Annotated in this window: 52 protein-coding genes; 51 read left to right on the top strand and 1 reads right to left on the bottom strand. The window is 43.8% G+C overall.

What is annotated here, in order from left to right; translation table 11 throughout:
- The first annotated feature begins 371 nt into the window (after positions 1–371).
- From D829_RS0115335 to D829_RS0115105, 42 genes are all read left to right on the top strand, one after another.
- The gene (locus D829_RS0115335) at positions 372–887 is read left to right on the top strand and encodes a GNAT family N-acetyltransferase (protein WP_017689792.1); all 516 of its coding nucleotides are present in this window, start codon (positions 372–374) and stop codon (positions 885–887) included.
- Between the two features lie 24 nt (positions 888–911).
- Complete coding sequence (locus D829_RS0115330; RefSeq protein WP_017689791.1) at positions 912–1,322, top strand: hypothetical protein; 411 nt, start codon at positions 912–914, stop codon at positions 1,320–1,322.
- A 305-nt stretch (positions 1,323–1,627) separates the two neighbouring features.
- Complete coding sequence (locus D829_RS0115325) at positions 1,628–4,354, top strand: YDG domain-containing protein (protein ID WP_017689790.1); 2,727 nt, start codon at positions 1,628–1,630, stop codon at positions 4,352–4,354.
- Positions 4,355–4,674: 320 nt separating this feature from the next.
- On the top strand, positions 4,675–5,031 hold the full coding sequence (locus D829_RS0115315; protein WP_193748475.1) for a hypothetical protein: 357 nt from the start codon (positions 4,675–4,677) through the stop codon (positions 5,029–5,031).
- 70 nt (positions 5,032–5,101) lie between these two features.
- Complete coding sequence (locus D829_RS0115310) at positions 5,102–5,566, top strand: NUDIX domain-containing protein (protein WP_017689787.1); 465 nt, start codon at positions 5,102–5,104, stop codon at positions 5,564–5,566.
- Between the two features lie 171 nt (positions 5,567–5,737).
- Positions 5,738–6,412: a zinc dependent phospholipase C family protein gene (locus tag D829_RS31145; RefSeq protein ID WP_017689786.1), complete on the top strand. Its 675-nt coding sequence runs from the start codon at positions 5,738–5,740 to the stop codon at positions 6,410–6,412.
- A 108-nt stretch (positions 6,413–6,520) separates the two neighbouring features.
- Positions 6,521–6,973, top strand: coding sequence for a hypothetical protein (locus D829_RS0115300; protein WP_017689785.1), 453 nt, complete (start codon positions 6,521–6,523; stop codon positions 6,971–6,973).
- A 33-nt stretch (positions 6,974–7,006) separates the two neighbouring features.
- Positions 7,007–7,510, top strand: coding sequence for a DUF4188 domain-containing protein (locus tag D829_RS0115295; RefSeq protein WP_017689784.1), 504 nt, complete (start codon positions 7,007–7,009; stop codon positions 7,508–7,510).
- A 118-nt stretch (positions 7,511–7,628) separates the two neighbouring features.
- Entirely contained in the window at positions 7,629–8,036 is a 408-nt protein-coding gene (locus D829_RS0115290; protein ID WP_017689783.1) for a hypothetical protein, read from the top strand.
- Between the two features lie 322 nt (positions 8,037–8,358).
- Entirely contained in the window at positions 8,359–8,766 is a 408-nt protein-coding gene (locus tag D829_RS0115285) for a hypothetical protein (protein WP_017689782.1), read from the top strand.
- Between the two features lie 1,117 nt (positions 8,767–9,883).
- Positions 9,884–10,627 carry an adenylyl-sulfate kinase gene (locus tag D829_RS31140; protein WP_241230783.1) on the top strand — a complete coding sequence of 248 codons (744 nt, stop codon included), beginning with the start codon at positions 9,884–9,886 and terminating at the stop codon, positions 10,625–10,627.
- Between the two features lie 319 nt (positions 10,628–10,946).
- A complete protein-coding gene (locus tag D829_RS0115255) occupies positions 10,947–11,438 on the top strand; it encodes an NUDIX hydrolase (RefSeq protein WP_017689776.1) in 492 nt (163 codons plus the stop codon).
- Positions 11,439–11,452: 14 nt separating this feature from the next.
- Entirely contained in the window at positions 11,453–12,022 is a 570-nt protein-coding gene (locus D829_RS0115250; protein WP_017689775.1) for a histidine phosphatase family protein, read from the top strand.
- A 20-nt stretch (positions 12,023–12,042) separates the two neighbouring features.
- Positions 12,043–12,549, top strand: a complete 507-nt coding sequence (locus tag D829_RS0115245; protein WP_017689774.1) for a GNAT family N-acetyltransferase — start codon at positions 12,043–12,045, stop codon at positions 12,547–12,549.
- 31 nt (positions 12,550–12,580) lie between these two features.
- Positions 12,581–13,093 carry a nucleoside deaminase gene (locus tag D829_RS0115240; protein WP_017689773.1) on the top strand — a complete coding sequence of 171 codons (513 nt, stop codon included), beginning with the start codon at positions 12,581–12,583 and terminating at the stop codon, positions 13,091–13,093.
- Entirely contained in the window at positions 13,090–13,464 is a 375-nt protein-coding gene (locus D829_RS0115235) for a hypothetical protein (RefSeq protein ID WP_017689772.1), read from the top strand. Before D829_RS0115240 ends, D829_RS0115235 begins: the two co-directional genes overlap by 4 nt.
- 41 nt (positions 13,465–13,505) lie before the next feature.
- Positions 13,506–14,048 (top strand): GNAT family protein, encoded by a 543-nt coding sequence (locus tag D829_RS0115230; protein WP_017689771.1) that lies wholly within the window; start codon positions 13,506–13,508, stop codon positions 14,046–14,048.
- A gap of 20 nt (positions 14,049–14,068) precedes the next feature.
- Positions 14,069–14,734, top strand: coding sequence for a Type 1 glutamine amidotransferase-like domain-containing protein (locus D829_RS0115225; protein ID WP_017689770.1), 666 nt, complete (start codon positions 14,069–14,071; stop codon positions 14,732–14,734).
- Positions 14,727–15,620 carry a PhzF family phenazine biosynthesis isomerase gene (locus tag D829_RS0115220; RefSeq protein WP_017689769.1) on the top strand — a complete coding sequence of 298 codons (894 nt, stop codon included), beginning with the start codon at positions 14,727–14,729 and terminating at the stop codon, positions 15,618–15,620. The genes D829_RS0115225 and D829_RS0115220 overlap by 8 nt, the downstream gene beginning before the upstream one ends.
- A 37-nt stretch (positions 15,621–15,657) precedes the next feature.
- Positions 15,658–16,113, top strand: a complete 456-nt coding sequence (locus D829_RS0115215; RefSeq protein ID WP_017689768.1) for a GNAT family N-acetyltransferase — start codon at positions 15,658–15,660, stop codon at positions 16,111–16,113.
- The gene (locus D829_RS0115210; protein WP_193748473.1) at positions 16,076–17,095 is read left to right on the top strand and encodes a phosphotransferase; all 1,020 of its coding nucleotides are present in this window, start codon (positions 16,076–16,078) and stop codon (positions 17,093–17,095) included. Before D829_RS0115215 ends, D829_RS0115210 begins: the two co-directional genes overlap by 38 nt.
- A 53-nt stretch (positions 17,096–17,148) precedes the next feature.
- The gene (locus D829_RS0115205) at positions 17,149–17,988 is read left to right on the top strand and encodes a GNAT family N-acetyltransferase (RefSeq protein WP_017689766.1); all 840 of its coding nucleotides are present in this window, start codon (positions 17,149–17,151) and stop codon (positions 17,986–17,988) included.
- A gap of 31 nt (positions 17,989–18,019) precedes the next feature.
- Positions 18,020–18,610 (top strand): HD domain-containing protein, encoded by a 591-nt coding sequence (locus tag D829_RS0115200; protein WP_017689765.1) that lies wholly within the window; start codon positions 18,020–18,022, stop codon positions 18,608–18,610.
- Positions 18,611–18,743: 133 nt separating this feature from the next.
- Complete coding sequence (locus D829_RS0115195; protein WP_017689764.1) at positions 18,744–19,523, top strand: hypothetical protein; 780 nt, start codon at positions 18,744–18,746, stop codon at positions 19,521–19,523.
- A gap of 137 nt (positions 19,524–19,660) precedes the next feature.
- Positions 19,661–20,341: a zinc dependent phospholipase C family protein gene (locus D829_RS0115190; protein WP_017689763.1), complete on the top strand. Its 681-nt coding sequence runs from the start codon at positions 19,661–19,663 to the stop codon at positions 20,339–20,341.
- Positions 20,342–20,442: 101 nt separating this feature from the next.
- Positions 20,443–20,865 (top strand): hypothetical protein, encoded by a 423-nt coding sequence (locus D829_RS0115185; RefSeq protein ID WP_017689762.1) that lies wholly within the window; start codon positions 20,443–20,445, stop codon positions 20,863–20,865.
- Positions 20,866–20,892: 27 nt separating this feature from the next.
- On the top strand, positions 20,893–21,471 hold the full coding sequence (locus D829_RS0115180) for a GNAT family N-acetyltransferase (protein ID WP_017689761.1): 579 nt from the start codon (positions 20,893–20,895) through the stop codon (positions 21,469–21,471).
- A gap of 336 nt (positions 21,472–21,807) precedes the next feature.
- Positions 21,808–22,305 (top strand): PH domain-containing protein, encoded by a 498-nt coding sequence (locus tag D829_RS0115175; protein WP_017689760.1) that lies wholly within the window; start codon positions 21,808–21,810, stop codon positions 22,303–22,305.
- Entirely contained in the window at positions 22,302–23,864 is a 1,563-nt protein-coding gene (locus D829_RS0115170; protein WP_017689759.1) for a PH domain-containing protein, read from the top strand. Before D829_RS0115175 ends, D829_RS0115170 begins: the two co-directional genes overlap by 4 nt.
- 83 nt (positions 23,865–23,947) lie before the next feature.
- Entirely contained in the window at positions 23,948–24,724 is a 777-nt protein-coding gene (locus D829_RS0115165; protein ID WP_017689758.1) for a Cof-type HAD-IIB family hydrolase, read from the top strand.
- A gap of 109 nt (positions 24,725–24,833) precedes the next feature.
- Positions 24,834–25,004: a YHYH domain-containing protein gene (locus D829_RS33430; RefSeq protein WP_017689757.1), complete on the top strand. Its 171-nt coding sequence runs from the start codon at positions 24,834–24,836 to the stop codon at positions 25,002–25,004.
- Positions 25,005–25,098: 94 nt separating this feature from the next.
- Complete coding sequence (locus tag D829_RS0115155) at positions 25,099–25,560, top strand: GNAT family N-acetyltransferase (RefSeq protein ID WP_017689756.1); 462 nt, start codon at positions 25,099–25,101, stop codon at positions 25,558–25,560.
- Positions 25,547–26,209: an HAD family hydrolase gene (locus D829_RS0115150; RefSeq protein ID WP_017689755.1), complete on the top strand. Its 663-nt coding sequence runs from the start codon at positions 25,547–25,549 to the stop codon at positions 26,207–26,209. The genes D829_RS0115155 and D829_RS0115150 overlap by 14 nt, the downstream gene beginning before the upstream one ends.
- Positions 26,210–26,282: 73 nt before the next feature.
- Complete coding sequence (locus D829_RS0115145; protein WP_017689754.1) at positions 26,283–26,825, top strand: NUDIX domain-containing protein; 543 nt, start codon at positions 26,283–26,285, stop codon at positions 26,823–26,825.
- A 228-nt stretch (positions 26,826–27,053) separates the two neighbouring features.
- Positions 27,054–28,841, top strand: a complete 1,788-nt coding sequence (locus D829_RS0115140) for a cellulase family glycosylhydrolase (protein WP_017689753.1) — start codon at positions 27,054–27,056, stop codon at positions 28,839–28,841.
- A 208-nt stretch (positions 28,842–29,049) separates the two neighbouring features.
- Entirely contained in the window at positions 29,050–29,619 is a 570-nt protein-coding gene (locus tag D829_RS0115135; RefSeq protein WP_017689752.1) for a hypothetical protein, read from the top strand.
- A gap of 28 nt (positions 29,620–29,647) precedes the next feature.
- Positions 29,648–29,932, top strand: a complete 285-nt coding sequence (locus tag D829_RS31135; RefSeq protein WP_017689751.1) for a hypothetical protein — start codon at positions 29,648–29,650, stop codon at positions 29,930–29,932.
- 270 nt (positions 29,933–30,202) lie between these two features.
- Positions 30,203–30,658, top strand: a complete 456-nt coding sequence (locus D829_RS31130) for a PTS sugar transporter subunit IIA (protein WP_017689750.1) — start codon at positions 30,203–30,205, stop codon at positions 30,656–30,658.
- Positions 30,658–30,975 carry a fructose PTS transporter subunit IIB gene (locus D829_RS0115120; RefSeq protein WP_017689749.1) on the top strand — a complete coding sequence of 106 codons (318 nt, stop codon included), beginning with the start codon at positions 30,658–30,660 and terminating at the stop codon, positions 30,973–30,975. Before D829_RS31130 ends, D829_RS0115120 begins: the two co-directional genes overlap by 1 nt.
- A gap of 29 nt (positions 30,976–31,004) precedes the next feature.
- Entirely contained in the window at positions 31,005–32,123 is a 1,119-nt protein-coding gene (locus D829_RS0115115) for a PTS fructose transporter subunit IIC (RefSeq protein WP_017689748.1), read from the top strand.
- 28 nt (positions 32,124–32,151) lie between these two features.
- Complete coding sequence (gene mngB, locus D829_RS0115110; RefSeq protein WP_017689747.1) at positions 32,152–34,839, top strand: mannosylglycerate hydrolase; 2,688 nt, start codon at positions 32,152–32,154, stop codon at positions 34,837–34,839.
- Positions 34,840–34,934: 95 nt separating this feature from the next.
- Entirely contained in the window at positions 34,935–36,902 is a 1,968-nt protein-coding gene (locus tag D829_RS0115105; RefSeq protein ID WP_017689746.1) for a BglG family transcription antiterminator, read from the top strand.
- A 166-nt stretch (positions 36,903–37,068) separates the two neighbouring features.
- Here D829_RS0115105 and D829_RS0115100 read toward each other — a convergent pair whose 3' ends face one another.
- Positions 37,069–37,842, bottom strand: coding sequence for a sporulation protein (locus tag D829_RS0115100; protein ID WP_017689745.1), 774 nt, complete (start codon positions 37,840–37,842; stop codon positions 37,069–37,071).
- Between the two features lie 181 nt (positions 37,843–38,023).
- Between D829_RS0115100 and D829_RS0115095 the strand changes: the two genes are divergently transcribed.
- The 9 genes from D829_RS0115095 to D829_RS0115055 form a co-directional block, all read left to right on the top strand.
- Positions 38,024–38,701, top strand: a complete 678-nt coding sequence (locus D829_RS0115095) for a class I SAM-dependent methyltransferase (RefSeq protein WP_017689744.1) — start codon at positions 38,024–38,026, stop codon at positions 38,699–38,701.
- A 6-nt stretch (positions 38,702–38,707) separates the two neighbouring features.
- The gene (locus D829_RS0115090) at positions 38,708–39,205 is read left to right on the top strand and encodes a hypothetical protein (protein WP_017689743.1); all 498 of its coding nucleotides are present in this window, start codon (positions 38,708–38,710) and stop codon (positions 39,203–39,205) included.
- On the top strand, positions 39,169–39,708 hold the full coding sequence (locus D829_RS0115085) for a hypothetical protein (RefSeq protein ID WP_017689742.1): 540 nt from the start codon (positions 39,169–39,171) through the stop codon (positions 39,706–39,708). The genes D829_RS0115090 and D829_RS0115085 overlap by 37 nt, the downstream gene beginning before the upstream one ends.
- A gap of 8 nt (positions 39,709–39,716) precedes the next feature.
- Positions 39,717–40,256: a GNAT family N-acetyltransferase gene (locus D829_RS0115080; RefSeq protein ID WP_026081188.1), complete on the top strand. Its 540-nt coding sequence runs from the start codon at positions 39,717–39,719 to the stop codon at positions 40,254–40,256.
- A 48-nt stretch (positions 40,257–40,304) separates the two neighbouring features.
- Complete coding sequence (locus tag D829_RS0115075; RefSeq protein ID WP_017689740.1) at positions 40,305–40,829, top strand: YfiT family bacillithiol transferase; 525 nt, start codon at positions 40,305–40,307, stop codon at positions 40,827–40,829.
- Between the two features lie 33 nt (positions 40,830–40,862).
- Positions 40,863–41,378, top strand: a complete 516-nt coding sequence (locus D829_RS0115070) for a GNAT family N-acetyltransferase (RefSeq protein WP_017689739.1) — start codon at positions 40,863–40,865, stop codon at positions 41,376–41,378.
- A gap of 109 nt (positions 41,379–41,487) precedes the next feature.
- Entirely contained in the window at positions 41,488–41,961 is a 474-nt protein-coding gene (locus tag D829_RS0115065) for a GNAT family N-acetyltransferase (protein ID WP_017689738.1), read from the top strand.
- Positions 41,962–42,137: 176 nt separating this feature from the next.
- Positions 42,138–42,521, top strand: coding sequence for a VOC family protein (locus D829_RS0115060; protein ID WP_017689737.1), 384 nt, complete (start codon positions 42,138–42,140; stop codon positions 42,519–42,521).
- A 321-nt stretch (positions 42,522–42,842) separates the two neighbouring features.
- A partial coding sequence (locus D829_RS0115055) for an IS110 family transposase (RefSeq protein ID WP_017688399.1) occupies positions 42,843–43,905 on the top strand: 1,063 nt, incomplete at its 3' end.

Here is a 43,905-nt window from a genome sequence, read left to right as displayed (position 1 = left end):
AGCTTTCTTTCAGAAAGCTTTCAGGCGAACGCTCCGCTTCTTCAGGTTATTTCTGTCCTCTCCGTTTTTGTGTAAAAAGTTTAGTTGAACCTATATAATTCGATAATTATTAGCTAAGTGCTAATGGATACTTGGTGAAAAATAAAGATAAGACCAATAATCGGATTCTGTAGGTAGTCTTTTTTTGTACAAATGTTCATGTCCACTGTGAAAGTTAAGGTTACTCCATAGTTTAAACCAAACTTTGCCTATATCTGCTGTGGTTGAAAGGATATATTGAGAACAGGGCACAGCAAGCTTGCTGTGGACATCGGAAAGGTTATGTATGGATCACTAACTAACTCATTAACTAAGGGAGATGTGCAAAGAAAATGAATGTACACATTAAGAGTATTTTGGCAGAACAAAAGGAATTGTTTCTCAACCTGTACAACTTGTACTTATATGATCTGTCTGAATTTTCTGGCGAGGATCTACTTGAAGAGGGGAAATATGATCCAACGAACACCTATCTATATCTGGAACGCGATGAATTACATCCGTTTTTGATTCAGTATGAAGGAAAGGTTATTGGATTCGTACTGGTGTGCTCACCTCCATATGTGCCGGAAGGTGTGGATTATACCGTGCAAGAGCTATTCCTGGTCAAAAAATATCGCGGACAGGGGCTGGCAGCACAAGCGGTTGACTTGGTTTTTGCTCAATTTGAGGGTACATTCAAAGTAGAACAGCTTGCTAATAATGCGGCAGCAGTTTCATTCTGGAAAAAATATTATGAGCAACATCAGATTGAATATACTGAGTCTGAATATAACATTGAGATTGACAACATCGCTGGCAGCCACCGGATTTTGTCTCAGACTTTTGTGCGTGGAAGAGAGAAATAATATTTAAATTAGAAGGTGATTAGTTTGTTCATTATCGTAGCAACCAAGGGGAGTCTGAAGTGGGTTTCGGGTGTGTTTCAGGCAGAAGATGCAGCTGGCCAGTACATGGATCTCATACCTGATGAGCTTAAGGGATACCAGCAATTCATTCAGATAGAGAACATCACATATCCTTTTTATATTATAGAGCGTCAGGAATCTCCATTTCGGTTTCTTGGCAAAGATGGAGTGATTGCACTTTTGGATAAAACAGATGTGTCAGAAGATGAAGATGAGGTGCACTTTAATATCTACACGGTGGATTCAGATTATAGACCAAAGAAACCTGGAACAGATTATATGGGAATACTGAGACATGATCATGTGGCCAATGAATCTATAGAGATGTACCGCGAAGAAGGGACAGCGTTTCTGATTGAACGAAGGATTTTATGAATGCGAGAATTGAAGATACTAGTGATCCAGCACTTTAGTTCACCACCTAATTTAATACACGAGGATACCTATGGATGCGACAATGAGGTGTCCTTTTTTGTTATATTTCAGCTCTGATTTTGTTAGAGAGGAGCAGAAGAAAATGTATACTGTATACATCCGAATTTGGGCTGTAAACTCTTTAACAGACTGGGTTTTTCAGCCATATTTCATGGTCAGTATTTTATGTATACTATTGCTGATCTTTGTGATAAGTTGAGCGAATAAGATCCAGTAATCATACTATGAGTGAGAGGACTAATATCATGAATTGTGCTAAAAAGCTTGTGACCACTCTATTGATTACAGTTATGTTGTTTTCATCGTTTAATGTAGTATTTGGTGCCGCTGAATCTTCGGCATCAGACATCGAGGGAAACTGGGCAGAAAGCCAAATTACGAAATGGATCGACAAAGGTTTTATTCATGGTTATGAAGACGGCAGCTTTAAACCGAACAATACTATAACAAGAGCAGAATTTTTCTCATTGGTTAATCGTTCATATGGATTTACTGAAACAGCATCTGTATCCTTCAAGGATGTTAATTCATCTAACTGGGCATATGCTGAGGTTTCCAAAGCTGTAAAGGCTGGATATATAAAGGGTTATAGGGACGGTACAATCGGTGCCAATAAACCCATTAGTAGACAAGAAGTTGCAGTTATTATCGATGATCTTCTGGATCTATCGAATGAAGCTAGTACTGGGGAGCCCTTTACGGATTCGAGTACAATAGCCTCATGGGCTAAAAAATCGGTGGATGCTACTGTAGCTAAAGGGATCTTGCAGGGCTACGATAATAACTTCAATCCGAATAAACCGATCACTCGTGCTGAAGCAGTCGTTGCGCTGGATCGTTCAGTGAATGCAAGAGCAACGGATTACAGCTTAGCTGGAACATATGGCCCTGAGGCGGGGATGCAGACCATTGATGGGGATGTGCTCATTAGCACGGCTGGGGTTACATTGAAGAATATGATCATCAAAGGAAACCTATTATTTAGTGAAGGTATCCAAGAAGGAGATGTACACCTTACGAATGTTACGATTAAAGGTGTGACACGGGTAGAGGGTGGGGGCGTTAGTACCATCTATTTAAAAAATACCGTAACATCTACCCTTATCGTTGATAAGAAAAAAGGACCTGTTCTCATTATTACAGAAGGTTCAACGACAGTTGGAGAATTAACCATTCAATCCCCTGCTACGCTACAAGAAACGGATACTACGGGTAATGGTTTCGGCAAGATTACGTTATCCGAGCGTTTACTTGCGGGGTCGAAAGTAGGTTTGAAAGGAACATTTGATTCCTTAACCGTTAAAGGCAGCGGGATTCAGGTGCATATTCCTGAAGGCCGTATTAAGGACGTTATCGTAGCAGTTAAAGCAACGGGGACGACACTTAACTTAGGCACGGATGCAACGATTGTAAACCTTTTCTTAGATGCAGTCGCTAAGATACTAGGCACGGGTACTATTGAAAAGGTGACGCTGAGTTCCGCTGCTAAAAGTGGTACGACTTTTGAAACTACAATTCGACTGTTGGATAAAGTCATAACTACAATTCCTCCAACTGTTCCTACAAATGTACCTGTGACTTCACCATCCACTGGTGGAACGGATACAATCGCTCCTACACTGTCCAATGTAACGAGTGGTCATATTGCAGGTGGAGATCCTGTGGTAGGTAGAAGCAATGAAAGTGGATATGTGTATCTGGTTCCTTCCGCAACACCAAAAACAATCACGAGTCTAAACCAATCTGTTGCAGGGTTGTTTGGCAAGAAACAGTCGGTGACAGCAAACGTAGATGCCACAATGAATACAGTGGGATTAGCGTCAGGTACGTATGTCGTATATGCCGTTGATCTCGCGAACAATATATCGATGGCTTCGGCAGAGATTGTTATTGGTACAAATCAGTTAACCGTTTCGACTCCAGTACTCTTAACCGAGAAAATGTATGATGGAACGGCATCGGCAACCGTAATAGCAGATTCACTAACTGGAGTTGCTGCTGGAGACCATGTAACTGTAAGTGCAGCAGCCACCTACAATGATGCAATAATAGGCACAGGTAAAACAATCACTGTAGTTTATACGTTAGGCGGAGCAGATGCAGCCAAGTATATTGCGCCTTCAAACTATACAACCCAGACAGGGGCCATTACAGCCGCACAGTTGACGATCGGCGAGCCGATGTTGACTGTTATTGAGAAGCCAGATGGAGATTCATCGGTAGTCGTATCTGCAGGTTCCTTAGTTGGGGTTGTTCCAGGTGAGGATGTGACGGTGAGTGCAGAGGCGGTATATGATACAACTTCCCCGCCTAAAGCGGCGCTTGTATCTGTGGTTTACACAATAGCCGGTACGGATAGTGGCAAATATATTGTTCCTGTGAGCAATACGAACTACACTGTTTATGTACAATTCAGTGAGGATACAGGTGTTATCATAGATCTGATAACAACTTCCAAAGTGTATGATGGAAATTTTGCAACAACTGTATTAGCCGGTTCTAGGAATGGATCTTGTGCAGGAATAGGTAAACAAGGTATTTGTCCTGGGGATGACGTAACGGTAAGTGCTTCAGGAGTCTATGATAATGAAAATGTAGGAACAAATAAGAAGATAACTATATCGTATACTCTATTGGGACCACCTGTAGAAGTAGGGAATTATACTCCACCAAAGGATATTAAAGTAGTTGGTGTGATCACTGCAAAGCAATTGATGATCACGGCTCCGACATTAATACTCTCCAAAGTATATGACGGAACTCTTGCAGCAAATGTAACGGCAGGTCAATTAACTAACGTGATCTCTGGGGATGACGTACAAGTAAATGCTGTAGCGACATACAATAATGCAGCTGTTGGTACCAGTAAAGTAATAACAATTAAGTATACTCTTACAGGGGATGATGCAGGAAATTATATTGCCCCAGCAACGCAGATGGTTGGTACGGGGGAGATTACTGCTACACCTTAATATTTATGTTATGAAGACCATTTTCATTAGTGACTTTTCTGATGAAGGTATAGATGCTAATAGAGTCTCCACTGTCGAATAAGACTGTGGAGGCTTTTTTTGATTTTATCGAGTCAAAACAACTTCGCATTTACCAATACATGGGTTATGATGAATTAAGAGGAGTCTATGGGAGTGAGCGTGTAAGGGGGCGCATGTAGGTATGCCGAAGCATCATTTTGTTATTGAAAACAAAACGCGAGTAAATGGGAATATTCATACATTCTACTCCTGGGATTCTCATGGCATGATACATAAAAGTGGGTTAACCACAGAGAATCATGCGACCTTGGAACATTGCGTACATCTATGATTCCCTTTGCTGGTTGGATACATGGAATCCATCTACCTGTATGAGATGTAGTGGGCTGAACAACTATGGAATAACCGTTATTGAAGAACAGGATGTTTTGTTAAAGTTTCATCAACTGATTCGGGCCTGGATTGAACTATTTAGTCATGCGACAGATCCGATTGTTCTAACAGGGAGTTACTGTTTTGATGGAGAAGAACGGAAGGGCTACTACGAGAAACTCGTGTACAACAAAGTTGAATTAATCAACGAATTACATAAGGTTGAGAACATGGCAAAGTATGCTGAGGTACATGGGAAATGCATTGTGCATTTTGGTATATAAAATTAATAGGAAAGTTTCCTGATTGAAATTGTGAACTGTTGAAGTAATCCAACAGAGAGGAGCAAGAATAATGACTAGTCGTATTGTAGTTACGGGTGGAGCTATTATTCGAGATCATATGGGGAGGGTTCTGCTGCAAAAGAGATCAGATTATGGAGATTGGGGATTACCCGGTGGTGGTATGGAGCCAGGTGAACGAATCGAAGAAACCATGATTAGAGAAGTGAAAGAGGAAACAGGGCTTGAGGTGAGTTCTTATGAATTGGCCTCCATCTACACGGGCGAGAGGATGCACTATACGTATCCGGATGGAAATGAAGTAGTATTTGTAATGTTTTTATTTGACGTTATTGCGGAGTTGGAAGGAAAACTCTGTGATGATCAATTAACTCTTTTATTTGAAGATGAACAGAAGGAGTCATTACAGCTTGTTTTTAAAAGTCTGGATGTGATTGATATTTCCACAATTAACAATGTGCAGAAGCCTATATTTGTAGATTTGAAGCAAGGAGAGTCTAAATTACTACGCAAGTGACAGCGTTAATAGAATAATTCAAAATGAATAGAGGTTAGATTATGGTGAAAAACATGGCAATAATTCAACCTTTTATTCCAGCATTTTCTGTTCAAAATTTGGAGTGGGTTGCTGAGCTTTGTAGGTCATAAAGTCTTAAGTGAAGCATTCATAAAGAAGGGAGTTTTTATATTGCCTTGGCCGATGGTACATTTTGCAATTGCATCCGAGTTGATATCCGAGCCATTCCCTGAATTGTTATTGGGGAGCCTTGCTCCTGATTCGATCCATGTAAGAACTAATCTTCGTACAGAAAAGGCGAAAACCCACCTCATGCCAGAGGCAGGAAGATTTGCAACAGACGAAGAACTTAAAGACTTTTTTGAAACCCAAAAGAAGTTAGCCTATAGTGATCCCAAATTCCTGCAATATCTGTGCGGTTACATCGCCCATATCTATACGGATCGCGTGTGGACATTCGATATCTATCCTGCATATGAAGTTCATCCCAACGGAAGAAGCGTGTATACACAGGATGTCACAAAGCTGGAGTTTATGATTTTACGGAATTGGAACAGGGCCAATGATTGGTTAAATGAGTTGAAAGTGGGGAGAGCATTTGATCTAGGCGGCTTGCTGGAATCTGAGGTTTATCAGTATAGAGGAGAGAAACTGGAGTTTTTAGCTAACCCTAACAACGAACCTTTGGGTAATTTAAATATTTTATCCATGGAAGCTATGGAAGAGTTCATACATAAAACGGCGTTAGCGCTAAAACAATTGTATACAAAATGGAATGTGTATGAAGATTTACGCAGCAATGAAGGCACTGCACAAATTCTTTCGCAAGCTGCATCCGAAGATTAATGAGATTATTTTAGCTGTAAATGACGGGAATATTGCGGCACAGCGGTTATAACTGAAAATGGGTTTCCAGTTATTCTGCTTCATAGAATTGCATAAAGGAGAATGACTATGGACATCGTTATGACGCTTGAACCGCACGGGTGGCTGGATATCCTGGTTCAACCTGATCAGGGAGAACAGATTGAGATTCCGGTTTCTTTTTTGTCGGATGCGGTGGATGAGATAGCACGTCAATTCGTTGCATTGCACAAAGGAGCCACGGAGGTAACCATGACCATGCAGACCGAACCTGGAGAATATCGATTCTGGATCAAGAAACGTTCGCAGGTAATCGTTCAATTCATGGTGTATGAGATGAGTGATAACTTTAGCACGGAAGCCGTCACAGAGGGGCGATTGCTTATGTCTGAGGAGTTATCCTTGGTCAAGTTGACTAAACTATTTTACAGAGAACTAAGCAAATTGAAGGAAATGGGACTGGAGGAATATCACAAACGGTGGAGTTTTGATTTCCCCCTGAATGCCTATGAGCGAATAGGAAGGGGCGTCCAGATCCGATGAAATCGAATGTTTTTGACGAGAAGGAGGGGTGACGTGGCGAACATACATAAAGGAAGATATTCAGCTCAAATTGAAGGAGAATTTGTTGTTTTTATCATCGGAATGAGGATCAATCGTCTGTGGGCTATACACAAATGGCTGCCTGTCTTTAAGTCCATGGGTCCGATGATTAAAGAACTGTATATGAATCCAGAGACCGGATTTCTGAGTACAGAGTATTTTATAAGCTGGCGAGGGGTGACGTTACTACAATACTGGCGCTCGTACGATGAATTGGAGAAGTACGCACGGGGTGGATTACACTTGGAAGCTTGGAAAAAATTCAACCGATCCATTGGTACTGACGGAACAGTAGGAATCTATCATGAAACATACAAGGCTCAGTCGGGTTCCTTCGAAACCATATACGCCAACATGCCCAAATTCGGATTATCTAAAGCGTCTGACCATGTGCCTTCGACAGGCAAGATGGAGACATCCAGACGCAGAATGGGCGGAGAGAATGACCCGGCAGTGGAAGCACCAGAGAATCCTTAAAGTGGTGAATAGAGAGGAGCATACTATGAAGGCTAGACTTCGACCAGATGATATATATTCAAAGTAACTTAGCTGGCTGTGTATTGAACCGATGCTTGTTTCGGTACGTGGCAGAGATATGGCAGCCAAAACAGAGATATACCGAAAGTTACACGAAGGGCAACAAGCCTTATTTCTGTTCTATTCCTATCACAATCACACGAAGAGTCTGGCAGAATTTTATTGGTTTTCGGCCTATAACATCATTGAGATCAAGAGTTGGAATGGAATAAAAAATGGGATGCACTTTTTTCATTTAGATGAAATGGTGAATGTACTTGAACAGATTGAAAGTCTCATTAAGGACAAAAATAAAGTGGGTGAAGAGTGGCGTGAGGTGTTAGCAACGGATCTGGATAAGGACCCGATTTTGCTTCAAAGAACAGAGATGTTATATGCTGCATATCAGACCGTAGCGCAAGCTGCTATTGCACACATGAATGAGATGATTCTGCAAAATCAGGAGATGTATCTGGAGATTGAGTAAGGTTATATGAATATATGGATTCTAGGGGGCTACTCATGAGTGAGTAGTTTTTTTATATGTACGAGAAGAAAACTTGTGCTGCACATCATCTCTTTTTATTTTTATGCTAGAATGGATAGCAGGAAAAAAGCGGAAGAGTTAAATAACATTCTCAAGTAGGCAAGGAGTACACGTATGAACGAGGGAGAACTGTTGCAGCTGTACGGATTGGAGCCTAGAGCCATATGAGTTTGTTAATTTCTCCGAAACGGAATGGGTCTCACACTATAAACAATATTATGGTGTTTGATTCGGATTTATAAGGTATGGAAGGAGGGGGACTATGCCAAGTTTGCATGACAACATCATATTAAGCTACGAAGTTGATTTAGAGAACAAAAGAATCAGGATGCGCACACGTTCAAGTCATGCTGTACCGAAAAATATGGATGTTTTATTCTCTGGTGTAATGGCCCATGCGTTTGATACACCTCTGCATGGCAGCATTATTTTCGATCTGGATGAGTGGGAAATAGAGCATTTTATCCCTTATAATCGAGAGTTGTTAGAGTCAGGGAAGGGTCAAGCTTGGCCTGTCAGTTATGATTCCTATGACGAATTGCAAATCCGGCTGATCGAGGAGAAATACAAGTACATGGTGATCTCATCCTCGTATGGATTGAGTGGTTGGGTTTTGGCGAAGAACGTAGAGATTACTGTTCAAGAAACGGGTGAACGAGATGAAGGGTGAAAACACACAGCATGGTGGCAAGAAGGGCGCAGGACTAAGAACGGGCATTTGTTCTTGTTGTTCTGCTCGTTATTCTAGTAATGACCAATCCAAACGAAGAAGATTTTGTTGCGTGGATCGCAAGTGAACATGACATCCATGCTTCGTATGATGTGAATGATGGCAGGACGTTTACGCAGACGATCGACGGTGAGGAAAAGACGCTTCATTATAAAGGCAAACATATAGGGCACATAGGGATTTTTTTAACATACAGTTACCGTTTTGCGGATACTGAAGAAAAAGAGATCCAGATTGAAGCGATCGGCATAATGAATATGTTATTTGATAGATAGTTAGATTGATTGTGGACGGTTACAAAAGTTGAGTGAAAGTTCTGCTGATAACCACGCGCTTTGCATGATGTAACTCGTGCAGAGAAGTGTGGTTTTTTGCGCGAAATACGATAGAAACAGAGATGGTTAACTTCGTTTATTCGCAAATTCCACATTATGGGTTATGATGTACCTTGAGAGAAAATTTTACATACATAGGAAGTCTCTATTTTAAATAAAAGGCATTTAAGGTCTTTACCAGGGGAGTATTATCCATGATTGAATGGAGGGCTGACTATGAAAAAGTTAACCGTAGTTTCATTATTATTTCTACTTCTAGTGGCCTGTCAGAACCAGGAAAACACTGAAGATGCACAACAGGATGAAGAAATATCGACATCCCACCAGAGTATCTCGATGAAACAAACTATACAGGGGACAAATTGGAAATCGTCAAACTTATAAATGCCCGTATGCGTTATTTATACGAAGAGGATGAAAAGCGATATATGAATCTTTTTGATCCAAAATCTCCTATATCAGGTATGGGAAGATACAAAGTTCTCAAGGTTACTCCCATGAGCGACATAACTATATAGGAGCAAAGGAAGCTCTTTCAGGCAGTGGTGACGGTTAACGAGTTAAAAGAGAACAACGAAGAGTATAGCAATACGATGGTGTTTTGGAAAAAGAAAGAAGATGGCGATAACGCGCAATGGATTTTTGCAGACATTGATTAAGCACAGTAGAACACTGTCTTGATCATGGAGCTGAAAATTTTATACAACCTAAAGGATGATGTAATGATGGCTAGGCGATTAATACTCATTGAAGGATTACCGGGTTCAGGCAAGTCGACGGTTGCCAAAATGGTATCCGAAATTTTGATAGAACAAGGCAAGACGGTACAACTATTTCAAGAAGGAAACCTGGATCACCCTGCTGATTACGAAGGTGTTGCTTTTTATCATACTGGAGATTTCGGGAACCTATTAACCACACATGAAAAATACAGAGAGGTTCTGGAAAGTAATGCGATTGCCCATGATCAAGGTTTCCTGATTCCTTATCGTAAGATGAAAGAACAATGGGGAATAGAACTTCCCGATCACATTGTACAGGATATTTTCAGCCGAGATATTTACGAAATTCCTTTTGAGCAAAATGTTAAACTGATCACCGAGAAGTGGCAAGAGTTTACCCAAAACGTGTTAAGCACGAATGATGATTGCATCACGATATTTGAGTGTTGTTTTATCCAGAATCCACTGACTATGGGTCTTGTAAAATGCAATCAATCCAAAGAGCAGAACGTGCAGTATGTATTGGAACTGGGGCGTATCATTCATGCTCTGAACCCGCTTCTCATCTATATCGACCAGAAAGATATATCCTATACATTTGATAAGGCGGTTAGTGAAAGACCAAAAGAATGGTCAGAGGGATTCATTAATTATTATACGAACCAGGGTTTGGGGCAGGCACAGGGTTATCAGGGTGTTGAGGGTACGGTACAGGTTTTGCAGGAAAGAAAGAAGCTGGAGTAAGAAATCTATGGGTTACTTCAAATGGATAAGGTAGGGCTGGACAACTCGGATTATGACCGCGAGGCTTGTAGGCATAAGCTAGAAAAGATTCTGCAGTAATCTTAATGAAATACGAATACATACCGGAGGTTAGTTTTATGACATTTTATGGAGTAGCCTTAATTGCAATAACCGCAATCTTAATTATTATAGGTGTTCGAAGCAAACGGAAAGTAATTCTTAGATGGGGCATAGCCAGTTTAATTTTATTGCTCGTACTCATCATTCCCTCATTCATCATGGGATTCATGGACGGATTTGCTGATGGGTGGTCAGCGAGATGACCACTGCAGATAACAATAATATATCGTATGAACAAAATAACAACAAATTCAACTTCCGTGTGGCAGGTATTGTGATGGATGCGGGAAGAGTTCTTTTGCATACGACTGAACAGGATGATTTCTGGAATCTGCCCGGAGGTCGGGTGAAATTAAACGAGACAACAGAAGTGGCTATTGTGCGAGAGATGATGGAGGAACTGGGTGTTCATGTAGAAGCGCAAAGGCTCGCATATGTTAGTGAAGATTTCTTTGAGTATGATGGTCTGAAGTATCATGAAGTTGGCTTTTATTATCTCATCACATTGCCGGAAGCCCATAAGCTATATAGTGAAACTGAATTCAAAGGATTAGAAGATAACGGTAAGTTAACTTTCCAATGGTTTTCCTTGGACGAACTGGAGCAGATGGAAGTATATCCTGTGTTTTTGAAAAAGGAACTGACTAATCTCCTTGATGTAAAAGGCATCAAACACTTCATTCAGAAATAGAGGAATAGGTGCCTATGGACATTACATTTATTCGTCATGGTCATGGCGAACATTTGATGGATTACCCTAAACAATTAAATTGCCTGCACCCTGACCTCACTGAATTGGGAAAAAGTCAGGTCATAGCGTTGCGTAAACAAGTGGTTTTTGCGCCTGAAGACGTCATTTTGGTCAGTCCAACAAAACGTACTATTGAAACAGCACAGCTTCTGATCCCTAACAAAAATCTTGTGTTCTTCAGCCCGCTGGTTGGCCCAAGAATGTTTCCTCAAAATCCAGAGTTTGTACCTTTCGTCTGCGATCAGATCTATTCCAAGGAAGAACTCAGCCATCAGTATACTGACATAAGAATGCTTGATTTGGGTTTGGATTGTTGGAAAAAAAGTATTAATCAGATGGATGCACATCGATTCAAGAAATTAGCTGAACAGCTTCTTGAATGGTGCAGGCAACAGAGCGGCAATACGTTTATCATTTCCCATGATGGTACGATATCGAACTACAGGATGTTACTCGGAGAAGAAGGGCTAACCAAAAGTGATTTTCTTGGTGAAGCAGGACAGTACACAATCCGAAACGTTTAACGATTAAAGGAGATTCCGTCATGGCTTATTTTCCTGGTGTAGAGACTGAACGATTGAACCTCAGAGAGTTAACCATAGCGGACCGACAGGTTGTATATGAACATTTCGCTGAACCGGATGTAACCCGGTTTATGGATATTGAGCCTTGTCGTGACGTAAAAGAAGCAGAAGAAATCATACAATTTCACATCGATGATTCTGGATGCAGATATGGTCTATTCCATAAATCAGATGGCGAATTCATAGGCACAGCGGGGTTTCACTGTTGGAATCAGGAGTCGCCATCGAAGGCGGAGATTGGGTTTGATTTATCTTCGTCCTATTGGGGACAAGGGCTGATGCAGGAAGCTTTAACCGCAATTATCGAAATCGGCTGGAACAAGATGAATCTTGATTTTATTGAAGCGACAGTGGAGCAGGCAAATATTCAATCGCAGAGCTTGTTAGGAAAGTTGAACTTTTCGAAGTCCACTGAGTTAGTAGACAATCTCTTTTACTACACATTACACAAGGAATCTGCTTTATAAGCGACTATAACTGCACTTAGGGGGATTTTCAATGAAGTTATCGGATTATGACTATCTGACTTTGGCTCTGGAAGAAGCAGAACAATCACTTATTAAAGGGACGTATCCGATTGGTGCGATAATCGTCGATGTGGATGGGAATGTCGTGAGTAAAGGCAGGAACCGAGTCTTCTCAGATTGCGACCCCACCGCACATGCTGAGGTGGATGCCATTCGTGGGGCAGGAAAACATTTGCTGGATGTAGACAACAAGAGATTCACGAAGAAAGACCTGACGCTCTATACTACCTGTGAACCTTGTCCTATGTGTTCTTGTACCATATTAATGTCGGGTATTAAAAAGATTGTATGGGCAGCGGATGATGAAGAGTATGGCGGCCTTCGACGTTTCAAGGAAGGACCTCATTTTATCCATATGTTTGACACGTTATCCTGCGTTGCAGCACCATACCTTGATCTGGAAAATAAACAGAGAGCTTTGCTCGCCAAATGGAATATTGGTAGAGGTTTGCTTAATACAGAATGGGAGATTCCTAAACAATGAAATCTATTCCGCTCTCTATACTCTTAGCCAGTGTCATTTTAGGTATCTCGTTTATTATTGGCTGTATATTGCTAACGACTCAGGAGAGAAATAGTGAACTGACTCAGGCAGCAGAGCAAGAAGTGCCAAGTGATAAAGTATTATTGACGATGCAAGAAACTGCCGAGTATCTGAGTATGACTGAAGAACAGGTAATGAGTATTATTAAGGCTGAGCAAGGGAGTTTCACGGTGGCAGGTTTCTTTGATGGGAGAATGTTTCCGTTCATTAAGGTTCAGGATAAATTTTTTGTGAGTAGAGTAGAGTTGGACTTGTGGGTTCAAGAAGCATCTGCGAGTCACAGAAGATATATTAACGGGCTGATGCAGTAGTCTATGGGAATGATGGCATAACACAAAGGAGATGAATCCACATGGAATTTGTGGGAGAGAAGGTAAGAATAACAACAGTCACAGAGCAGGACCTCGACTTCATATGTCAACTTGAATGTGACACAAACATATGGAGCTTTGAGGAAACTGTTGAAACGGATGAGGAAAAGGTCCGTGAAAAATATCGCAGCCATTTTGCTGTCGCAGAAGAGAAACCCTATGCCTATGATTTCGTTATACGCCGTTTGAATGATCCGGAAGATACACCCATTGGTATTGTTCAGATGTGGAGTTATGTGGATTACCGAAAAAGCTGGGAACTTGGATACGGTGTGCTTTCAGAATACGCAGGCAACGGATACGGGAGTGAAGCTACCCGACTTTTGTTACAATTTGCATTTCAAGAGTTACAAGCTCATAAGGTCGTCGGCATGTGTAATTCACAAAACGTTCGCTCAGCAGCACTGATGCAGCATGTGGGTATGACACGGGAGGCCGTCTACCAGGAAGAACTATGGTGGAACAATCAGTGGACAGACCAGTATTTTTTCTCGATTTTGGATAGAGAGTTTAAGTCAGTCTAATAGGTACGGGAGGAAATAAGATGACTACATTGGTTCTGCTAAGTGATTTGGTATTCAAATCTAACGATAAATTGGATCAGAGAATACGAAGCTTATTCAACAGTGAACAGCCTTCCATCGGATATATCCCTTCATGCTCCGACCCGGAGCGGAAGTATTTTGAACACACTAGACGTTACTACAATCAAGTAGGAATAGATAACATTCAATATTACGATCTTGATCTGGAGTATGAGGAGAGAACATTTGGCTCTATTTTCGAATGTGATGCGATTCATCTATCCGGCGGAAATACGTTTTATTTTCTAAGTTTATTACAGAAGAGAAATGTGTTTGGTTTGCTGCATTCCTATGTGAAGAGTGGCGGCATTCTGATTGGGGTCAGCGCAGGTAGTATTCTGACTACACCTACGATCGAGATAGCAGGGTATGGGGAAGATGCAGATGAAAACAATGTAGATCTGAAAGATATGAGAGCACTGGGACTCGTTGATTTTGAATTCGCACCGCACTGGGATGGTTCGGAAGACACCCTGAATTCATTAAGTAAGTATACCCGTGTTAATCGTACGGCGGTTTATGCGTGCCAAGATGGTGGCGGGGTTGTAATTAATGATGAAAGCGTAGAGTTATATGGAAATGTGCGTCGCTTAGATTACAGAGAGAGTGGGTCTAATCATGAGTGATGTTACGGTCTATCATTATGATGCTTTCTCTACAGTTCCCGGCCAAGGGAACCCGGCAGGAGTGGTTTTTGATGCGGATCATTTCAGTGAGACGGAGATGCAGCAGATCGCTTATAAGGTTGGTTTTAATGAGACGGTATTTGTGTTGAACTCTGAAGTAGCTGACGTCAGATTACGTTATTTTACGCCGGGCCATGAGATTAATCTGTGTGGTCATGCCACAATGGCATCAATGTATGGTTTGAAGACGCGTGGGATGTTGAGTGACAAAGAGTTAATCACGATTGAAACCAATGTAGGTACATTACCCATACGATTTGAGCGCAATGCCGACACCATTTACATGGAAATGAAACATGATCAGCCGCAGTTTATACCGTTCCAGGGGGATATCGAGAAGCTGGTAAGCGCCATAAACCTCACTCTGGATGATGTAGACCTTTCCACGCCAATCGTTTATGGAAGTACAGGAACCTGGACGTTATTAATCCCGATTCGTGAACTGAACTCTTTTATGAAAATGAAACCGGATTCTTCCCTGTTCCCAGGAATTTTAATTGATAATCCCAAAGCTTCTCTACATCCCTTTTGTTTCAAAACCCGTGATTCCGATGCCATGATGCATGCCAGACATTTTTCATCACCTTACTCTGGTACGACGGAAGATTCAGTGACTGGAACAGCCTCCGGGGTGATGGGTGCTTATTATTTAACCTATGTGAAACCGGAGATTGATGAGGTACAGTTTGTGGTAGAGCAAGGGCATGAGATGGGAAGAGATGGAAAGGTTCAAGTGAGTGTGATTCGGGATGGTGAGGATATGGATGTCAGAATGAAGGGGACGGCTATTTTTGTGCGTGAACTGAACGTTGAATTGGACACCTGATCCTATACGAAAGCAAAAAGCGTGAAGGGAGATTAACATGTTGCAAATTTTTGATATTCGGCAGAAGCCGGACGTGCTGCAAGAGGCGGTACAGTATTTCTGGAAACAATGGGGCTCGGAATCAAGCTTCCATTTCTATCAGGATTGTATAGAGCGTTCTGTGGAGACAGATAGTGATGTACCAAGATTTTATGTGATGCTGGACGGAGACCGAATTATCGGTGGGTACGCATTATTACGAAGCGATCTGAATAGCAGGCAGGATCTCTTTCCCTGGTTTGCATGTCTTCATGTTGATCCAGAATATCGGGGCCAGAACCTGGGTGGACAACTCCAGACCCATGCATTGAATGAGGTGAAAACAAAAGGGTATGACAAGCTGTATTTGTGTACTGATCTGACTGATTATTATGAAAAAAATAACTGGGCCTATATCGGTAAAGGATATCTGCTTGATGATGAAGAGACGAGAATCTATGAATATAAGATTTAATGAAATCATTTCTCATTATTTCGAAGATACCGAGTATACCTTGGGAGCCGTTCCATTTGGCTTGACGAATACGACCAAAATCCTTGAAATACAAGGACAGAGGTTTATCGTTCGTATCTATAACAGACATCTCAAAACGATCGATGGTATTGAACTGGAATGTAAAGTGACAGCGTTCCTTGAAAGCACTCATTCTTCGTTTCAGATCCCACTCTTTCATAGTGCTATAGATGGCCAACACTATTTATTATTAGAAGACGGGACGCTTGCGGCTATTACTACCTTTCTAGAAGGTACTGTACCCCAATTGTCTAGCGTAGACAAATCTAAGAAGTTTGGGCAGCTGGTGGGTGAGTTTTCGACACGAATGCAAGGGTTCCCAATAGGCAAGCAAGTTTACAGGGGAATTTCATTTACTAAAGTGTACGAAATTCATCCGTTGGCTAATCGTCAATCGATTAAGGTTTTTTATGAAAATCTACCTTTTGAATTATCAGTTTCAAGGGTTACCTTTTATCAGAAAATGATCACAGAAATTAAGAGTTCTAATCTGCAGTTAGAGATATTACCACAACAGTTGGTTCATCATGATTTGTTGATTTATAATTTGCTGGCTCAGAATGAGGAGATCACAGGCGTACTGGATTTTGATTTTATTGGTGTGGATGCTGCTTTTATGGAATTTGTAATTAGCTTTAATCATGTGGTTCAGGAATCCCAAGGGTCAATGGAAATAATCGAGTCCTTTCTTCAGGGATATGGCAGTGAACGCAAGCATTCAGCGCTTGAGTTTAGTTACTTACCTTTACTTACAAAAATCTATTATATAGCAGTACTTCATTTCTATATTGGTCAGCATTATGCCGGAGCAACGATTGAACACAACTTCACATTTATGATTGAACAGTTTGAGAGGAACATGAATTGGCTGGAAAAGCATAATCTTAGGATTCAAGAGTTGCTTAATATATACTTGGTTTGATTACACGCTTGATGTAATAATTCCTGAGCTGTCGTTATAGGAGGAATGAACCTATGATTACTGAGATTAATAAACATGATTTCCACAAAGTAAAACATCTCACGGACTCGTGTCAGAATATTGAAGTCAAGGCGGTGGCGTCTGGCTTGAATCCGGGACGGATCTATGTAGATGATGCAGAGAATATAACAGCAGCACTAATTTGGATACATGGACAATCTGGTTTTCAGTTGATCGGAGATTCCCGAAGTGAACCCTTTCTGAAAGAATTGAAAGAGTACATGCGGGAACGTATTGAACCTGAATTATTGAACTTACATATGCATGCTGTTGAAATTGGTGTGGTGGATGAAACCTGGGAAGATGTTCTTCAGCACATCTCGGGGAAAAGAGAGATCTCCAGTGATAGTCAGCATGTATTCAAGTTGAATCCAAATTCGATAAGTCAGCAAGTACCTCTCGACATATGTGCTTCACAGGACGAGGAAGTCAGAATTCTCGGGATAGATGAAGTACTATTAGGAGAGAGAAGATATAACAATTCTCCACTCCTGAAAAATAAAATCTCTCACTTTTGGACGACAATAGATGATTTTTTACAACATGGCTTTGGTTATATTGCAGTGCATAACAATGATATCGCGAGTGTTTGCCTTTCGGCATTTATTGCAGATCAGACACATGCGGTTGATATTGAAACGGTTGAACTCTACAGAAGAAGAAATTATGGTGCGATGGTGGCAAAAGCTTTTGTAGATGAATGCAGTCGTGTAGGCATACATCCGTATTGGGATTGTTCACCGGACAATGCAGGCTCAATTCGTCTGGCACAAGGTGTGGGGATGTCACTCGATTTTAACTATAGAGTTTACTGGTATGATCTATCCACATAGATGGGTATCGGATAATGAAGGAGGATGTGCTGTGAGCGAATCATTACAAGATCAGATTCACTTTCTCATTGAGATTGATAAACTGAAAACGATTGAACGAAAGACGAGAATTATCCATGGTGAGAGGCTTGAAAATGATGCGGAGCATTCCTGGCATCTGGCGATGATGGCTTTGGTTTTACTGAGTCATGCCAACAAGGATGTGGATATCCTCAAAGTCATTAAGATGCTTCTCGTTCATGATCTGGTTGAGATCGATGCGGGAGATACTTTTGCCTACGATACGGTGGGGAATACGGATAAATATGATCGTGAACTCAAAGCGGCTCATCGGCTGTTTGGTATGTTGCCTAAGGAACAGGCTGAAGAACTACTCCAATTATGGTTAGAGTTTGAAGCAAAGCAGACGCCTGAAGCACAATTTGCCTCATCTCTTGATCGGCTGCAGCCTCTGATCCACAATCATCAGAATGAGGGAGATACGTGGCAAAAATATAACATTACAAGTGATCAGGTATTAAACAGAAACCGTGAGATTGCGAACGGTTCCGAAACATTGTGGGAGTATGCGCAGCAGCTTATTCAGAAATCCGTGGATCAGGGAATCTTGACCAAATCATAAAAGTTTAGATTGGAGAGCGTTTTTAACGTTCACTAGGTCACATTCGAACAGAATTATCATTTTTCTCTCAGTGTTTTATCTTTTCTATTCTAGTATGATTAACGCATCATTCCAGTAAAGAGAGGTTCATAACATGGAAGCTTTTTTAGAGCAAATTAACAAGTTAAACGAGCTTCAAAAAGACTTGGTTAGCATACATCCTTTATTTGCAGAACATTATCCAGTGGTTGTAGCCTATGAAGCTTTATTATATATCTATGATTATTCGTCCAAAACGCAGCAATATGAGTGGGTGAAGACGGTACCGGACGATTTATATATTCCAGATGAATGCCTTGCTGCGATGCCGGTGCATCATATGAACGGACGAATGTGTGCGATTGTAACGGATGCAGCGTTCAAAGATCTGGAGCAGAAAGTTTATCTGTTCCACGAATATGTTCATTGTTATGTATATGAGAAATATGATGAACGGATCGTCAACCGTCTTCAAATTAAGCATAAAATGGACCAGCTGAAGCGCGTAACATGGGAACTGGATTATGAGTTTCCGTATGAAGATGAAGTCGTTGTGGAACGGATTAACTCATTGTTGTCTGCTTTGAAGAGTAAAGACCTCACACTAGTACACACAGCTAGAAAGGCACTGTTCCGTTCATTAAATGAAGAACAAGCCGAGTATTGGAGCTGGTTGGAGTGGAACGAGGGTTACGCGCGTTATATTGAGAATCTGATTCGGGCAAAATTTGGACAAGAAAGCAATCATATGGGAGACACAGCCCCGTTTAACCGCTTGATTTTCTATGAGTGTGGGTCGGAATACATTAGTCTTCTTGTGAAGGAGCATCCGGAGTACCATACGGATCTGGAGCAGCTGTTTGACCGCATGCAAGTGGAGAGAATTCAGGGATAATCACGCATCTACGGTGAAAAAAAGGTGGAACATCGAAGTCTCACTATTCCAGTGATCTGTACGTTGCACCAGTAGGTTATATCGTTTCTTTTTACTAAGTATAGTAGAATACTTCCCGTTAAAAGGAGATTAACTCTATGCCGTTACCTATGGTTCATCTCAATATTGCTAATCTGATTGCAAACTCGCTGCAAATGCAGGCTGATCGAGGTTCATTCTATCTGGGGAATATCGCCCCGGATTCCATACATATGCGCGAAGGTACAACCAGAGATGATAAGGAATACACCCATTTTAACCCGAAAGATGATGGAGATTACGTTGGTGAACTGAAGGATCTCTACTCATTCTATATGCAACAACTTACCGATGAAGGATGGAAGTGGTTTGTGCGAGGATACTTTATGCATGTGCTGACAGACTATTACTGGTTCCGTAGTGTGCATCCTGAATTCGTGGAACGGGTCAACAAGGTAGATCAACATACAGGTAGTAGCAGATCGAAGGATGAACTAGCGCGTTTATATTACCAGGAGACGGACCAGATCGATTTCAATCTCTATCAAGGTTCAAGTTGGAGCGAAAAGGTATGGCAGGTGCTCAACAGTTCACCGGGTTTTGACATGACGGATCGGTTAACTGCTGATGAGATTGTACGCTGGCGTGACCACACGTTTTCTTTTCTTAATGGGGAAGAACCGGGAATTACTCCTGAGTTCATCACGGGTGAGAGAGTTCAGGTATTCGTGGAAGAGACCGTAGAGCGACTGATCTCTATGTTGTCTTCATGGGACCCGGAGTTACGTAACTTGATATGAATATAGATAGTTAGTGCAGTTGAGTTATTCATTATATACTGTATTTATTACTTCTCTGTTCATTACTTGTCTAATTAACACGAAGTCGGGAGGAACACAGTATGGTGAGATATATAGGCGTGTTGCTCATAGTCGTCATTGCCACGTTCATTGCAGGGTGTAGCAAACCGAATGAATCGAACGCGGAAGAAGGGCTTCCTGTACTGATCACTTTAACGTGTAATCCCAACCTTGCCTTGGAACCATGCCAAGATGTTGTGTTTGATCGATCTGACGAGATTCGAATCATGATGGAGGCCATACATAAGGCAGAGCGTATGCCGGGTATTATTGATTATGGTACGCAGTACAAGATGAGCATAACAAATGCGGACAGCTCCATAACAAGGTATGATTTTTCACTAGGAATGGATCCCAAGATGCAAGGCTTGTTAGTAAACGAGGAAGACACGCATACTGGATATAGCATTCCTCTTGAGGATGCGAATCAACTAAGAAGACTGATTCAGCGACGTATAGATTAAGAAGGTATATGGGACGGAGAAGAACCTGTGGATGACAAAATTACCATTGAACCTTTGACGCGATCGGATGCAGATGGAGTGTATCAGGTGTTCGAGACAACCATTCCCGCAGCATTTGATCAGGAGGGAATAGGCTCGCTTCTGGATGATATCCAGAATGAAATATCACACAAAAAAGCGATGATTCACATGGCATTGCAAGCAAAGGACAACATAGAACCAAGTGTGTTTTTCCTCGTCGCCAAAATGGGAGATGTTATTGTAGGCACAATCTCGTTTGGACCGTGTGGTAAGGAGATTCGAGAATGTACAGAGGGCCGGCTGAACGAGATCGGAGAACTGGGTAGCCTGTATGTGTTGCCCGAAGTTCAAGGACAGGGGGTTGGTTCGGCGCTCATTCTCGCACTGGTTACTGAACTGCAACGGCTGGGAATTCAGCAATTCTGCCTGGATAGCGGTTACCAGATCGCACAGAAGAAGTGGCAACGTAAATTCGGTGAACCCTATGTGGTGGCGAAGAACTACTGGGGCGAAGGAACTGATCATATGGTTTGGCTGTGTGAAGTACAGGATTTTATAGAGGTTGTTCAAAAAGCCCGCTTTTGATTACGAAGGATGCCTAGTGGCATCATCAGCATCGAATATGGAATTCAGCCGAAATAAGCGGGAGGCTTACGAAGAATGTTTCCTTCGGAAACATTGTAGTTGCTCACGTAGTTTTCCCTACGCTCCGCTACTCCATTTCTAGCTTCATCCCATCTTCTCGGTACTGAAAACCAGTCTTTTTGAACATGCACTAAAGTAAAATGAAATGAACAAAAGAGATGACGACCTGTATTGTATAGGGGCCATCTCTTTATCTTTTTGCATCGATCGTGAACGATTGTTCGTACATTGTATCATGTGTGTTTTTATGTACCCGAGGACAAAAGGAGTGAACATATGTCAATCCAGTGGAATACACCCGAGCAACGGCTGTCCCCTCATGCGGTAAACTTGTGGAGAATTAGCGCCATCATATGGAATGTAATAGGTTTCTTGATCCTTGCCGTACTGTTAATACTCGACTCCATCTATGGATGGAAGACGTGGATTGGTTGGATTTTGTGGGGCTTTACGGCCATATCTGTGCTCTATGCGGTGTGGGATATTTTCATCCAGCCTTCATGGTTATACAAGCATTGGTACTATGATGTGAATGAGGAGTTCCTGCAACTGAAGCGTGGGGCGCTAACCAAGGTACATCAGATCATCCCCATGGCGAAAGTGCAATCGGTTACGACCAATCAGGGACCTTTAATGCGAAAATATGGACTCTATTCCGTATCGGTTGGCACGATGGGTTCATCGCATGAAATCCCGGCATTGCCAGAGGAAGTCGCACTTGCACTCCGTCATCAGATTGCGTCCTATGCGCGGATTAATGAGGTGGACGAATGATCGATATGAAGCGACATCATCCATTAACGATGCTGTGGAGTCTGTGGAAACTGGTGAAGAATTCGTTCGCCATCGTCTTGTTTTTGTTTGTTTTCCGTCAGGGCTCGGAGTCCCAATGGATATTCTATGGAAGAATCGCCTTTTATGCAGGTATTTCCATCGGCATCGTGTCAATCATCTTGAAGTGGTTTACTTCTCGTTATACAGCAGACGTTAAGGCCTTTCACATCTACAGTGGTGTGTTCAACCGTACTCGAAGGACGATACCGTATACCAAGGTCCAGAATGTGAATCGTCATACAACGCTGTTTCATCGTTTGTTCAGGGTGACGTCGATTCGATTCGAGACCGGAATTAAGGGAGAAGATGCTACCTTTCAGTTACACGTTGTTTCACTTTCCGAAGCAGAACAGCTGGAGAAGATTGTAGCAGGTCATATGGCTGAAGAAGCAGAAACAGCAGGAGCAACAGAGGAACATGATACGTTGGATGCAGTTCAGGTTATGGAAGAGAGAGAGGCGCAATCCGAACCTTTTATAACTGATGAAGTCATGTCTCTACCTGCAAAAGAAAAACAGGAACGGGTTGTTCATTATCATTCCACCCGCAAGGACATATTCAAAGCATCCTTTACCTCGCTTAGTTTTCTCGTACTGATTCCGGTCCTGGCTACGCTCTATTCCTGGGTGAAGGACTTCTTCCCTGATGAAGAAGTAACGGAAAGTTTGTTATTAACCTGGCTCGATTCCTGGTGGATTGCCGGTTTGATGATTTTAGTTTTATTGATCATATCTATTGCTCTGGGCATAGTCAGAACCTTTGTAAAGTATGGCAATTTCCAGATCACCTCGGATGCCAAGCGAATCTATATCTCGAAGGGCATGATGGAGCAAACGTCATTTTCAATCTTGAAAGAGCGAGTCCAGGCCGTGAAAATTACACAGTCACCGATGAAAAGGCTGCTTGGATTAGCGGAAGTAGAACTGGCCACTGCAGGTAGTCTGGGGGAATCCGAGCAGGAGGTGAACTCGCTCTATCCTTTCTTGCCTGTGAAGCAAGCCTATACCCTGATTGAGGAGATCCTGCCATCCTATCGGGTTACGCAGGAGATGGAAAAACTTCCACGAATATCACTATGGCTGCGCCTGCTCAAACCAAGCTGGGGATGGATCATGATCACGGGTTTATTGTGGTACTTCAAACCATTGGTGTTTGGGCAGAAGCATGCCTGGTGGATGATTTCCGCGATTCTGCTTGTGTGGATTGCAACATGCAGAGTGATGGACTTTTTCCATACCCGATACATTCTGCATCAGAATTTCATTCAACTTCGAACCGGTGCGCTCACTTCGACCCTCTTCATCTCCAAACGTGAGAAAGTCATCGAAGTGCAGATCACCCGTAATGTGTTACAGCGTTGGTTCGGTGTGGCTTCCATTCATACGGTAAACCGTGCCAAACCAGTACTGCATCATCGGGCACATGACATTTCCCTGGATACGGCGAAATCATTTCAATCATGGTACATGGGACGTACCCAAGATGTTCAGACCCGTTAATTGCAAGAGCAAGTGCAGGAAGACCAAACAAGGTTATTCTGTACTTGCTCTTTTTAAATTGAAGACAGAGGAGGAAGAACAATTTGATTAGAGCTGTATTCTTTGATGTGGACGGTACATTGCTGAGCGAAATAGATCGGAGTTTATCACCGCGTACAGCTGAGTCGATCCGGGAGTTGATTCGTAAAGGCGTTCAAGTCGTACTCGTCACAGGCAGGCCCTATAATTTATGCGAAGAATTCAGAAATCTCGGAATTGATATAATTATTTCGGCCAACGGAGCATTGATCAAAGCAGGTGATGAAGTGATACATAAGTCTGTACTTTCAGCACGGATGGTTAGAGCATTCAGTGAGTTTGCCGAGTTGCACGGGCACAGTATTTCATATTTTACAGAGTCATTTGATACGAACGGGTTGTGTACAGCAGATGGTCGTGTTACTGACGCCTTAAGAGATACGCTTGGACTCATGAATTCCCCGCAGAAAATCAGCACGTTGGAACAGGACGTATATTGCATTTGCTTATATGCGGATGAAGCGGAGACGGATAAATTCCAATCCAGATTTCCTTCTATACGATTCGTGAGATTTCATCCGTATGTAGTGAATGTGCTGGAAGCGAGCGAAGTCAGCAAATCCATAGCCGCAGAGAAAGTTCTCGACTACCTGAAGATATCCAGAGAGGATACAATGGCCTTTGGCGATGGGGAGAATGACGTGGATCTGCTAGTGTATGCGGGAATCGGAATTGCGATGGGAAATGGAGGAGAACGAATTAAACAAAGCGCCAATAATGTCACCCTGCGGGCAAGTGCAGATGGAGTCACCCATGCATTGAAGCAATTTAAGATTTTATGAGAATGGATCAGCTAAAAAGATGAAGGATATCCAAATTGTGGATTTTCATGTAGAATGATATAGCACGTATTAAGCCCTAAAGCATAGGGTGTTGATCGAAGGGTGACTTATGAAAAAGGTTGTTATCGTAATCCTGTCTCTTGTCGTACTTGTTGGTATATCCTCTTCCGCTTATGCTCATCCAGGCAGACTGGATAAGAACGGTGGACATAACTGTTCAGCCAAATCCAAACAAAAGGGTCTGTGCACGGGTTATCACTATCACAAAAAGAAAAAATGAGAATGAGCTTTACAAGATAAACCCGGCCATCGTTCAATGTATGGTTGGGTTTGCATGTGTACCATTGATTTAAAATGATGGAGGCGGTTACACCATGCGGATACAGGAGATATCGGTATGGAATCATGACGATTTAGTGGCGATGCTGGCCGAAAGCTCCAGTGAGGGGTTCAGACATATCGAGCGATTAATCCATGAATATGAGACAGGAATCAATACATTCGAGCAAGAAGATGAAGTTCTTTTTGAATGCAGAGTGCGTGATAAGGTGGTTGGGATCTGCGGTTTGAACAGAGATCCTTATTCTGAAGTTCCTGATACCGGAAGAATTCGCAGGCTTTATGTGATGAGAGAATTTCGAAGACATGGGGTTGGGCGCAGGCTGATGGATGCGGTTATTCAAAAAGCGAAAAATCATTACGCTCGACTGGTTCTGTATACGGATCAACCGGTTGCTGGATCTTTTTATCACAACTTGGGATTCAGAGAAGTGACAAGTATGGAGAAGATAACGCATGTACTGGAATTGGGGGAGAAGGAAGATGGATCATATTAAAGCCGTTATTTTTGATCTGGATAATACAATTCTGAATAGAACAATGACCTTTGACGGTTTCGCTCGGAGTTTGATTAAAACCTACTTTGCCCATCTTGAGTCCACGGAGGATATCCTCCAAAGAATCATTGAGCTCGATGAAGATGGTTATAAGAACAAACCCCTTCTGTTCAACGAGTTGTTGAATGAACTGCCTTGGGCAGAACATCCGCCACATGCAGAACTGATGGAGTTCTATGGCAGAGAGTATGTGAGAAGTTCAGTTCTGATGGAACAGGCGCGAGAAGTCGTTCAGCATCTTCGGGGGAAATACCAAACCGGGTTAATTACCAATGGGCAGACCGATATTCAGTATGGGAAAATTGATCAACTCGGTATCCGGGAGGATTACGACCATATTATTGTTTCAGAAGAGGCAGGAGTCAAAAAGCCCGATCCACGCATATTTCAGCTTGCGCTCGATCATTTCGGTCTAAGACCAGAGCAATGCATTTACATTGGCGATCATCCCGTGAACGATATTGAGGGAGCAGCAAGCGTAGGCATGAGCACCATCTGGATCAAGGTCAACCAGCCGTGGCAGGATAGCATCACGTCGGGTCCTTTACATACGATTGAGCATCTAAGTGAGTTGAAGAAACTGCTTTAGAAGACGGTTATATAGACAAGTAGATTCCTATAATCACAGTCTGGAAAGCGAGGAACATATGGAGATTAGACAGATGGCTACAGCGTTTTTGAGCAATGGCTCAGACATGCTGATGATGAAGAAGGCGGGTAGCAGATTGTTTGATTTTGAATTCTGGGGTGGCATTGGCGGACATCTGGAACAAGGGGAACTGAACGTACCCATGAGCGCCAGCTATCGGGAGATTGAAGAAGAGACTGGGTTCAAGCAAGAGGATGTCGAACACTTTAGGCTTCGATATATTCTGTTGGAGGTTAACGGTGGTGAGATTTGGCAGCAGTTTGTATATTTCGGAGAGACCACGCATCGACATTTTGTGCCCTCGGATGAAGGCGAGTTATTCTGGATACCACTGGATGAGGTGTTGGACTTACATTCGTCTATTCTGATCAAAGCAACGCTCAGGCACTATTTACAACATCCGGGAGCAGAAGACATCTGGATTGGCAACGTTCAGAGCGGAACAGACCTAAAGGGCACTCCACAGGTAATGTGGAATAGAATGCAGGAAACGAAATCATTTGAGCCAAAGGGGGTTGTTGATATCAAAGTCCCGTTCAGTAAATTCAACACATAGATGGTATGTAATAAAAGGGCATGATCCAGTTCAATGAGGTCATGTCTTTTTCTATATAAAATCATTTAAAATCTTCTAGATAATCCCAACACTTTCTGACATTTTATAGTATATTAAGAGTGTCCAGGAGGTGAGTGATGAGATAATCCATGTCGTTGATCTGTATGGCTTCTATGTGTCTACATACCGTGTGAATAGCTTAACCCATTCCATGAAGGAGGTTTTGTTATGAAGCGTATTGGAAACATGGTTCGGAAAGCAATGCTGTTCTCTCTGTCACTCATGCTGGTGTCTATGGCGTACTCACCTCATCCAGCTTCCGCTGCAAGCGGGCCTGTCAAAGGATTTCATGTAAGCGGTACCAAATTGCTGGATGCTACAGGGACCCCTTTTGTCATGCGTGGGGTGAATCATGCCCATACCTGGTTCAAAAATGATCTGCAAGCGGCCATTCCGGCCATTGCTGCGACAGGGTCCAATACCGTGCGAATTGTCTTGTCCAACGGAAGTCGCTGGACGGCAGATTCACTGGCGGATGTGGAGCAGATTCTGGCGTTGTGTGACCAGTACCAATTAACCGTTATGCTGGAAGTACATGATGCCACCGGATCGGACAGTATTGCAGAACTGCGAAAAGCCTCGGATTATTTTATCAGCATTAAGGATGCCCTGATTGGCAAGGAAGATCGCGTAATCGTGAACATTGCGAATGAATGGTACGGTTCATGGGAAACCGCGGTATGGGCGGATGGATATCAACAAGTGATTCCTGAACTCCGTCAGGCGGGCATCAAAAATACGCTTGTTGTGGATACCGCAGGATGGGGGCAGTACCCTACAGCGATTTTTAATCGTGGACTGGATGTGTTCAATGCCGATCCGCTGGCAAACACGATCTTCTCCATTCATATGTATGAATACGCAGGCGGTGATGCAGCAACGGTCAAAAACAACATTGATCAAGCGCTGGCCATTGGCGTGCCTGTCATTGTAGGTGAATTTGGATTTAAGCACACCAGTGGTGATGTGGATGAAGCCACGATCTTGAGCTACGCACAGCAAAAGGGAGTTGGCTGGTTAGCCTGGTCCTGGTACGGTAACGGGGGCGGTGTAGAATACCTTGATCTGAACAACGGTCCAGCAGGTTCCCTGACCGATTGGGGACAGACCGTGGTCAATGGACCGAACGGTACACTCGCAACCTCTGCATTGAATACGATCTATACCACCCCTGGATATCAGCCGGTTCCAGATAACGGTAGTGGAGGAGTTGTCACAATCCCGGCTGCGCCCACAGGTGTAACAGCCACGCCGGGGAACGGACAAATAACCTTGAACTGGAGCGCATCACCCGGAGCAACGAATTATATTGTACAGCGTGCGACAACAAGCGGAGGAACCTATACGGATGTAGCCACGAATGTGAGCGGCACAACCTACACCAATACGTCTCTGACGAATGGAACCACGTACTATTACAAAATCAAAGCCGTGAACAGCGCGGGAAGTAGCCCAGGCTCGGTACAGGTGAGTGCGACACCACAGGCGGGTACAACCACGCCAACGTCGAATCTGGTTCTACAATATCGTGCGGCAGATAGCGATGCAACGAATAATCATATCAAGCCCTATTTTAATATCAAAAACAATGGTACATCCGCTGTGAACCTGAGTGGTTTGAAGATCCGTTATTACTTCACAAAAGATGGCTCCGAGGGATTAAATACAGTCATCGATTGGGCACAGATCGGAGCAGCCAACATCACAACCAGCATTGGAAGTATCACGGGCACGAATGCAGATACCTATGTCGAGATTGGTTTTACTTCGGGTGCAGGGTCTCTGCCAGCGGGAGGTCAGACGGGAGACATTCAGCTGCGTATTCACAAGGATAATTGGAGCAATTTCAACGAAAATAATGACTATTCCTTCCGTCCAACGCAGACTTCCTATGATGTGTGGAACAGGGTAACCTTGCATCAGAATGGTACTCTGATTTCCGGGGTCACACCTTAACGCTCAGCGTGTCCGCTATTCAGGCTGATCGTATGTGCAGCGTGTACATATTGCGGCAGCCTGAACGGGCGAACTGGTTTAACTTTGCAGAGACATATCTTTAGAAGCATACATAACAGCAAGCACTCAACTTGTATCGCGTATTCTGCTATGATGTAATAACGTGTCGGCGTATATATAGACAGAGAGATACAGGAGGCAGAGAAAGATGAACAAGTTACAAGAAGAACTACAGGAATTATTACCACTCGATCAGCTTGAGGAGATGTCAGGTGAAGAAGTGGTGGGGAGTGTTGCCATGGACGTTTATCGGGCTGAATTTGCGACGATTCGAGAGAGTGGGCCGGAACTTCCGCAAGTATTGCGAGATATCATTCTAATCATTGATCTGGATACCGAGCTGTCCATGAACGGGATGACCGGTTTCCTTGAGAATGCCAGCGGGCAGTATCTCGGTGAGACAATAGCAGCGATGGAGCAGATCGGTAATGATGCAGATAGCGTGATCCTGAAGAACATAGAACAGATGTTGTCCGAAAGTGGCGTAACGCATGGGCAATTACGAGATAATGTAAATGGCCTGTCCGAAGACGACATCACGACAAGCCTGCAAACACACGGGGAACAGATTCATGAGGTATTACAGCACATTGAGCTGGAAGCCAGCAATTTAAGCATGCAATCCGATAACGAAGAAAGCTTCGACCTGCTGTATCAGTATGTGGATGCCAATAAAGATCGTCTCAAACAGGAGATGCAGCACTTCTTGTCTAATTGAATTGGGAAGAGGAGGTAAAGTGACAAGCATGAACAAACGATTAGCGATGGAATCCGTTCTCGTTACCCTGTTATTCATCATTGGTTTTGTAGCTTGGAATGTTGTTCAAGGCATGATTATGACTATGAATTACGTACCTGATCTGACAAACACGGCTGCTTACGGTAACCCATTGCAATCCAAGGTTGCTTTTGGAACTATTATTCGCTGGGATACAACAGCCATGATCATGGCTGTTGCCGGATTCGTTTTGCTCGCCGCTGCATACTACGGTCTTCGATCAGCTATGCAGCGCTGGACAAAGCAATATTGAGATCGGGTATCCATGAAATATGATATGTTGCTGTCCGGTTATTATTGTGCAGCCCCGTTGTTGTATAACCTGCTGAACCCTGCCCTGAGTCTAAACGACTCGGGGTTTTTGTCATTCCAGCATGTTGTCTCATTGCATGCCCATCTATGCGCTAATGTTTTTCCGCTTCGAAGGGGAAATTTTCTAGCTCCAAGGTTGTGAAGGAATTCGTTACAATGATCTTGTAAGCGCTTATCGTATTGGATAGAGAGAGGAGGAGAGACATCAATCATGATTACAACCAATCAGATTTATCTCGATCAGACATTGCATAGCAAAGAGGACGTATTGGATTTCATATCCGCAGAGGCAGAACGTTACAGCATCACTACAAACCGTGTACAGCTTGCGGCTGATCTGTGGGAACGCGAACGTGTCTACTCCACCGGACTTCAGGATCACTTTGCAATTCCCCATACCCAGAGTGAAGTTGTAACACGTCCGGCAGTGATGGTCATTCGATTGGTGGAGCCCATTGATTGGGAATCTCATGACGGCAAGCCGGTAAAATTTATTTTTGCCATCCTTGTGCCTAAAGGTCATGTAGACGTATCCCATCTGCAAATCATCTCTTCACTTGCCACCTTACTGCTGGAAGATTCATTCAAAGAGGCCATCGTAGAAGCGGTACAGCCGGAAGATGTATATACGTTGCTTCATCAATATACGGAAGGACTGGTGTCATAATGAAAATCGTAGGTGTAACGTCATGTATCGCAGGTCTCGCCCATACCCCTATGGCCGCCAAAGCATTGGAGAAAGCAGCTCAGCAACTGGGATATGAGATCAAAGTGGAACAGCAGGGAGCTATGGGACAAGTCAATAAGCTGACGGAAGAAGATATTGCTGCAGCGAATTTTGTACTGATTGCAGCGGATCAAACGGTGAAAGACATGGATCGTTTTGGCGATAAAAAAGTCGTACGTGTCAAAATCGGTCATGCCGTAAGTCAGGCAGAAGCGGTATTAACCAAAGCCGTCGAGGCTGTGAACGCACAAGCTTAACCCCACCTTCCACATGAGGAGAGAGTACGATGAGAAAATGGTTTGGTGAAGCAAAAACACATCTAATGACAGGTATCTCCTATCTGCTGCCGGTCATTATCGCGGGTTCCCTGGTCGTTGCCATCTGTAAAATTATCGCACTATCAATGGGCATTACTGATCTTGATCCGTACAAAGATGGAAGCGGATTCTTGCATATTTTATATCTCGTGCAAAATGTAGGATGGAGCGGCATCGGACTATTGACGATTGTCCTGTCCGGTTATATTGCGTACTCCATTGCCGACAAACCTGCGCTGGCCGCAGGTCTAATCGGCGGGGTGCTGGCACAGCAGACCAACGCCGGTTTCTTGGGCGCGTTGATCTCAGGCTTCTTTGCCGGGTACATCACCTTGTGGGTCAAAAACAAAGTTAAGATTACAGGTCCGGCCGCTGGCTCGGTACCGTTAATCATTTTACCGCTGATTACCGTAGGGTTAACCGGATTTCTGATGGCGGTCATTCTCGGTGGCCCGTTGGGCGCACTGAATGAGTATCTGATTGCTTGGGTTCAAAATATGAGTCAAAGCGGCACAAATACCGTTGTACTTGCGATTATTCTGGGCGCGATGATCGGATTCGATCTCGGCGGACCTGTCAACAAAGCCGCATGGATGGCAGGCAACGCCCTGTTCCTGTCCGGTGTCTATCTGCCGAATATTTTCATCAACATTGCCATCTGCATCCCACCGCTCGGTTATGGCCTTGCGACACTACTGATGAAGAAACGTTTCTCCAAAACCTATCAGGAGGCTGGCAAAGGTGCAGTCATTATGGGCGTGATCGGCATCACGGAAGGTGCAATTCCGTTCACACTGCGTAACCCTGCCAAAATGATTCTGGTCAACATGTTTGCCTGTGCAACGGGTGCTGCCCTGACTGCATTGCTGGGAGCACATATCATCATGCCACCAATTGGCGGCTTATATGGAGCTGTATCGGTAGGTACCCCAATCGCGTACCTTGCCGGAGGCATTGTCGGCGCATTGATCGTGGCGGGTGGCACCATGCTGGTGAACTTCCGTGATGAAGAAGAGAATCAGCCTGCCAAGACTCAGGAAGCTTCAGTGAAGAAAAACGGGGAAGAAATCGAACTCGTTTTTGACTAAAAAAAGGCAACTGGAGGGATATAGAGATATGAGTGAGAGCAATCGTACCAAAGTACATGTGATTCCACATACACACTGGGACCGGGAATGGTACTTTACCACCTCCCGTTCCAAGGTGTATCTTGTCAAACATGTGAAGGAAGTATTGAACGCATTGGAGCGAATCGACGGGTTTCATTATTACCTGCTAGACGCACAGGGCTCGCTGCTGGATGATTACATTCGCTGGTGTCCCGAGGATGAAGAGCGCATTCGCCAGTTGGTTACCACCAAACGTCTGATGACAGGCCCCTGGTACACACAGACGGATCAATTGGTGATTTCCAGTGAATCGATGGTCCGAAACCTGTATTATGGTATGAAAACAGCACAAAAGTACGGACATGCGATGAAGGTCGGCTATGTCCCGGATGCGTTTGGACAATCGGCACAGATGCCGCAAATCTATCGGGAGTTCGGCATTGAACGTTTCCTTTTCTGGCGTGGCGTATCAGATAATACGAATCCACACACCGAGTTTACGTGGGAAGGATCGGATGGCAGTCGTGTATTTGCTGTACAGATGCCATTTGGCTATTACTACGGCGGTAACATTCCCGAAAATGAGGAAGATCTGGTCCCTTATCTGGAGAAACAGATTGGTGCGCTTGAACGCAAAGCCTCCACCAGACATATCTATTTCCCCAACGGGTTTGATCAGGCTCCTGTCCGGTTGAACCTGCCGGAGTTGATTGAACGGTTCAATGCGCTGGATACAGAGCGCGAATATGTGATGAATGAACCGGAACGTTTTCTGGCGGAGATCGAAGCGGATAGTCAGGATCTACCTGTACTTCGGGGTGAATTAATGGAAGCCAAGCACATGCGCATTCACAAGTCCATTTTTTCCACCCGTGCGGATCTAAAGCAACAAAATAACCGGATTGAGAATCTGATCGCCAATACGCTCGAACCTGTGCTTGCCATTAGCCATTCTCTCGGACATGATTACCCGCATCGCATTGTGGAGGACATCTGGAAACTATTGTTCGAGAATGCGGCACATGACAGCATCGGTGGCTGTAACAGCGATACAACGAATCAGGACGTTGCGTTCCGTTACAAACAGGCCTATGATATCGCACTGAATCTGCTTGACCTGCATATGAGGATGATTGCTTCAACGATACAGCAGGAGGAGACATTTGCGTTCACCCTGTTCAACACGCTACCGTATACGCGAGGCGGGGTTAACGAGATCGAAGCTTATATTCCGGAAGAATCCTTTGTGATTCGGGATACGAAGGGGCGCGAGCTGGCTTATACCATTGTGGAAAAAGTAGACCAGACCGATTATGTGCTTGGACAGCACATCGATCTCAATCCAAGTCGCAGAGTGCATCTGCCGCAACGGGTATATCGTGCTAAATTACTGGTGGAACTGCAAGAGGTTCCGGCAATGGGCTACACTCAGATTGTGTTTGATTTCAGTCAGGGAGCTGCACCGGTCATTGAGCGACGTAACGGAGACGCGATTGAAAATGAACATTTCATCATTGCACTGCAATCGAATGGCACCTTGCAAATTACAGACAAGCGATCAGGGCAGGTGTATGCAGATCAAATGGTCTTCGAAGATAACGGGGATGACGGAGATTCCTACAATTATTCTCCACCCGAGCGGGATCTGATTGTTTCTTCGGCAGGCAGCCAGATGAGCGCAACGACAACCCAAACGTCTGTATCCCAGACACTATCCCTACGTTTCACGCTGGATGTGCCCTATGATCTGGAAGAGCGCGCCGCAGGCATCACGTCGGGTGCATTGCCAATGCAGGTGCAGATATCTCTTCGCAAAGGAGAGAAGCTGATCCGCTTCCAGGTTCAGGTACAGAATGAGGTGTTTAGCCACCGTCTGCGTGTCCTTTTTGATACAGGAATTGCTTCCGCACTATCCATTGCAGATCAGCCTTTCGGTGTGATTGCTCGTCCAACCTCATTGCCAGAAGTGGAGGTATGGGAGCGCGAACAATGGCAGGAGAAACCGATTACCATTGAAGCGATGCAGAGTTATGCGGGGGTGAACAACGGTACGCATGGGTTGGCTGTCATGACGGAAGGGGTACGTGAGTACGAGATTATTGGCGAGAAAATGGACACCATTGCCCTGACCTTGTTCCGCACTTTCGGTTTCATGGGTAAGGAAAATCTGTTGTATCGTCCTGGCCGGGCTTCCGGTGAGAAAATTGTAGCAACACCAGACGCGCAATTGCTTGGGGAGCTCTCCTTTACCTTTGGCCTGCATATCCAGACCTCTGGATTCGACGAAGCAAATGTAGCCCGTGCTGCACGTGAATATTTGACACCAATCAGCAGTTATCAGCTATGTGACTTTTTGAACGGGCGACTGATCTTTGCTTTCCGCGATGAGGAACGTGTTCTGGAACCCGACTACAGCCTGATGTCGTTCAGCGACGATTCCAACGTGATATTAAGCAGCTTCAAGAAAGCAGAGCAGAGTGAGGGTTACATTGTACGTGTCTTCAATCCGTATTTGTCACAGTCTGCTAACGTGAACATACACTTTAATCAGCCTGTACATGCAGAGCGTGTATCTCTTGCTGAACAACCACTGGAACCTCAGCAGAGGTTAACCGATGGAGAAGAGGTCGTTCGTTTGCCGGAACTCGCACATTGTAAGTTGATGACCGTACTTGTAAGCAAAATTTCAGAATAACAGCATTCAGAAAGTTACCTGTACGCAGAATGATTCATTGTTCATGATACTTAGTGAACTTATAACGATGATCAGAAGGGAGGTCGGATATCGGTATGATTTTTCCAACTAAACGGTTGAAAAAGCTGTTCCACCTCATTCATGGTGAAGGACAGGAACAGGCTTGGACGAGCCAAGCACTTGCAGACAAGCTGGAGGTAACCGTGCGTACCATTCGGGATGATCTGAAAAAGTTGGATTATATCCTTGCAGGGTATGGCGGGAGCCTGGAGTCCAAGCGTGGACGGGGATATTCCATTCGTGTACATGATGCAAAGCGCTATGATGCACTGTTGGAGGGACGACAGGATGATCTGCAAGCAGGTGCGCCCGTACCTGGATCGCCTGATGAGCGTATCCGTTATGAATTGTTCAAGTTGCTTGGTGAACCGGGTCATATCAAGATGGAAGACCTCGCTGATCAGCTGTTTATAAGCCGTGCAACGATGAACAATGACCTAAAGATTATTCGTCAGATTCTGGAGAACTATCAGCTTCAGCTTCAGATCAAGCCAGGACATGGTGTGAAGGTCGTCGGAGACGAGCAAAGGTTCCGTTATTGCCTTGCGGAGTATGCTGATGCGCGAGATGAAGAACTGGGACCGGAAGGCATGACTGCTGCGCAGGAACGTTTGCTGTATCCAATTGAACCCGCGCACATCCGCGAGATCGTTATTCGCCATGTAGGCAAACAGGATGTTCGTATTGCAGATGTGGCACTGAAAGATCTGATTACGCATCTGGCAGTTATGGTATTACGTATTAAGCAGGGACATGAACTGGAGCAATTCGAGAAAGTGGAGGCGAATGTTCAGGATCAGCAACTTGCGCAGCAGATTATTCAGGATCTGGAGTTGTTATATTCCATTCATTGTCCAGTTGGAGAGCGAGATTATCTGCTGCTGCATATTGTTAGCAAAAAAATGACTACTACCGATTGGAATGGACTTCGAAGTGACCCGTTATATCTTGCTGTACAGCAGATGTTGGGTCATATCTATGATCGTTACACCTATGATCTGCGGGATGATGAACGCTTGCCGAATGATCTATATGCCCATCTGAAGCCCATGATTACGCGGTTGGAACATGGCATGAATATGCGGAATCCACTGCTGGGACATATACGTAAATATTATCCGCTCGCCTATGAGATTACGATCAGTGCAGTGAAACGGCTACAGACATATGTACCTCATGAAATCAATGACAGCGAGATCGGTTACCTGGCTCTCCACATTGGTGCAGCATTGGAACGTAAATACCAGATTCCTCATCGCAAACGGAAATCCGTATTGCTGGTCTGTGGGTCAGGATACGGCACAGCCCGAATTCTTGAATCCAGATTGCGTTCGTTATTTGCCGAGCTGGAGGTCTCACGTGTAGTTTCGCTACGGGAGTACGAGGAGATGAGGAGTGTGCCTGAAGATTTGGTTATTTCCACGATCCGGTTACGGGAGTCCAAAGGCAAGCCGTCAGCTGTCATTGCTGCGATTCCATCGGAACGCGACATGGCAACGATCACTCATCTGGTGCGAACCAGTGATGAGCAGGAGGAAATGACGCTGCTGCGTTACTTTGATCCAGCGTTGTTCATGTTTCGGTCCGATCAGCCTGATAAAATGACACTTATGGCTGAGATGAGCAGGGCACTGTTGGAGAAGGGAATTGTGACGGAGCAGTTCTGGCCCGCTGTGCAGGAGCGGGAAAAGATGGCTTCAACGGCGCTCGGAAGAGGCATGGCGATTCCGCATCCCATGGAGCTGAGTTCAACCCGTACAACTGTATCGGTATGTCTGCTCGAGAAGCCGATTCCGTGGGATGAGGAGAATGAAGTGCATGCTGTATTTATGTTGTCTATCTGCAAAGAGGATTACGAACAGGCGATGGGAATTTATGATTTGTTCGTAGAATTGATCCGGCAGGAGGAACAGCTGGAAAGCCTGCGATCCTGTGGCAGTTTCGATGCCTTCGCCCAACTTGTTTGCGAAACGTTGAGTCTAAAAAGTACCGAAGTGTATTAATATATATTCACTAATGGATAATTACACGGACACTCCGAGTACAGAACAACCTTCCGATCGCTGTTATCCCCCAATTTTTTTGATTCCCTTTTTGAAAAGGGAAAACCGTCCTTCATCAGATTTGTCTGATAAAGGACGGTTTTTATTCGTTTACACAAACTATTGATTAAATATGTTTGGAAATAACCTCTTCCAGTCCTTGAGCGACAGAGTGCGCACCCCGCGCCAGATGTCTTTCATACAGATGCAGGCGGACAAAACTTTCATCCGTACCCATCGCTTCGGAGAATATTCCACTGAGCCCGCGAGCGCGGCGGTCGATCTGTAATAGCAGTTCGAGCGAATCGCCCATCGGATAGAACAGCACTTCCAACTCATCCAGATGCCCACGGAATTTGTTTGTTGGTACAAATTCAAATTCCTGTACAAATGGCAGATTGCCGCCCAGCTTTGGCGCATAGTCATTGGTCACTTCACGCAGTTTGAAACCAAGGATATCAATTGCATCGAGCACGGTGTTCATGTCTTTGCTAGGAACAACATGCAGTCTGTCCCGGTCTGAAGGGTCTACAGCGCTTGAAATATCGAGGCCCGTCTCTACCCATACCTCTGCACGATGCAGTGTAATCGGCAGATTTTCTGGCAGGTCAAATGAAAAGTCTTTCTCCAATTTGGCTCCAGGCTGTAATGTGAAACCTTCGGTGAGCAGATATTTGGCTATAACGGCTGTCTCTTTTACTTTACGATCATCGTGCTCCCGTATGTAATGGGTTTTGATTGAAAGATAGATTCGATCTACGTTCTGTTCCACATCTCCACCTTCAATGTACACGACCCCCGAGATGATTCCTCCAGGCGTGACCTCTGGTGTATGCAATTCCGTATTTACTTTGGCTGCTCCAACACCTACACTGGCTAACATTTTCTTGAAAAATGACATGCGCTCTACCTCCAGATCAGATGGTTTATTATATGGGATACATACGGCTTCGACCTTAATACGGAAGCTGGAAGAGAAGCGTTTCATATTTTAGCAAAGATATATCGTATATCCAAACAGGAGAATCGACGTACCTATGTCGAATGTTTAAATAAAGGGAATTTTTGTCAGGAGGAATTCTATGAGCATGGAATGGTACGATATGATTGCACAACGTAATGGGGGATACAAGGGTAGAGCTTTGTATACGCTGGAAGGTAACTCTGCTGAAGATATTTTTGAAGAGCGGTTGATTAAGCTTCTGCCTCAGTATACATCCGTGCTCGATGCAGGCTGTGGACATGGGGAGTTTACGTTGAAAATGTCGGAATATACCGATCACATTATAGGGTTTGATAATTCGGAAGAGATGATAAAGATAGCCCAAAACAGTCTTTATTCAAGCACGATAACAAATGTGGAATTTGTCTGCGTTAGCACAAAAGAAAAGATGCCATTTGAAGATAAGCAATTTGGTCTGATCTATGATCGCAGAGGTCCAACTTCCATTATTGAACATGGGAGATTGCTGCAAAAGGGTGGAGTTATGATTGGTATTCATACGGATATAACAAAGGTACGTGAGCGTTTGGAAAGAAATGCATTTAAGGAGATCAAGATTGAGGAATATAACGAGGCACTTATGATTTTCTCAGATGAAAAAGAGTTTGCCATCTTTCTCTCCGATATCCCCGGAAACCCGGATTATACACAGCCTGAGTACCGGGAACAGCTGGAAGTTAAGCTGAAGGAGAACCAGGTTGATGGTAGGATTGCTGTAAGAGAATGCAAGTATATTTGGCAGGCCATAAGGAGCTGAAGTCGATTGAAAACAGAATTTTCAGAACAGAAATATGGTGAAACGGGTGTCAAAACCAGCTTCGAGCAGATGGCGAACGGGGAACAGAAATATAAAATGGTATCAGAAGATGGCAGTTATTATTGTAGAACCGTTGCCTCTTCCCACGGAGCATGGCAAAACAGTCATATACATATCAATCTAACGGAGTTTTATGTGGTGCAAACCGGATGGATTGCGTATGCCAGTTATGCAGACGATCAGATGCTTTCGATTCGAGTGATGCGCGCAGGAGAGCACATTATTGTCCAACCTGGAATCCACCATAATATATACATGTCTGCACATAGCGCGATACATACCATCAAGCATGGATTGAATACCTCCAGTGATTGGACGGCATCCCCTGAGTTGGATAGGTTAACTCAATCTTTAACAGAGAATGAGCTACTTCAAAGTATGACTAACCAGACGGGAGGATCAGACAGATGCGTAAAAGTACAATATTTTGGATTACGGGAATAACGATAATCCTCTTGGTGATTCTGCTCATATACAGCTATGTAATTCCAAGTATGAGTGCCCAGGATGTTGTGATGGCAGGCACAATCAGGCAGATTGATACGGATGCAGTTGAGATAGAGTTAGAGATAACGCGAAAAAGAGAAGACAAGGATCAACATATAGTGTATCCCGTTGTGCCTGGATGGGAAGGGGTCACATTCACTGAAGAACAAGACGATGCGTGGTACATGCCTTCGTCTGTCGGCAGTTCCTATTTGGATCAAGTCATTCTGGAAAAGTATCTGAAGGCGCAGGGGAAAACCATGAAATCAGCTGATAGTCTGATAGGATTTGCGATACCTGATGAGATAGGGAGTTACAAGTTGCGGTTAACGCTCAGATCTTTGGATGGAACGACTCAACCGCTTGAGAATCCCATGGTGTATTATGTTCATAACGAGCAGTTGTTAGGGAAGGATCTGAGTTGGGTTACGGGTGAGAAACTGGAGATCAATAAGGAGTAATCAGAATGATGAATGTATATGAATCGAACGAAATCACCGTACGTTTCTTGGATACAGAAGATGAATACTATCTGGTGAAGTGGCTGTCAGACCCGGAAGTTCTTCAATACTATGAAGGGCGTGATCGGCCGCATGACCTGGAGCTGGTAAGAGAACATTTTTACAATCATGAGGATGATGCTACTTGTTGTATCGTAGAGTATGGAGGAAATCCCATTGGATACATTCAGTTCTATGAGCTTGAGGAAGAAGAACGAACGGAGTATGGTTATGGAGACACGGATGAGATCATCTATGGAACGGACCAGTTTATTGGTGAGGTAGACTACTGGAATAAAGGCATTGGTACACAGTTGATACAATCCATGGTGGCTTATCTGATTAATGAAAAACAAGCCTGTAAAGTGGTTATGGACCCTCAATCCTGGAACTTGCGAGCGATATCCTGTTATGAGAAATGTGGATTCAAAAGGATTAAGCTGTTGGAGAAACATGAGCAGCACGAAGGACAGATGAGAGACTGTTGGCTGATGGAATATGCTCCTTAGATAATGTTAAAAGTTATTTTGAATCATATAAACAAGGAGGAATGATGGATGGATGAAAGATTTCCGATAGGACCATTTGTACACACGGGTGAAGTTACTTTGGCACAGCGGGAGAAGTGGATTCAGGACATTGCTGAGTTGCCTGAACGCGCACGAGAAGCGGTAAAGGGACTGAATGAAGAGCAATTAAGTCTGCCGTATCGAGAAGGTGGATGGATGCTCAAACAGGTCATTCACCACATGGCAGACAGCCATATGAACAGTATGATTCGTTTCAAGTTGGCACTGACAGAGGATACACCTACGATTCGACCTTATTATGAAGAGCGTTGGGCTGAACTGAGTGATTCAAGGGACCTGGATGTCGAATTCTCGCTTCAGATTCTGGATGCCCTCCATCGTCGTTGGGTGTTTCTGTTAAATGCGCTGACAGATGCAGATTATGCCAAACAATTTTATCATCCCTCATCGGAAGAAACGACAAGACTGGATTACAATCTGGGCATGTATACTTGGCATGGCAAACATCATGTTGCTCACATCACATCGCTTCGGGATAGATTGGGAATATAGCTATTAGAAATATCTTTTAAGGAGGATTCATCAATGAGTGTACATATCAGACTATTAAATGAGAACGATCCTGTAATCATATCAAAGGCGTTTCAGGAGCAGGGTTGGGGGAGATCCCCTGAGCAGTATCTTCATTACTTGGCTGAACAACAGAATGGGGAACGCGTAACCTTGGTAGCCGAGTTGAATGGAGAATTTGCCGGATACGTGAATGTATTGTGGAATTCCAGCTACCCGTCTTTCAGGGAACAAGGCATTCCCGAAATTAACGATTTTAATGTACTAATGAAGTTCCAGCGCCAAGGTATTGGTTCACGGTTGATGGACCGAGCAGAGGAAGTTATTCTGGAACGAACGGATGTAGCAGGCATTGGTGTAGGTGTGTTTTCCGATTATGGCAAAGCGCAAGTTCTATATGCCCATCGCGGGTACATACCAGACGGTCACGGTGTACACAAACATGATCATTACATTCAGCCGGGTGAAGAAACGATTATGGACGACGATGTTGTACTTTATCTTACGAAGAAGTTAAAAGCCACGCAATAAACGTCTACGTAGATCGTCCTTCAAGTTCAACAAAAACTAGAGTATCCATATTATGAAGTTGGTAATTTAAAAGATGTCTACATGCACACTAAGGGTAGGGGATAAAAAGATGACTATTCGCCTTTTTCAAGCGATTGATCAGCCAGCAGTGCTGAAAATGATGACGGATCATGATTTTCAATTCCCTTCGTTTATACGCGATCAGTATCCTGCGCGCTGGGATTTATTTTTAAAAATGACGGATGAACGTATCAGTGCTTATTATGTCATGGTTGACGAAGCAGATGTTGTCATAGGTCATGCTGGTTATATCTTTCAGCCTACTGTTAACCGATATGAAATCGTTGGCGTTGTTACATGCAAATCACACCTTCGACAGGGAGTAGCACGTGGACTAATTACAAAAATATGTATAAAAATAGCTGAATTCGGCAGTGGTGATGTCATGCTCTACACACTTGATCATGAAGAAAATGAAGCAGCGCTCGTATTTTATGAACGAATGAATTTTCAAAAAGAAGGTGTTGATATGAATTATTATACCTCGGGGTTTCATAGACTTTCACTTGTTAAAACATTATAAGGGAACTTCAAAAAACTAATTGTAGTGGAAGCATAAAAGTGTACTTCAGTTTAAGTTGCATGTACTTGCAAAGAAAGATGATAAAAAATGCTGTCCTGCATGTTATACTCTATTGGAATTTGAGGAATGATAAGCAGGATGTTGAGAGATTAGATGATCAGAGGAGTGATTGATCCATGTTTAGCAAAGTCGGCCAGGTTATGTTGTATGTCAACGATCAGGATGAATCACTGGCATTTTGGACGGAAGTTGCAGGATTCCACATTGTGGATGAAGTAAACCTTGACGAGGGTATGAGATGGATTGAGATTGCGCCTACCCCAAATTCGCAGACGAGCATTATTCTTCATGACAAGCAGTTTGTGGAGCGGATGTCGGCGGGTGTAAATCTGGGCACACCTTCGTTAATGTTCTTCACCGAAAATCTGGATCAGTTATATGCCGACTTGGCTGGTAAACATGTAACGGTTGGAGAGATTGTCGAGATGCCAACGGGGCGTGTCTTCAACTTTGCTGATAATGAAGGAAATTACTTTGCAGTTTTGGAACGGGCGAAGTAAGTTACAACTTAAAACCCCAATGATTGTAAACGATCGACATTCATGTCAGTCGTTTTTTTGTTGGGAAAAAGCTTCTGTCTTTAAGTAGAAAAGCACAAGAAAAATAGAGAACTACTGGGTAAAAATGTTATAATAGAGTGTGGCTGATTTAATGAAAATGACAAGGAATGAATAGTCGGAAATGAAGGTTTGGATGGAGCATTTAAGAGCCATTCCTGTAATGAAGTAATTTGAGCTTTGAATGAAAAATGCGCCTTTAGTATACTGGGAATCGTTGTTCCGGACAAGAACAATACCCACATACGAAAAGAGGCGCACATCATGAAGTATAAGATGAAACAGAAACAGAATCAACGGATTACGCGAATTACAGAAGATACGTTAGTCATTGGAGCAGACATTGCCAAAAAGATTCACGTAGCTAGAGCGGTAGATTTCCGTGGCATTGAATTAGGAAAAGACTGCGTGTTCCACAACGATCAGGAAGGGTTAACGAAGCTAGTAACATGGATGAAAGAACTTCAGGAGGTTCATCTGAAAACGGACATTGTTTTCGGAATTGAGCCTACCGGGCACTACTGGTTTCCGCTAGCTGCTTTTCTGGAAGCTCGAGATATCGAGATCGTCATTGTGAACCCGCATCATGTAAACAAGAGCAAGGAAATTGAGGATAACTCGCCGACGAAGAGTGACTATAAGGATGCCAAAGTCATTGCAGATCTCATTCGAAACGGGAAGTATTCGGAGCCCAAATTGCCGGCGATGGAATATGCCGAATTACGCATCCTCATGAATTTCCGTGAGAAGGTTATGGTGAGTTTAAACCAAGTCAAGGCCCGTGTGCATAACTGGTTCGACCGCTATTTTCCAGAGTATTTGAGCGTGTTTAAAGATTGGGAAGGCAAAACTTCCTTGATGACAATGCGCCAGTTTCCGACACCGGAAGAGATCGTCTCTACAGGCGCCAGAGGCGTTCTCGCACACTGGAGAACGGAAGTGAAGCGTGGAGTCGGTATCAAGAGAGCGGAAAAGCTCTTTGCGACAGCCGGGATATCCATCGGGCTTACCCAAGGGTTACGAGCTGCGAGACTGGAGCTTCTGAGCTTGCTCGACCAGGTTGAGCTTTTCTCTAAACAGGTGGAAACGACCATGAATCAGGTCATGGACATTTTGAGTGAGATCCCGGGAACAACGCAGATGTTGAATATACCAGGCGTTGGCGCGGTTACCGTTGCAGGATTTCTGGCTGAGGTTGGCGATCTGAGTCATTACGACCACGGACAACAAATCATCCGGTTGGCGGGCTTGAATTTAAAAGAAAATAGTTCTGGTAAGCGTAAGGGTAAAACTGGCATTACCAAGCGTGGACGATCTCGACTAAGAG

The sequence above is a fragment of the Paenibacillus sp. PAMC 26794 genome (assembly GCF_000316035.1).
GTDB lineage: Bacteria > Bacillota > Bacilli > Paenibacillales > Paenibacillaceae > Paenibacillus.
The sequence above is the reverse complement of the archived record's forward strand: the minus strand, read 5'-3'. Positions and strand labels throughout refer to the sequence as shown.

Bases quoted from the DNA above. Each gene is read 5' to 3' on its own strand.
- D829_RS0115215 (WP_017689768.1), top strand. From the start codon at position 15,658: ATGTTGCAAATTTTTGATATTCGGCAGAAGCCGGACGTGCTGCAAGAG.
- mngB (WP_017689747.1), top strand. From the start codon at position 32,152: ATGAGTGAGAGCAATCGTACCAAAGTACATGTGATTCCACATACACAC.
- D829_RS31130 (WP_017689750.1), top strand. From the start codon at position 30,203: ATGATTACAACCAATCAGATTTATCTCGATCAGACATTGCATAGCAAA.
- D829_RS0115080 (WP_026081188.1), top strand. From the start codon at position 39,717: ATGAATGTATATGAATCGAACGAAATCACCGTACGTTTCTTGGATACA.
- D829_RS0115065 (WP_017689738.1), top strand. From the start codon at position 41,488: ATGACTATTCGCCTTTTTCAAGCGATTGATCAGCCAGCAGTGCTGAAA.
- D829_RS0115155 (WP_017689756.1), top strand. From the start codon at position 25,099: ATGCGGATACAGGAGATATCGGTATGGAATCATGACGATTTAGTGGCG.
- D829_RS0115085 (WP_017689742.1), top strand. From the start codon at position 39,169: ATGCGTAAAAGTACAATATTTTGGATTACGGGAATAACGATAATCCTC.
- D829_RS0115300 (WP_017689785.1), top strand. From the start codon at position 6,521: ATGGACATCGTTATGACGCTTGAACCGCACGGGTGGCTGGATATCCTG.
- D829_RS0115210 (WP_193748473.1), top strand. From the start codon at position 16,076: ATGATGAAGAGACGAGAATCTATGAATATAAGATTTAATGAAATCATT.
- D829_RS0115325 (WP_017689790.1), top strand. From the start codon at position 1,628: ATGAATTGTGCTAAAAAGCTTGTGACCACTCTATTGATTACAGTTATG.
- D829_RS0115190 (WP_017689763.1), top strand. From the start codon at position 19,661: ATGCCGTTACCTATGGTTCATCTCAATATTGCTAATCTGATTGCAAAC.
- D829_RS0115120 (WP_017689749.1), top strand. From the start codon at position 30,658: ATGAAAATCGTAGGTGTAACGTCATGTATCGCAGGTCTCGCCCATACC.
- D829_RS31135 (WP_017689751.1), top strand. From the start codon at position 29,648: ATGAACAAACGATTAGCGATGGAATCCGTTCTCGTTACCCTGTTATTC.
- D829_RS0115115 (WP_017689748.1), top strand. From the start codon at position 31,005: ATGAGAAAATGGTTTGGTGAAGCAAAAACACATCTAATGACAGGTATC.
- D829_RS0115145 (WP_017689754.1), top strand. From the start codon at position 26,283: ATGGCTACAGCGTTTTTGAGCAATGGCTCAGACATGCTGATGATGAAG.
- D829_RS31140 (WP_241230783.1), top strand. From the start codon at position 9,884: ATGATGGCTAGGCGATTAATACTCATTGAAGGATTACCGGGTTCAGGC.
- D829_RS0115250 (WP_017689775.1), top strand. From the start codon at position 11,453: ATGGACATTACATTTATTCGTCATGGTCATGGCGAACATTTGATGGAT.
- D829_RS0115075 (WP_017689740.1), top strand. From the start codon at position 40,305: ATGGATGAAAGATTTCCGATAGGACCATTTGTACACACGGGTGAAGTT.
- D829_RS0115195 (WP_017689764.1), top strand. From the start codon at position 18,744: ATGGAAGCTTTTTTAGAGCAAATTAACAAGTTAAACGAGCTTCAAAAA.
- D829_RS0115170 (WP_017689759.1), top strand. From the start codon at position 22,302: ATGATCGATATGAAGCGACATCATCCATTAACGATGCTGTGGAGTCTG.
- D829_RS33430 (WP_017689757.1), top strand. From the start codon at position 24,834: ATGAAAAAGGTTGTTATCGTAATCCTGTCTCTTGTCGTACTTGTTGGT.
- D829_RS0115220 (WP_017689769.1), top strand. From the start codon at position 14,727: ATGAGTGATGTTACGGTCTATCATTATGATGCTTTCTCTACAGTTCCC.
- D829_RS0115235 (WP_017689772.1), top strand. From the start codon at position 13,090: ATGAAATCTATTCCGCTCTCTATACTCTTAGCCAGTGTCATTTTAGGT.
- D829_RS0115185 (WP_017689762.1), top strand. From the start codon at position 20,443: ATGGTGAGATATATAGGCGTGTTGCTCATAGTCGTCATTGCCACGTTC.
- D829_RS0115150 (WP_017689755.1), top strand. From the start codon at position 25,547: ATGGATCATATTAAAGCCGTTATTTTTGATCTGGATAATACAATTCTG.
- D829_RS0115135 (WP_017689752.1), top strand. From the start codon at position 29,050: ATGAACAAGTTACAAGAAGAACTACAGGAATTATTACCACTCGATCAG.
- D829_RS0115070 (WP_017689739.1), top strand. From the start codon at position 40,863: ATGAGTGTACATATCAGACTATTAAATGAGAACGATCCTGTAATCATA.
- D829_RS0115205 (WP_017689766.1), top strand. From the start codon at position 17,149: ATGATTACTGAGATTAATAAACATGATTTCCACAAAGTAAAACATCTC.
- D829_RS0115310 (WP_017689787.1), top strand. From the start codon at position 5,102: ATGACTAGTCGTATTGTAGTTACGGGTGGAGCTATTATTCGAGATCAT.
- D829_RS0115225 (WP_017689770.1), top strand. From the start codon at position 14,069: ATGACTACATTGGTTCTGCTAAGTGATTTGGTATTCAAATCTAACGAT.
- D829_RS0115290 (WP_017689783.1), top strand. From the start codon at position 7,629: ATGGCAGCCAAAACAGAGATATACCGAAAGTTACACGAAGGGCAACAA.
- D829_RS0115230 (WP_017689771.1), top strand. From the start codon at position 13,506: ATGGAATTTGTGGGAGAGAAGGTAAGAATAACAACAGTCACAGAGCAG.
- D829_RS0115100 (WP_017689745.1), bottom strand. From the start codon at position 37,842: ATGTCATTTTTCAAGAAAATGTTAGCCAGTGTAGGTGTTGGAGCAGCC.
- D829_RS0115240 (WP_017689773.1), top strand. From the start codon at position 12,581: ATGAAGTTATCGGATTATGACTATCTGACTTTGGCTCTGGAAGAAGCA.
- D829_RS0115335 (WP_017689792.1), top strand. From the start codon at position 372: ATGAATGTACACATTAAGAGTATTTTGGCAGAACAAAAGGAATTGTTT.
- D829_RS0115060 (WP_017689737.1), top strand. From the start codon at position 42,138: ATGTTTAGCAAAGTCGGCCAGGTTATGTTGTATGTCAACGATCAGGAT.
- D829_RS0115095 (WP_017689744.1), top strand. From the start codon at position 38,024: ATGAGCATGGAATGGTACGATATGATTGCACAACGTAATGGGGGATAC.
- D829_RS0115175 (WP_017689760.1), top strand. From the start codon at position 21,808: ATGTCAATCCAGTGGAATACACCCGAGCAACGGCTGTCCCCTCATGCG.
- D829_RS0115245 (WP_017689774.1), top strand. From the start codon at position 12,043: ATGGCTTATTTTCCTGGTGTAGAGACTGAACGATTGAACCTCAGAGAG.
- D829_RS0115285 (WP_017689782.1), top strand. From the start codon at position 8,359: ATGCCAAGTTTGCATGACAACATCATATTAAGCTACGAAGTTGATTTA.
- D829_RS0115140 (WP_017689753.1), top strand. From the start codon at position 27,054: ATGAAGCGTATTGGAAACATGGTTCGGAAAGCAATGCTGTTCTCTCTG.
- D829_RS0115315 (WP_193748475.1), top strand. From the start codon at position 4,675: ATGCGACCTTGGAACATTGCGTACATCTATGATTCCCTTTGCTGGTTG.
- D829_RS0115255 (WP_017689776.1), top strand. From the start codon at position 10,947: ATGACCACTGCAGATAACAATAATATATCGTATGAACAAAATAACAAC.
- D829_RS0115105 (WP_017689746.1), top strand. From the start codon at position 34,935: ATGATTTTTCCAACTAAACGGTTGAAAAAGCTGTTCCACCTCATTCAT.